This is a genomic window from Xanthobacter sp., assembly GCF_041911315.1.
Classification (GTDB): Bacteria; Pseudomonadota; Alphaproteobacteria; order Rhizobiales; family Xanthobacteraceae; genus Xanthobacter; species Xanthobacter aminoxidans.
Genome location: NZ_JAYRPE010000006.1, coordinates 1 through 55,946 on the forward strand (window position 1 = coordinate 1; position 55,946 = coordinate 55,946).

Below are 55,946 nucleotides of genomic sequence, written 5' to 3' on the forward strand. Positions count from 1 at the left end.
CGCCTCTTCGGCCGGATCGCCCACGGGCACCGGCAGGGCCGACAACCGGCGCTTGGCCACCGCCGGCGCGCGGGCGATGGCTGCGGCGAGGAGATCGCCCTCCACCACCGCATCGACGAGGCCCAGCGCCAGCGCCTCGCCGGCCTTCAGCACCCGCCCCTCGCAGACCAGACCGATGGCCTGCGCCACGCCCACCAGCCGCACCAGCCGCTGGGTTCCCCCCGCACCGGGGATGATGCCGAGCCGCGTCTCGGTGAGCCCCACCAGCGCCTTGGCCGACCCGAGCCTGAGATCGCAGGCCAGCGCGATCTCGCATCCGCCGCCCAGCGCCGCACCATCCAGCGCGGCGACCACCGGCTTGGTGCAGGCATCGATCGCGCCCACCACCTCGGGCAAAAACGGTTCATCCGGCGGCAGCGCCATCTCCCGCAGATCCGCCCCCGCGATGAACCGCCCCGGCCCGCCGCTCAGCACCAGCGCAGAGACCGCCGCATCCCCATCCAGCGACTGCACCGCATCGATCAGCCCCTGACGCACGCCACGAGACAGCGCGTTCACAGGCGCATGATCGATGTGGACAACCGCGACGGTGCCATGGCGGGTGATCGTGATGGGGGAAACCTGCGCGTCCACCGCTCAGACCCGCTCGATGAGGGCGGCGATGCCCTGGCCGACGCCGATGCACATGGTGGCGATTGCGCGCTTGCCGCCATGGACTTCCAGCGCGCTCACCGCCGTCATGGCGAGGCGTGCGCCGGACATGCCGAGGGGATGGCCCAAAGCGATGGCGCCGCCATGCGGGTTCACATGCGCCGCATCATCCGGCAGCCCAAGCTGGCGCAGCACCGCCAGCGCCTGCGAGGCGAAGGCCTCGTTCAGCTCGATCAGGTCAATGTCGGAGAGGGAGAGGCCGTTCTTCGCCAGCAGCTTCTGCGTGGCTGGGGCCGGCCCGATGCCCATGATGCGCGGCGGCACACCGGCCTGCACCACGCTGACCACGCGGGCGCGGGGCGTGAGGCCATATTTCTTCGCCGCCGCCTCCGAAGCGAGGATGAGGGCGCCAGCGCCGTCGTTGACGCCCGAGGCGTTGCCCGCCGTCACCGAGCCGCCCTCCTTGCGGAAGGGCGTCTTCAGCGCCGCCAGCTGCTCCAGCGTGGTGTCGCCGCGCGGGTGCTCGTCGCGCTCCACCAGCACCGAGGACCTCCTGCCCTTCACTTCGATGGGCGTGATCTCGCGGGCGAAAAAGCCCGCCTCCTGCGCCGCTTTCGCCCGCTGCTGGGAACGATATGCGAAGAGGTCCTGATCGGCGCGCGAGATGGCGAAATCGGCGGCGACGTTCTCGCCGGTTTCCGGCATGGAATCGACGCCGTACTGGGCCTTCATCAGCGGGTTGATGAAGCGCCAGCCGATGGTGGTGTCGTAAATCTCCGCCTGCCGCGAGAAGGCCTCCGTGGCCTTGCCCTGCACGAAGGGGGCGCGAGTCATGCTCTCCACGCCACCGGCGATGATGAGGTCCGCGTCGCCGGTCATGATGGCACGGGCGCCGATGCCCACCGCATCGAGGCCGGAGCCGCACAGCCGGTTGACGGTGGTGCCCGGCGCGCTCACCGGCAGGCCGGCGAGGAGGGCGGCCATGCGGGCCACGTCGCGATTGTCCTCGCCCGCCTGATTGGCGCAGCCGAGGATCACGTCGTCCACCGCCTCCCAGTCCACGCCGGGATTGCGGTCCTTGAGCACGCGGATGGGATGGGCGGCGAGGTCGTCCGCCCGCACGTCCTTGAGGGCGCCGGCATAGCGGCCGATGGGGGTGCGCGCGAAATCGCAGATGAAGGCGTCAGCCATGGTGATCTCCGGAGAATGGGCTCAGGCGGCGGCCGGGCGGCGCACGCACACGACGCGGAAGCGGCCCGCCACGAAGGCCGCATCGGTGAGACAGGCATTGCCGGCGGGGTTGACGCCGGAGACGTGGTAGTCGCTAAAGGCCGCGCTCTGGTTCACATAGATGCCGCCCGTGAGATTCACGGAGAGCGCCACGCCGGCGCGGGCATAGGCCGGCACGGCGCGGGCGATCTCGGCCTCGTCGGTGGAATAGAGGGCGGCGGTGATGGCGCCCTTCTCGCGCGCGGCACGGGCGGCGCGGGCCACCCCATCCGCCGCATCGGCCACCGCGACGACGAAGGCGATGGGGCCGAACCGCTCTTCGAGATAGGCCGCCTCATCGGTGGCATCGACCGCCAGTAGAAGCGGCGTCGCCGTCCGCGCGCCTTCCACCTGAAGGGCGGCGCTGTCGCGCACGATGCGGCCGAGGGTGCGGGCCTCCTCGATACGGGCGAGGGTCGCCGGATTCTGAATGGCGCCCAGTACTGCGGCCGCGCGGGCAGGCTCGGAGAGGAGCGCATCGATGGCCGAGGCGATGCCACCGGCCACCTCGTCGAAGCTCTTATGTCCCGCCTCGGTCTCGATGCCGCCCGCCGGCACGAAGATGACCTGCGGCGCCGTGCACATCTGGCCGCTATAGAGTGAGAGCGAGAAGGCGATGTTCTGGCACATGGGGCCGAACGCTGCGGTGGAGGCGATGACGATGGTGTTGACCCCCGCCTCCTCGGTGAACACCAGCTTGTCCTTCACGTTCTCCCGCAGCCAGCCGCCGAACTGGGAGGAGCCGGTAAAGTCCACGATGCCGACGGCCGGGTCGGTCGCCAGTTCCTTGGCGATGGGCGCCTCTGAAGTGTCGGGGGCGAGCTGGATCACATCCGGATCGAAACCCTCCTGTGCCAACACCTCGCGGGCGATGCGCACAGTGAGGGCCAGAGGCAGGATGGCGGCGGGATGCGGCTTCACGATCACCGCGTTGCCGGTGACGAGATCGGCGAACAGCGCGGGATAGCTGTTCCAGGTGGGGAAGGTGGCGCAGCCGATGACGAGGCCGATGCCGCGCGGCACCACGTGAAAATCCTTGTCGAGGCGGATGGCGGAGCGGCCCATGGGCTTCTCCCACACCACCGCGCCGGGCACGCGGGACATCTCCTCATAGGCATAGGCGACCGCCTCCAGCCCGCGATCCTGCGCGTGTGGGCCGCCGGCCTGGAAAGCCATGGGGCCGGCCTGCCCGGTGGTGTGCTCCACCGTTTCCGCGATGAGGAAGCTCGCCGTGTTGAGGCGCACGAGGATTTCCAGCGCGATGCCCGTGCGCCGGGCGACGGAGGCGGCGGCCCATGCGGCGCCGGCGCCCTCCGCGCGAGCGATCAGGTCGTCCACGGCACGGGCGCAATAGGTGATGCCGAGGGCGGGACCGAAGGGGGAGACCTCGGCGCCGATCAGGGGCGCGGCATCGTCCGCGGCAAGCTCGAACGGATGGTCCTTGAGGGCCGCGAACGCCGCCTTGGCCTCGGCGGCACCACCTTCGGGATAGGCCTTGGGATTTTCCGGGAAGGCCGCCCAGAAGCCTCGCCCGCGCGCCGCGGCAACGGCGGATTCGAGCAGCGCGGCGTGGGCCGCGAACAGGTCAGCCATGGTCCTCTCCCTATGCCGGGACGCTGTGCGATGATGTTGACAAGCCCATCCCTTGCGCTAATGATTAACCGATCGTCCGGTTAATTCAAGAGGCTCCGAAAGAGCCCTGAAGTGGGAGGACCAAGTGGAGGCGCATGTGAACGAAGCCGTGCTGACCGTCACGGACCATGGCGGCTGGACGGAGCTGACGCTCAATCGTCCCGACCGCCTCAATTCCTTCAACGAGGAGATGCACGGCGCGCTTGCGGCCGCACTGGACGACGCCGCCGATGAGAGCTGCCGCGCCGTGCTGCTGACCGGCGCCGGCCGGGGCTTCTGCGCCGGGCAGGATCTCTCCGCCCGCGCCAACGCGGAAGGTCCGCTGGACCTCGGCTCGACCATCGAGGCCTTCTACAACCCGCTCATCCGCCGCATCCGAGGGCTCAACAAGCCCGTCGTTTGCGCGGTGAATGGCGTGGCCGCCGGAGCCGGCGCCAACATCGCTTTGGCCTGCGACATCGTTCTGGCTGCGCGTTCCGCCAAGTTCATCCAGGCGTTCTCGAAGATCGGCCTCGTGCCCGATTCGGGCGGCACCTATTTCCTGCCGCGCCTCATCGGCGATGCGCGGGCGCGGGCGCTGATGCTGCTGGCCGAGCCGCTCGCCGCCGAGACCGCGGCCGAGTGGGGCCTCATCTGGAAGGTGATCGACGACGCCGCGCTCATGGACGAGGCCCGCGCGCTCACCGCCCGCCTCGCCACCCTGCCGACGCAGGGCCTCGCCCTCACCAAGGCGGCGCTCAACGCCTCCGGCGGCAACAGCCTCAACGACCAGCTCGATCTCGAGCGCGACCTGCAGCGCGAAGCCGGACGCACGCCGGATTATCGCGAGGGCGTGAAGGCCTTCATGGAGAAGCGCACCCCGAACTTCACGGGACGCAGCTCGTGACCGCCGCCGCAGAAACCGTGGCGTCGCTCTCTCCGGAGGAGATCGCCCGCCGCTCCGCCGACGCCATGTGGGCGACCGACCATGCGAGCCAGGGCCTCGGCATGGAGATCGTCAGCATCGGCCCCGGCACCGCCACCCTCGCCATGACGCTCACCGAGCGCATGTGCAACGGCTTCGGCATGGGCCATGGCGGCTTCATCTTCGCTTTGGCCGACAGCGCCTTCGCTTTCGCCTGCAATACCTATGACGAGCGCACCGTCGCCCAGCACTGCTCGGTGACGTATCTGCGCCCCGGCACCCGCGGCAAGCGCCTCGTGGCTCGGGCGCGCGAGGTGAACCGCAGCGGGCGCTCCGGCATTTACGATGTCGAGGTTTCGCAGGACGATGTGGTGATCGCCCAGTTCCGCGGCCATTCCCGCACCATCGGCGGGCGCATCACCCAAGCGGATGAGAGCGGGTCCGGAAAGCCCGCAGACAAGAAATCCTGATCTCGCAGAAGATCCATCTGGAGGAGACGATGAACATGGCTCTGCCGGCACTGTCCCCGGGCCGTTCCTTCGAGGGTGGCCTCGATCCCGCCGAGCGCGCCTCGCGCGACGAGATCATGTCCCTGCAGCGCGAGCGCCTCGCCTGGTCGCTGCGCCACGCCTACGAGAATGTGCCCTTCTACCGCCAGGCCTTCGACGCCGCCGGCGTGCACCCCTCCGACCTGCGCGACCTCTCGGACCTCGCCAAATTCCCCTTCACGGTGAAGACGGACCTGCGCGACAACTACCCCTTCGGCCTGTTTGCCGTGCCGAAGGAGAAGCTGATCCGCGTGCACGGTTCATCCGGCACCACGGGCAAGCCCATCGTGGTGGGCTACACCAAGGCCGACATCGACATGTGGGCCGACGTGATGGCCCGCTCCATTCGCGCCGCGGGCGTGCGGCCGGGCATGATGGTGCATGTGGCCTATGGCTACGGCCTGTTCACCGGCGGCCTCGGCGCCCATTACGGCGTCGAGCGTCTGGGCTGCACCGTGGTGCCCATGTCCGGCGGCATGACCGAGCGCCAGGTGCAGCTCATCCACGACTTCAAGCCTGACGCCATCATGGTGACGCCGAGCTACATGCTCGCCCTCATGGACGGCTTCGCCAAGGCCGGGCTCGACCCGCGCGAGACCTCGCTCAAGTACGGCATCTTCGGCGCCGAGCCGTGGACCAATGCCATGCGCCAGGAGATCGAGCGCGACTTCAACCTCGACGCCACCGACATCTACGGCCTCTCGGAAGTCATCGGCCCCGGCGTCGCGCAGGAATGCGTGGAGACCAAGGACGGGCTGCACATCTGGGAGGATCATTTCTACCCGGAGGTGATCGATCCCCTCACCGGCGAAGTGCTGCCCGATGGCTCGAAGGGCGAACTCGTTTTCACCTCGCTGACCAAGGAAGCCTTCCCCATCATCCGCTACCGCACCCGCGACCTCACCCGCCTGCTGCCCGGCACGGCGCGGCCGGGCATGCGGCGCATGGAGAAGGTGACGGGCCGCTCGGACGACATGATCATCCTGCGCGGCGTCAACGTCTTCCCGACCCAGATCGAGGAAATCCTGCTGGCGGTGGAAGCCTGCTCCGGCCACTACCAGATCGAGCTGACCCGCGACGGCCGCATGGACGAGATGACCGTGCACGCCGAGATCCGTGAGGAGGTCTATGGCGAGGTGGACGCGGACGCCACCGGCAGGCGCATCCTGAAGCGCATCAAGGACACCATCGGCATCACCACGCGCATCTCCCTGCACGAGCCAGGCGGCATCGAGCGCACCGCCACCGGCAAGGCCAAGCGCATCGTGGACCGCCGGCCCAAGGAGTGAGCGGGACGGCCACACGCCCTCCCCTGCCCCAACAAAAAAGGCCCGGCGCAATGCCGGGCCTTTTTCGTGTCTGTTGCCGATCTCAGTCGAGCCCGAGCGGCGCGAGGCGGTCGGTGACGAGGCGCTCCCACTCCGCCAACAACACCTCGTTGGGCATGTGGCGCAGGCCGAGGCGGCGCAGCGTATCGTAGCGGGCGGAACCGGCCACGCCGAACGTCGCTGCAACCCGCGGCCGCCAATAGGCAAGGCTCGCCCGCGCGCCGACCCGCCCGACCTCGGTGGCGGCGATGCGTTCCAGCCCTTCGAGCCCCAGCTCCGCATGGCTCGCCTCGCGCGGGGCGATCTCGCGGAAGACCTCGGCGAGCGGCGCGTAGGACACCCGCGACAGCTCGGCGAGCTGCACGCCGGTGGCAAGACCCATGAGCACGTTCATCGCCACCGCGTCGGTCCATCCCGTGATGGGATAGTGGAAGACCGAGAGACGCATGTCGTTGCCGTGCCGCACGGCGCCGAGGTCGGCATCGCGCGCCACCCGCGCCGCCCAGTCGTGCTGCGCCTCGTAGCGGTCGGTATCGGTGCCGAAGGCGCCCATCAGGCCGAGCACGCGCTCGGCATGGTCCGCCTTTTCAAGCGTGATGCGGCTCGCCGCGATCCGCGCCTTGATACCGGGCGCGAAATTGATGGAGGCGGCAAAGCCGGCCGAGCCGGCGAGCTGGCTGTCCACAAAGGAGGACATGAGCCGCAGAAGCTCGCCGCGATAGCGCGGCGGCACGTTGTCAGGCGAAGAGAGCACGCCGCCCTGGGCGAGATAGTCGTCGATGGCGATCACGTCGGACATGTGTCTTCCCCTTACTCGTCGTAGGTGACGACGAGTTTTTCGGTGAGCGGGAAGCACTGGCAGGTGAGCACGTAGCCGGCGCGCACCTCGTAATCCTCCAGCGCATGGTTGACCGCCATTTCCACCTCACCCTCCACCACCTTGGCGCGGCAGGTGGAGCACACGCCCGCCTTGCAGGCGTAGGGCGCATCGAGATTGGCGGCGAGCGCGGCGTCGAGCAGGCTCTGGCCCTCGCGCGGCATGTGGAAGGTGCGGGTGGCACCATCCAGCGTCACGGTCGCGGTGGTGCCGGCGCCGTTGGCAGCGACGTTCGCCGAAACCGCCTTGGCCTTCGCCCGGCCGGGCTGGCCCGAGGCGAACAATTCGAACTTGATCTGCGCGTCGCTGAGACCGTGTGCGCGCAATGCGGCGGCAATGGCCAGCATCATGGGCTCGGGGCCGCAGATGAATGCGGTGTCCACCGACGTCGCGTCGATCCAGTGCTTGAAGAGACCTTCCATCTTCTCCGCATCGACACGGCCGGTGAACAGGTCGATCTCCTGCGCCTCGCTCTCCAGCACATGCAGCACAGAGAGGCGGCCCAGATAGATGTTCTTCAGGTCCTCCAGCTCCTCGCGGAACATGATGGAGCTGATCTGCCGGTTGGCATAGACAAGGGTGAAGCGGGACCTGGGCTCGCGCGCCAGCACCGTCTTGATGATGGACAGGAGCGGCGTGATGCCCGAGCCGCCGGCAAAGCCGAGATAGTGGCGGTCCAGCTCCGGAGCGATCGGCACGAAGAACTTGCCCATGGGGGGCATGGCTTCAAGGACGTCGCCGGGGGACAGGTTTTCATTGGCCCAGGTGGAGAAGGCACCGCCCTCCACCTTCTTGATGCCCACCTTCAGGCAGCCCTCATCCTTGCCGGCGCAGATGGAATAGCTGCGGCGCAGTTCCTCGCCATCGAAATCGCGGCGGAAGGTGAGATATTGGCCCTGCGTGAAGTCGAACGCCGCGGCGTCCTCCGGGCGGGGTTTGAGGGTGACGACGACGGCATCGCGCGTCTCGCGCCGCACGTCGACCACCTCCAGGGAATGAAACCGTGCCATGCGGCGCTCCTCGGGATTTTTAGTATTCAGATGCACTTGAAGTAGTCGAACGGCTCCAGGCACGAGAGGCAGCGATAGCTGGCCTTGCAGGCGGTGGAGCCGAACTGGCTCACCTTCTCAGTCTGCGCCGAGCCGCAGCGCGGGCAGGCCACCGTGAGGTTGGAGCCGGAGGTGAGCCGGCGCGCGAGCGCCAGTGAGCGGCCGTCGGCGGCGGTGTCGTCCACCGGCGGTGCGATGCCGTAGGCCCGCAGCTTCTCGCGGCCCTCGGCGCTCATCCAGTCGGTGGTCCAGGGCGGCGAGAGCCGTCGTTCCAGCCGCACTTTGGCGACGCCGCGCGCGTTCAGTTCGCGCTCGATGTCGATATTGATGATGCCCGTCGCCGGACAGCCGGAATAGGTGGGCGTGACGGTGACGACGAGGGTGTCGTCGCTCCACGCCACCTCGCGGACGATGCCGAGATCGACCAGCGAAAGCACCGGGATTTCCGGGTCTGGCACCTGCGACAGCCAGTGCCAGACCTCGTCAAGGGACGGCAGGGTGGCGGTCGCCATGATCGCCTCCTACCAGGTCGCGCCGGGATAGGCGCGCTTCAGGAACTGCATGTCGGCGAGGATGTAGCCGAGATGCTCGGTATGCACGCCGCGCCGGCCGCCCTTGTGGACGTAAGCCGAGGTCGGCGCCTTCAGCGTCGCCTCGCGCAGGACCTCGGAGACGATGGCCTCCCACTCCGGCTTGAGGCTTGCGGGATCGGGCGCGATGCCGGCCGCCGCCACGGCGCGGTCCGCGTCGTCGGTGATGAATAGTTCGCCCACGTAGGACCACATGTCGTCGAGCGCGCGCTGCATCCGCGCGTGGCTCTCATCGGTGCCGTCGCCGAGGCGGATCACGAGGTCGCTGGAGCGCTCCAGGTGATAGGCCGCCTCCTTCACCGCCTTGGCGGCGATCTCGGCGACGCGCGGATCCTCAGACTTGGTCAGCGCCGTGAGCATCACGTGGTGCCACGCATCGAACAGGAACTGCCGCATCAGCGTCTGGCCGAAGTCGCCATTGGGGCGCTCCACCAGCAGGCAATTGCGGAAGGCCGCCGCGTCACGCAGGAAGGCGAGCGCGTCCGCATTGCGGCCCTTGCCCTCCACCTCGCCGGCGAGGCCGAGCCAGAGCTGGGTCTGGCCGATGAGGTCCAGCGCCGTGTTGGCGAGGGCGATGTCCTCTTCCAGCACCGGCGCGTGGCCGCACCATTCGGACACGCGATGGCCGAGGATGAGGGTGTTGTCCCCCATCCGGGTGAGGAATTCGAACAGAGCGGCGCGATCGACCGCGATCTCGGCGGTGGCCATCACATGTGCCCCACTTCTTCGGGAATCTGGAAGAAGGTGGGGTGGCGGTAGACCTTGGAGTTGGACGGCTCGAACAGCGGCCCCTTGTCCGAGGGGCTGGAGGCGGTGATATCCACCGACTTCACCACCCAGATGGAGACGCCCTCGTTGCGGCGGGTATAGACGTCGCGGGCGTTCTTGATGGCGAGTTCCGCGTCGGGCGCGTGCAGGCTGCCCACATGGCGGTGGTTGAGGCCGTGCTGGCCACGGATGAACACTTCCCACAAGGGCCATTCGCTGGACATGGTTGTTCCTCCCGTTCCGGGCCGGACGGCCAAGCCGTCCGGAAGATGCGCTGTTGTTATGGTACGCCCTGACCGGCGATGACTTTGGCGCGGCTATTCCGCGGCCACACGGGCTGCGGCGCGACGCGCCTCGGCCTTCTCGGCATGGGCGAGGAGGCCATCGCGGAACCAGGCTCCGTCTTCCCAGGCCTTCACGCGGGCGCCGAGGCGCTCCTTGTTGCAGGGGCCGTTACCGGCGATCACCTCGAAGAACTCGGACCAGTCCGGCTCGGAGAAGTCGTAACCCTTCTTCTCCTCGTTCCACGTCAGGTTCGGATCGGGGATCTTGAGGCCGAGATATTCCGCCTGCGGCACGGTCTGGTCGACGAACTTCTGGCGAAGCTCGTCATTGGTGTTGATCTTGATCTTCCACGCCATGGACTGGGCGGAATGCACCGAATCCTTGTCGGAGGGACCGAACATCATGAGCGCGGGATACCAGAAGCGGTCGAGGGCATCCTGCGCCATGGCCTTCTGCTCAGCCGTGCCCTGCGCCATCTTCATCATGATGTCGTAGCCCTGCCGCTGGTGGAAGCTCTCCTCCTTGCAGATGCGGATCATCGCGCGGCTGTAGGGGCCGTAGGAGGTCTTCTGCAGCTGAACCTGATTCATGATGGCCGCGCCATCCACCAGCCAGCCCACCGCGCCGATGTCGGCCCAGTTGAGGGTGGGATAGTTGAAGATGGACGAATACTTCATGCTGCCGTCGTGCAGCTTGGCGAGCAGCTGATCGCGGCTGACGCCCAGCGTCTCGGCGGCGCAATAGAGGTAGAGGCCGTGGCCGGCCTCGTCCTGCACCTTGGCGAGCAGGATGGCCTTGCGCTCCAGCGTGGGCGCGCGGGTGATCCAGTTGCCTTCGGGCAGCTGGCCGACAATCTCGGAATGGGCGTGCTGGCCGACCTGGCGGATCAGCGTCTTGCGGTAGCCCTCCGGCATCCACTCCTTCGGCTCGATCTTCTCGCCGCGGTCGATGCGCTCCTGGAAGGCGCGCTCCTCCGGCGAAAGCTCGGCGGCGGACTTCATGCCCTCGGACTTCACGAGCTGTGCGTACATGCTGTGTCCTCCCCGTAAGACCTGTTGGATCGGCCGTCTCATGCGCGGCTTCTGGCGGCGGGTGAAGTAGGCGCTCCGGCCGCTGCCGCCGGTCCTCGCAAGCAGCATGCTGCCCACTGTCCGGCACCTTGCGAACGTTTATATATTACAGAAAAACGAGTTTCAAGTTATTTTCGTAACATTTAAAAGCCAGAGGCTCCGGCCGGACCATCTCCAGATCCTCTAAGCCTTGAATCTGCTTGTGATTTTCGGATGCCCCGGCAGTGGCTCGCCGCCCTCGCCCACGGCATTTTCGTCCAGCCAACGCTCGGACGCTTCCACCAGGCGGCCATAGATGTCGGCGCACACGGCACGGGCGGCAAGGCCCGGCCAGTCCTCCGGCAGGATGGCGGAGGGCAGGATGGGATCGCGCAGCACGATACGGCGGTAGTCGTGGATGAGCAGCACGCGGGCCACCATCGCCTCGAGGTCGGTCAACGCGGCGCCGGCCTGAAGTTCCTCCGCCAGCGGCTCGAAGGTGGCGATGAAGCGCCGGTAGGCCTCCGCCGTCTGCTCCAGCGGCCACGCGCGGGCGGCGAGGGCACGCTGCTCCTCCGCGCTGCCGGAGACATCGAGCCGGAGCGCGGAGGCCGCCTCTTCCGGCACGCCCGTTCCGGCCGGGGCCACGAAGACGCCGGGCAGCGGCATGCCAAAACCCGCCGCCTCCAGGGCCGCCCGCGCCCCTTCGCGGGCGCCGGTCTCGATGAGCAGCATGTCGAAATGCCCATGCCAGTCCGGCGGACGGTGACGGTAAATATGTTCGGTGGCGCGGGCGAAGGTCTCGCGGCCCTTGTCGGCGAGGCGGTAGAAGCTGTTGCGACCTACCCGCGTCCGCGTCAGCCAGCCATCTGCCGCAAGACGCGACATGGCCGTGCGCACCACCCCATCCGCCACGTCCAGCCCGCGGAAGAAGGCGAGCAACGTGCCGAGCCACACCGAGCCGCCCCGTGGCACGATGGCGTCGCCATAGATGGTGACGATGATGGACCAGGTGCGCGAAGGCTCGGCGCGAACGTGGTCGAGGATGAGGTCGAGGGCGCGGCGCGACATGGCCGTTCCTTAAAGCGTTTTCGGCCGCGATCCTATTCCGCCGGTCGCCGCGCCTTCGCCGCGCGGGGCGCCTCGGCGGCGGGAGACGGAGCGCGGCGGCGCGGGGCGGAACGGGGCTGCGCGGGCTTGCCCTCCGGCGGCCGGGCATCGGCGGCTTTGGCCTCGGGCGCGAACATGCCCCGCACCGCCTCCTCCGCCCCCGCCTTGATGAGGCCGGTGACGAGGCGGGCATAGTCGGCGCGGGTCAGGCCCTTGCCATCGCGAAACCAGAGATACTGCCAGTTGAGCATGCCGAAGGCCGACATGGTGACGGGCTTCAGCATGGGCCCGCGCCCGACGGACGGCACCTCCTCGGCGATGGCGTCGGCGAGGAGGGTGACGAGCTTTCGCTCCAGCGCGCGCAGGGCCTCCTGCCGGTCGCTGTTCAGCAGCTTCAGATTGGCGATCTGCACCTGATGCTCGGCGTCGGCATCCTTGTAGGCATCGAGGAGCGAGGCCGACATGGCGTAGATGCGCCCGCCATCCGGCGCCTCGGCGATCGCCTTCTCCGCGCCGGCAATCAACTGCTCCAGATGCGAGGACAGGATGTCGAAGAGCACCGCCTCCTTGTCCGGATAGTAATGGTAGAGCAAGGCCTTGGAGGCGCCGCAGGCGTCCGCGATCATGGTGATCGAGGTGCCGGAATAGCCGTATTGCGCAAACAGCTCCGCCGATTTGTGGAGGATGGCCTCCCGTTTGGCCTCGTAATCCTGTGCACGCGTGCGAGCCATCTTGCCTGTCCATCTCGACCGCCGCCCGACACGGGCCTGCTGCGATCATCCGCCATCATCGGGAAGGAGGTTGGGATATCAAATATTGTCCGCCCGGTCGATCAATCATCCCGCGCAAGCGCGCCCTCGGCAAGCGTGCAACGAAGCCGCTCGCGATCAATTGACCATCCGGCCGGTTAATTATATGGTTCGGGTCTCGCCGGTCGAATGGCCAGCGAATGGAGGCGGGACAACCCGCTCCTCGGCCCGAAATGGACCTTTAGGAGGAACGCTTCATGGATACGCCCGCACGCCTGCGGCCGATGCTGCGCGCGGCTGCCATCATGCTCGCGACCGCGGTCGCCGGCCCGGCGCTCACCAGCCCCGCCTTTGCCGCCGACCCCATCAAGATCGGTTCGGTGGTCTCTGCCACCGGCCCCGCCGCCTTCCTCGGCGATCCCGAAGCCAAGACGCTCAAGCTCTATGTGGACGAGCTGAACAAGAAGGGCGGTCTGCTGGGCCGGCCCGTCGAGCTGGTGCTCTATGACGACGGCGGCGATGCCAACAAGGCGCGCACCTTCGCTACCCGCCTCGTGGAAGACGACAAGGTCGTCGCCATGGTCGGCGGCACCTCCACCGGCGCCACCATGGCCATGATCCCGGTGTTCGAGGAAGCCGGCATTCCCTTCGTCTCGCTGGCCGGCGGCATCGAGATCATCGAGCCGGTGCGCGCCTTCGTCTTCAAGACGCCGCATACCGACAAGACGGCCTGCCAGAAGATCTTCGAGGACATGAAGGCGCGGGGCATCACCAAGATCGGCATGATCTCGGGCACGGACGGCTTCGGCAAGTCCATGCGCAACCAGTGCCTGAAGGTGATCGGCCAGTACGGCATCACCGTCGTCGCCGACGAGAGCTACGGCGCCACCGATTCCGACATGACGCCCCAGCTCAACAAGATCAAGAACACCGCGGGCGTTGAGGCGGTGCTGAACCCCGGCTTCGGCCAGGGCCCGGCCATCGTGACGCGCAACTACGCGCAGCTCGGCATCAAGCTGCCACTTTACCAAAGCCACGGCGTCGCCTCGAAGAGCTTCATCGAGCTCGCCGGCCCGGCCGCCGAGGGCGTGCGCCTGCCCGCCCCGGCCATCCTGATCGGCGACAAGCTGGCGGACAACGATCCGCAGAAGCCGGTGGTGGCGCAGTACAAATCTTCCTACGAGAAGACCACCGGCCAGCCGGTCTCCACCTTCGGGGGCTACGGCTATGACGGCATCCAGCTCGTCGCCCGTGCCATCGAGAGCGCCAAGTCGGCGGATCCGAAGAAGATCCGCGACGCGCTGGAGGCCACCAAGGGCTATGTGGGCGTCACGGGCATCTACACCTTCGCCCCCGCCGACCATCTCGGCCTCGGCACGGACTCGTTCCGCATGCTGGTGATCCGCAACGGCGACTGGGCGATCGAAGCGTCCGCCCGCTGATCGTTTCGCACACCCGATCCCCACCGCGGCGGCGCCACACCGGCGCCGCCACACAGACGGCGTGAGGACATGTCCGAATTTCTCCAGCTCGCCTTTTCGGGGCTGACGGTGGGCGCCATCTACGCGCTCATCGCCCTCGGATTCACGCTGATCTACAACGCCTCCGACGTGATCAATTTCGCCCAGGGCGATTTCGTCATGATCGGCGGCATGGGCACCGTCTTCCTCATGGCAGCCGGCCTCGCGCTGCCGGTGGCGGCGCTGATCGCGGTGGTCGCCGCCGTGCTGGTGGGCCTGCTTCTGCATCGCCTCGCCATCGAGCCCGCGCGCGGCGCCTCGCCGGTGACGCTCATCATGATCACCATCGGCGCGTCCATCTTCATCAAGGGCGTGTCGCAGATCATCTTCGACAAGCAGTTCCATTCGCTGCCCGCCTTCTCCGGCGACACGCCTATCCCGGTGGGCGGCGCCACCATCCTGCCGCAGAGCCTGTGGGTGATGGGCACCGCCCTCGCCCTCGTGGTGGCGCTCTACCTGTTCCTGGAGCACACGCTGGTGGGCAAGGCGGTGCTGGCCACCGCCGCCAACCGGCTGGCGGCGAAGCTGGTGGGCATCAATGTCGCCCTCGTGCTCGCCCTCGCCTTCGGCCTCTCGGCCGCCATGGGCGCGCTGGCCGGCGTGGTGGCGACGCCCATCACGCTGACCCGCTACGACATCGGCACCCTCTTCACCCTGAAGGGCTTCGCCGCGGCGATGCTGGGCGGCATGGGCAATCCCTTGGGCGCGGTGGTGGGGGGGCTTCTCATCGGCCTCATCGAGACCTTCGCGGCGGGCTACCTCTCCTCCACCTACAAGGACGCGGTGGCGTTCCTGATGATCCTCGTCGTCCTGCTGTTCATGCCGCGCGGCCTGTTCGGCAGCCGCACCGTGGAGCGCGTGTGATGAAGGCCATCCTGCGCTCGCGCCTCACCCCGCTCATCGCCCTCGCGCTCATCATGGCGGTGGTGCCGATGATCGCCCCCACCTCCTTCCACCTGCGGGTGGCGGCGCTGGTGTGGATCTTCTCCCTCGCCGCCCTCGGCCTCACCATCCTCATGGGTTATGCGGGACAGGTGAGCCTCGGCCATGCCGGCTTCCTCGGCATCGGCGCCTATGTGGTGGCCATCGGGCCGGCGCGGCTCGGGCTCGATCCTCTGCTGTGCATCGTCCTCGGGGCGGCGCTCTCCGGCGTCATCGCGTGGCTGGTCGGCCGGCCCATCCTGAAGCTGAAGGGCTATTACCTCGCCATCGCGACGCTGGGCTTCGGCGTCATCGTCGCCCTGATCCTGCACAGCGAGACCGAGCTGACCGGCGGGCCGGACGGCATGTCCGTGTCGCGCATCACCCTCTTCGGCTGGCGGGTGACGGGGGCGCTGAACTGGTACTGGGTCTCGGCGGGCGCCCTTCTCATCGGCGCGCTCATCGCCCTCAACATCGCCGCGAGCCCCACCGGGCGGGCGCTGCGCGCGCTGCACGACAGCGAGGTGGCGGCGGCCGGCGCGGGCATCGACGTTTCCACCAAGAAGCTCGCCGCCTTCGTGGTGGCGGCAGTCTATGCGGCGGTGGCGGGCGGCCTGCTGGCGGCCATGAACGGCCTCATCACGCCGGAGGCGGCGAGCTTTTCGCATTCGGTGGAACTGGTGGCCATGGTCATCATCGGCGGGCTCGGCTCGGTGTTCGGCACCGTGCTCGGCGCCGCCTTCCTGGTGGTGCTGCCCCAGACGCTGACAGCCTTCCAGGAATACGAGCAGGCGGTGCTGGGCCTCCTCATCATGGTGTTCATGATCTTCCTGCCCCAGGGCATCGTGCCGTCGCTGCGCGCGCTGATCGAGGAGCGCCTGCCGTGACCAGCAAGACACCCCTTCTCGACGTGAGCGGCATCGGCATCTCCTTCGGCGGCCTTCGGGCCGTGGACGAGGTGAGCTTCAAGGTCGGCGCAGGCGAGGTCTTCTCCATCATCGGGCCGAACGGGGCGGGCAAGACCACACTGTTCAACCTCGTCACCGGCATCTACCGCCCCTCGCGCGGCAGCGTGCGGCTCGACGGCGCGGACATCACCGCCGTGCCGCCCCACCTGCGCGTCAGAAGCGGCATGGCGCGGACCTTCCAGAACCTGCAGATCTTCTTCCGCATGACCGCGGTGGAGAATGTGATGGTGGGGTGTGCCCTCTCCGAGCGCACCTCCTTCCTCGCCGACATGCTCGGGCTGCCGTCTGTCTTCCGGCAGAACCGCGTCACGCGGGAGAAGGCGCTGGCGCTGCTCGAGCGGGTGGGTCTCGCCGACATCGCCAACGCGCCCGCCGGCGCCCTGCCCTATGGCGCGCTGAAGCGCCTCGAAATCGCCCGCGCCCTCGCCGCCGACCCGAAGATCCTGCTGCTGGACGAGCCGGCGGCCGGCTGCAATGCGGTGGAGACCGAGGCCATCGACCACCTGATCGCCGCCGTCGCGAAGAGCGGCGTGGCGGTGGTGCTGATCGAGCACGACATGAAACTGGTGATGAAGATCTCCGACCGCGTGCTGGTGCTCGCCCAGGGCCGCCCGCTGGCGGAGGGGCCGCCGCGCGCGGTGCGGGAGAATCCGCAGGTCATCGCCGCCTATCTCGGGGACATCGGATCGCGGGAGGCGGATCGTGCTCACGGTTGAAGCCCTCTCCTCCTCCTACGGCCGCATCATGGCCCTGCGCGAGGTGTCGCTGGAGGTGAAGGCCGGCGAGATCGTCGCGCTGGTCGGCTCCAACGGCGCCGGCAAGACCACGCTCCTGCGCGCCATCTCCGGCGTGCAGCCGGTACGCGGCGGGCGCATCGTCTTCGAGGGCGAGGCCATCGAGCGGATGGAGCCGCATCTGCGGGTGGTCCGCGGCATCTCCCAATCGCCCGAGGGCCGGCAGGTGTTCGGCCCCCTGAGCATCGAGGACAATCTGAAGCTCGGTGCCTACCGGCGGCAGGATGCGCAGCGGCAGGCGCGGCTCGATCACGTCTACGGCCTCTTCCCCGTGCTCGCCGAGCGGCGCCGGACGCCGGCCATGAGCCTGTCCGGCGGGCAGCAGCAGATGCTCGCCATCGGCCGTGCGCTGATGGCGGGGCCGAAGCTGCTGTTGCTGGACGAGCCCTCCCTCGGCCTCGCGCCTTTGCTGGTGGACCAGATCCTCGCCGCGGTCACGTCATTGCGCGCCGAGGGCATCACCACCCTGCTGGTGGAGCAGAACGCCTCCGCGGCGCTGGCCATCGCCGACCGCGGCTACGTGCTGGAGACCGGCCATATCGCCATGGAAGGCACGGGCGCGGCCCTGCTCGACGATCCGAAGGTGCGCGCGGCCTATCTCGGCCTGTAGGGGTACTTCCGTAACGAAGCTGGATCGACAGAGCCAACACGAACTGGCTCTAGGTGGTTGTGCAACTCCAGATAATCATGGTGGGGCTTGCTCCAAGCCCTGACCGGAGCCGGCTGATCGGGCGGTGTCCTCCGGGACGCCGCCCGAAATCGTTCCGGGACTGATCGTTCCTGGACCGACGATGGCCAGCATGTCAGCCGGCGCCCCGCGCGCGACGATGCGGCCGCCATCCATCACGATGATCTCGTCCATCGCCTCAAGCCCGGCGCGGCGGTGGGTGATGAATAAAAGCGCCTGATCACGGGTGGCGCCCAGAAGGGTCTCCAGCACGCGGCGCTCGGTCTCGCCGTCGAGCCCTTCTGTGGGCTCGTCGAGGATCAGGATCGGCGCCTCCTTCAAAAGGGCGCGCGCCAGCCCGAGCCGCCGCGCCTCGCCGCCGGAGACTTTCGCCCCATTCGCGCCCAGGAAGGTATCCAGCCCGTCCGGCTGCGCCGCGACGAAGGCGAGGACGCCGGCCCGCGCCAGAGCCGCTTCCAGCTTTGCCGGCGGCGCCTCGGGATCGGCGACAAGCAGATTTTCGCGGATGGTCGCGGCGAAGAGATGATCGTGCTGCGCCAGCACCGCCATGCGCCGCCGCAGGTCATCGGAGCTGAAGTCAGCGATGCTCGAACCGGCGAACGCCACCTCCCCTGGGGCAGGGGCGCGAAACCGGAGCGCCAGGGCGACGAGGCTCGACTTGCCCGAGCCGCTCGACCCGACCACGCCGATGCGCCGGCCCGGGGCAAGCGCGAGATCGATGTCGGTGAGGGCCGCACTCGCTGCACCGGGATAGGTCAGCCCCGCATGGGCGAACGCCAGCGTGCCGGCCTCCGGCACCGGTCTCGGCGCGGCAGGCTCCTCCACCGGCGGCGGACGGTCGATGAGGTTGAAGATGCGGCGGGCCGAGGCGAGCGTCGCCGGCAGGGTCTGGAAGGCCAGCGGCAGCGGCGCCACCGCCTCGAACAAAGAGAGCGCGAGCAGCGCCAGCATGGGCAGGTCGGCGCCCGGCAGCGTGCCCGCCAGCACCCGTGGCGCGCCGATGAGCAGCACCAGCACGAGGGACGCTTGCGCGAACAGCCCGACGCCCGCGCCGGCAAAGCCGAGGATGCCGGCGAGCCGGTGTTCCCGGGCGATGAGCGTGTCGCTGGTCTCATCCAGCGCGGCGCGGTGGCGGCGGCCGGGATCGTAGATGTCGAGTTCCGCCCGCCCTTCCAAATGGTCCACCAGCAGAGCGTTGAGCTGCGCCGTGCCGGCCGTCACCTCCCGTGCGGCCCGTGCCCCGAGGCGATGGACGAGAAGCGGCAGGGCGAGCCCGGCAAGCAGCGCGGCGAGGCCGATGCCCACCGCCATTCCACCATCGTGGAGCGCGAGGACGGTGAGCCCGACCGCCAGCACCAGCACCGCGGCAAGACCGGGCGAGAGGATACGCAGGAAGGCGAATTCCAGCCGGTCGATGTCGCCCTTGAGCCGGGCGAGGAGGTCGCCGGAGCGCTGGTCCTCCAGCGCCGCCGGAGCGAGCGGGATCAGCCGCGCGAAGAACCAGGGGCGCAGGGCCGCCACGAACTTCAGCGTCGCCTCATGGCCGACGATCCGCTCGCCGTAGCGCCCGACGGTGCGGACGACGGCATAGGCGCGGATCGCCGCCGAGGGCGTGAAATAGTTCACGCTCGCCCCGGCCGCGCCGGCCAGCGCCATGGCCGCGATGAACCAACCGGAGGTGGCCATCAAGGCGATATGGGCGAGGGTCGCCAGCGCCGAGACGAGCACGGCCAGCGCCATCCAGCCGGCATGGGGCGCCATCAGGCGCAGGAGGCGCAGCGCATCCTTCATCGCACCGCCTCCGTGCTTCCGGGAGCCGGGGCCAGATCGGGCACCAGGTCGCCATCGAGCCCGCCATCCACCCCCCCGTGGCGCAGGAGGTCTGCGGGCGTGCCCTCGGCGACGATCCGCCCACGCGCGAGCACGATGATGCGGTCAGCACCGGCGACGCTCGCCATGCGGTGGGCGGCCACGAGGCCGGTGCGGCCGACGAGAAGACGGGAGAGGGCGGCCTGCACGTCGGCCTCGCTCTCCCGGTCGAGATGGGCGGTGGGCTCGTCGAGCACAACGAAGGGGGCGGCGCGGTAGAAGGCACGGGCCACCGCGAGGCGATGGGCCTGACCGCCGGAGAGGCCGGCGCCGCCTTCACCCACATCCGCCGCGACGCCGCCGGACAGGCCCGCCACCACGTCGGCGAGGCCGGCATCGGCCACCGCCCGGGCCAGCCGTACCGGGTCCGGTGCCGCTTCGCCGGGGGCGATGTTGGCGGCGAGGGTGCCGGCGAACAGGCGCGGGCGCTGGGGCACGTACGCGATGCGGCGCCGCACGTCGGCAAGGTCCAGCTCCGCCAGCGGCACCCCATTCACCAGCACCCGGCCGGAGGTGGGGCGCACGAAGCCGAGCGCGAGACTGAGGATGGAGGACTTGCCAGCGCCGGATGGCCCAACCAGCGCCACCGTCTCCCCCGCACCAATGGTGAAGCTCACGCCATCCAGCGCGACGCGCCCGTCCGGGAAGGCGAGGCGCACATCCTCGAAGCGGATGGAGATCGCGTCCGGGACGAGCAGCGGTGCCGTGCCACCACTCTCGGCGAGGGCTGGCATCTCCTCCAGCGCCACGAGGCGCTCGGCGGCACCGATGGCCTCCATGCGGGCGTGGTAGGCCGTGCCCATGGCGCGCAACGGCGCATAGAATTCCGGCGCCAGCAGCAGCACGAACAGGCCGGGGAAAAACGCCATCTCGCCCCACAGCAGCCGGAAGCCGATGAAGATGGCGATGAGGGCGATGGAGACAGTCGCGAAGAATTCCAGCACCGCCGAGGAGAGGAAGGCGACGCGCAGCACGCCCATGGTGTCGCGCCGGTAATCATCGGCGACGGCGGCGACCTCTGCGACCATGCGGCCGGCCGCATTGAACGCCTTCAGCGTCGCGAGCCCCTGCACCGCATCGAGCAGGTGACCGGACATGCGGGCGAGCCGGCGCCACTGCTTCTGGTTCAGCGCCTCCGTGCCCTTGCCGATGAGGATCATGAAGACCGGGATGAAGGGCGCGGTTGCCAAGAGGATGAGGCCGGACACCCAGTCGAACGGGAACACCGCCACCAGCACCGCGACAGGCAGCATCACCGCCAGCACGGAAGCCGGAATGTAGCGCGAATAATAAGGCTCGACCGCCCGCACGCCCTCTGCCAGCGCCGCCACCAGTTCGCCGGTGCGGGCCTCAGCGAGGCCCACGGGGCCGATGGCCTCCACCCGGTCGAGGAGCCGGGCGCGCAAGGCGCGCATCACCTTCGCGGCGGCGGCAAATCCGAAATGCTCGCTCGCCCATACCGCGCCGAAGCGCAGCAGGATGGCGCCGACAAGGGCGGCAAGCTCGAAAGCGTGCGCGGAAAGCGCCTCATGGCGGAACAGCACGGCATCGATGATGCGGGCGACGAGAAAGGCCTGCGCGATGACCAGGAGGCCAGTCGCCGCCGATGCCGCGAGGGATCGGCCGAGGTCCGCCCGCGCCGTGCCGCGAAAACCCGACAGGAAGGCGGAGAGGCGCTTGCGATCCGTGGCGATTGCGTCCCCTCCCCTCGTTCGTGGCCGGGCGGCAGCCCCGCCGAGGCAGAGGGAGATACCACACGCGCCCGCCGCCCACACTGCGATGAAGGCGCTCAGGCGGGGCGCCGGTTGGTGAAGAGCCTAGGCGGGGACGGACCTTCAGTCTTCCGCATTCGCCCGCGCGGCGAGGCCTTGATGGAGCAGGTCCACCACCTCTTGCGGCAGGTCCAGGGCGAGGGCGGCGGCGTGGCCCTCCTCGGACATCTTGCCCCAGGTCTTGGCGAGGATGCCGGCCACCTTCTCCGGCTCGGGGCGGTGCTTCACGAGGAAAGCGTCCAGCTCGTAGGTGAGGAAGACGAGCACCGCCACGTCCTCCAGCACCTGCATATCGGCATCCTGCTTCAGCCGGTCCTTGCGGACGATCTTGCCCACGCGCTCGGCGAAGTCCGGCGCGAAGCCGAGGCCGCGCAGGATCTCGGAGATGCGCCGCTCGTGGACGTTTTTCAGCTCCGTGCGCCAGCGGAAATAGCCGGCCTTGCCCGCCGGATAGGTCTCGCGCGGGATGGTGAAGCGCTCGATGTGCTGGCCGCGCGCGGCGATCTTGAGCGCGTCAGAGGCATCGGGCCTGAAGCGGGCGAGCACCTGCGTCATCCGTTGCCCGTAGAGCACCGCCGCCGGCACGCTCCGGCCGTCCACCTCCACCTGTGCGGGATCGGCGGCGTTGGCCGCGTCGATGGCGGCGTAAGCCGTCTCCAGCATGGCGGCGGGAATCGCGTCGCTCGTCATCGCGTCTCCTGTGAATACATCTGGCAGCCATCATGGCCGCGGATGCGCCCGTGTCTAGCGCAAGCGCAGCCGCGCCCAGCGCCACAGCGCCCGTACCCGCCGCTTCAGCTCGGCGAGCCTCAACCATTCCGACACCGAGCGATGCACGGAAGCCGCCGTCTCGATGACATAGGCCATCCACCGGACCGTCATCAGCTGGGCCTTGCCGGCGGTGAAGATGCGCTCGATGAGGACGAAACTCACCAGATGCGCCAGCAGGAACAGGAACGTGCCGGTGCGGACATGGCCGTTGGCGATGTGGATGAGCGCCAGGAACTTCACCGGCTCCACCACGCCGTAGGGCACGGCGATGAGCACCAGCACGGCATAGGCCGGCAGGCCGCCAACCCACGCCTCGAACCGCTGCACCAGCTTCAGCGCGGCGAGCCAGTCCAGCAGCGGTCGATAGAGCGGACGGACCAGCTCGTCGAGCAGGATGACGATCCCGACCACCACCCGGAAAGCAAAGCGCAGGGCCACCCGCAGCGGATTGCGCGGGCGGGACGGACGGGGTGGAACGGAGGAATCGGCCATGCCGTGATGATGCCGGGGAATTCGCGCCCGCGATATGTGCCGCAGCGGCAAGAGGTGTTGGCCGTCGCATCCCCTTGCTTCGCGGAGGCACAGCCCGGGGCCGCCCCGCATCAGGCCGGGATCGGCGCGCTACCGCGCCGATGGTCGGCTTTCCGGACCACGGCGACCGGAAGTGCCGGAGCGAGTCTGGGCCGGGGTGGCCGTCGACTGGCGGGGGATCAGGGTGGGGGCGGCGATGCGCAGGCGATCGGCGCGCGTCACGGGGCCTCGCATCAACAGGTCCAACGCATCGGCGGCGATCTGGTCGAACGGCACGCGCACGGAGGTGAGCGGCGTGGGCAGGCGGCTGACGATGGGAATATCGTTGTAGCCAACGACCGAGACGTCGCCGGGCACCGAGAGACCGAGCCGGGCGAGCGTCGAGAGGGCGCCGATGGCGGTGTTGTCGTTGACCGCGAAGAGCGCCGTGGGCGGCTCGGCCGCGCTCATCAGCCGCTCGGCCGCATCCGCCCCCGAATCGATGCCGAAGGTGGATTCGACCACGAGCGCCGGATCATCGGCGATGCGGGCCTCCGCGAGCGCCTGCCTGTATCCCTCCACGCGTCCCCGGCTGCTGGACGCATAGGCCGGGCCGGCGATGAGACCGATGCGGCGATGGCCGAGATCGATCAGGTGCCGCGTGGCGAGATATCCCCCCAGCCGGTCGTCGCCCACCGAGGCGAGGCTGCGCCCGTCGCTGCGCAGGGCGAGCACATAGGGCACGCCACGGTCGGCGAGTTCCTGGGCGAAATCGTCGCCTTCGCGGGCGGTGGACAGGACGAGGCCGTCGACGCCCCGCTGGAGCAGCGTCTGCGCCGCCTTGCGGTCAGCGCGCGGCTCGTCGTCGGTGGTGGCGACGATGGCGAACTGGCCGGTGCGGGTGCAGGCGCGAGCCAGCGCCTCGTAGAGCATGGCCATCACCGTGTCCGTCAGCCGGGGAACGATGACGCCGATGGTGTTGGTCTGGCCACGCCTGAGGCTCGCGGCGGAGACGTCGCGCACATAACCGAGGCTTTCCGCCACCTGCCGCACCCGCCGGGCGGTCGCATTCTCCGAGCGCGGCAGGCGCTCGTCGAGGATGCGCGAGACGGTCGACTTGGACACACCCGCTGCCGCCGCCACGTCAAGGATGGTGACGCGTCCCTGCCGCTCGTGCGGTTCGTCATCGTTCAACGGCTTGTGTCCTTCGATCCGGCATTAGGCGACAGGTTAGCGATTGACAGGAGACGGACACAAGGGCAATTATGGGAACGTTCCCGCTAACGATCCAACAAAAACTGCGGGTCGGAGGAAGCGGGACCGGATTTTCGGTCTGAACGATCCCAAGGAAGGAACTCGAACCATGGCTATCGACTGGAAGGGCCTGAACCCCGCCCCCGTCACCCTCTTCAAGGCCAACGGCGACGTCGACTTCGACGGCAACGCTCGCCTCGCCAAGTGGCTGGCCGCCATTCCCGGCGTGAAGAGCCTCGTCATCCTCGGCCATGCCGGCGAGGGCACCTTCCTGACCTTCGACGAGCAGATCGAGCTGATCCGCGTCTACAAGGACGCGACCCCCCTCCCCGTCATCGCCGGCATCACCGGTGAAGGAACCAAGGTCGCCGAGATCGAGGCGAAGAAGAAGTTCGACGCCGGCGCGAGCGGTGCGCTCGTGTATCCGAACCACGGCTGGCTGCGCTTCGGCTACCAGAAGGGCGCCCCGCAGGACCGCTACAAGGCCATTGCCCAGTCCGGCCTCGAGTGCATCCTGTTCCAGTATCCGGCCGTGACGAAGGCCAATTACGACCTCGACACCCAGCTCGAGATCGCCGCCATTCCGGGCGTGACCGCCACCAAGAACGGCGTGCGCGACATGAAGCGCTGGTACGATGAAATCCCCGCCCTCAAGAAGGCGTTCCCGAACCTCGCCGTCATGTCCTGCCACGACGAGTGGCTGCTGCCCACCATGTTCGACGTGGACGGCCTTCTGGTCGGCTACGGCAACATGGCGCCCGAGCTGCTCATCGAATACCTCAAGGCCGGCAAGGCGCAGGACTACACCCTCGCCCGCAAGTATCACGAGCAGCTCCTGCCCGTGACCCGCGCCGTCTATCATCGCGGCTCGCACATGGAGGGCACCGTCGCCCTCAAGCATGCGCTGCGCGCCCGCGGCCTCATCGACAACGTGAACATCCGCGAGCCCCTGAAGCCCCTCGGCGAGGCGGCCGACGCCGAGATCCGCGCCGCCGTGAAGGCCTCCGGCCTCACCGTGGTCGCCGACGCCCTCGCGGCCTGAGTCTCACGTCCCCGGAGGCGGCCCATGCCGCCTCCGCCCCTAGCGGGTGACAAGCGCGTCCCGGCTCCAGGCCGGGACGCGCCAAATCCGGGCGCCTCTGGCCACCGGCAAAAAGAAAAACCAAGATCATCCCTGGAGGAAACCCAATGCTCATGCAGACGCCGCGGCACCTCGGTGCTAGCGGGGCAACCGACTTGCGCAGAGATGCCGCGCGCCAAGCCGACATCAGCGCCCGCCTCGAACGGCTCCCGATCACCCGACGCGTGTTCTGGACCCGCAACATCATCGGCGCCGCCACCTTCTTCGATGGCTACACCGTCATCGCCATCGCCTATGCCATGCCGGTGCTGGTGCGCGAGTGGGGTCTCAAGCCCGAACAGACGGGCATGATCCTCTCCATGGGCTACCTCGGGCAGCTCATCGGCGCGGTCTTCTTCGGCTGGCTGGCCGAGCGCATCGGCCGCCTCTCCGTGCTGCTCTTCACCATCCTGCTGTTCGTCAGCATGGACATCGCCTGCCTGTTCGCCTGGGGCGCGGCCTCCATGATGGCCTTCCGCTTCATTCAGGGCATCGGCACCGGTGGCGAGGTGCCGGTGGCGAGCGCCTACATCAATGAATATATCGGCTCCAAGGGGCGCGGCCGCTTCTTCCTGCTCTATGAGGTGATGTTCCTGTTCGGCCTCGTCGGGGCCGGCCTCATCGCCCGCGCATTGGTGCCGGTCTATGGCTGGCAGGCCATGTTCCTCGTCGGGATCGTGCCCGCCGCCATCCTCATCCCGCTGCGCTTCTTCATGAAGGAATCGCCGCGCTGGCTCGCCGCCAAGGGCCGCTATGCGGAGGCCGACAGGATCGTGTCGGACCTGGAACACAGCGCCACCGCCCAAGGCCATGTCCTGGCCGAGCCGAAGCCGGTGGCCATGAAGCCGGTCGAGCGTTCGGGCATCCGGGAGCTGTTCTCCGGCATCTATCGCCGGCGCACGCTCACCATCTGGTCCATGTGGTTCTGCTCGTACCTCGTGGCCAACGGCATGATCGCCTGGCTGCCCACCCTCTACCGACAGACCTTCAACCTGCCGCTGGAAACGGCGCTGCTCTATGGCCTCCTGACCTCGGTGGCCGGCGTGGTGGCGTCCATCGCCTGCGCCCTGTTGATCGACAAGGTCGGCCGCAAGCGCTGGTATACCTTCGCCTTCCTCGCGGCGCCGATCCCGCTGCTGGCCCTGGCGTGGATGGGGGCGACCTCCCCGACCGAGGTTCTGGTCCTCGCTGGCCTCGCCTATGCGATCGTGCAGACCATCACCTTTTCACTCTACCTCTACTCGGCGGAACTCTACCCGACGCGCCTCAGGGCGATCGGCACCGGCCTCGGCAGCGCGTGGCTGCGGCTCGGCTCGTCGGCCGGCCCCATCGTGGTCGGCACCATCATGGGCGCGGCAGGCATCCAGTATGTGTTTGCCACCTTCGCCGGTGTCCTCGTGGTGGGCGCACTCGTCACCATGTTCTTCGCCATCGAGACGAAGGGCCGGGTTCTGGAGGAGCTCTCCCCGTAGGCTGCCCGCCGCATGGCATCACAGGAACAGGCCGCTGGCGGGCGAATAGGCCCGGCAGCGGCACTTGTGCGAGGTCGGTCCGGTCAGACGGCGTGACCCACCAGCGTGCCGATGGCCGCCGTCGCGGCCATGGCGATGGCGCCCCAGAAGGTCACGCGGATGGTCGGCTTCCAGATCTCCGCGCCACCCGCCCGCGCACCCAGCGCGCCGAGCACCGCGAGGCAGACCAGCGATCCGCCCGAGACGATCGGCGCGATCTGGGCGGTGGGCGCCACCAGCGAGATGACGAGCGGGATCGCCGCGCCCAGCGCGAAGGTCACCGCCGATGTCAGGGCCGCCTGGATGGGACGCGCGACCACATGCTCGGCCAACCCCAGTTCGTCACGGGCGTGGGCGGTGAAGGCATCCTTCGCCGTCATCTGCTCGGCCACCTGCCGCGCCAGCGCCGGCTCGACGCCGCGCCGCACATAGATCTGCGTCAGCTCGGCCAGCTCGCTTTCGGGATCCTCGGCGAGCTCGCGCCGCTCCTTCTGCAGATCGGCATTCTCGGTATCGGCCTGCGAGCTCACCGAGACGTATTCGCCCGCCGCCATGGACATGGCGCCGGCGACAAGGCTCGCCACGCCCGCGACGAGGATTTCCGACGAATTGGTCGAGGCCGCCGCGACGCCCACCATGAGACTGGCGGTCGAGATGATGCCGTCATTGGCACCGAGGACGGCGGCGCGCAGCCAGCCGATGCGTTCGATCAGGTGGTTTTCGCGGTGCAAAGGCTTCATGGCGATACCTTCTGGAAGGAACGGATCGGCGCGCGACAGGCTGCGACGCAGGGGCGTGGGCCACAGATTGGAGTTGATCTAATCTGTTGCGACGCGCAGGCCAAGCGGCGCTTGGTCGCGTCCCCTTCTGTGGGGGCGACAGGCGGAAAACGTTGCCGGCTCAATGCTTCGTGGCGCTCCCGGGGCCGGCTCGGCTCCCGGATCTGCCCTACCGCGCAGGCTCGTCGGGCGGCACGGGTGGTACCCAGGCGGCGATGCGGGCGCTGCCTTCGGGCGACATCTGCCCGGCCGCGTCGATGATGACGTCGTGAACGATGGACCAGACTTCCCTGCGGGCGTCGCGCAGGCCGGACAATGCGGCCCGCGCCGCCGCCGGATCGAAGGGCCTCGCAAGGAAAGTCTCGCGGGCGCGCTCCTGCGCCGCGCGGGAGGCCGCCTCGGCGTCCACCAGCCGTCCGTTGGCGGCGGCGAAGCGGGCCAGCAGAAGGCGGGCGTCGGCCATGGGGAGGGTCGCCGCCAGCCGGTCGATGCGCACCCGCGGACTGCGGTCCTCCACATTGGGGGCGGGCAGGAAGACGGGCTTGTGCGGCGCGCGCATCACCACAGCCAGCGCCACGCCCGCGAAGAACAGGTTGAGCGCGAGGGAGGCGATCAGCAGGCGCCGCGGCGCGGAGGCGAGGCCCGAAAAGCCGGATAGCGGGCGCGACAAGGGGCTCACAGCACGCCCTCACCGATGGGTCCCGGCTCGAACACCACCGCGCTGACATCGGTGGTCACGCCCGCCCGCGCGGCCGGGCCGATGCTGACGAGCGTGTCGCTCGACCCCACCATGAAACCGAGCAGCGCCATGCCGGCGAGCGCGGCGATGCTCGGCCAGGCCGGCCGCAGATCGAGTGCGATGAGCCAGTCCGGCAGCCAGAGCACCGGATGGCGGCGGGACTGGCGCGGCAGCGGCGCGTTGGCGAGCGCGAGCGTGACACGCCGCGCCGGCCGCATGTCCGCCTCGCTCGCAAGCCGCGCTGCGCCGGCGAGCCGCCGCTCCAGCGCGATCTCGTCGGCCAGCAGCGACCGTGCCGCCACGTCCGTCGCGAGCAGCGCCTCGGCCGCGATCCGGGACGCAGGCGGCCACAGCGCGACATCCGTGCCGTGGCGGATCAAGAGGTGCTCGAATTCCTCACGTGTCATGGCCCTGTCCTTCTTTTCGTGCGGCGCCGAGGCTCAGGCGCAGGCTGCGCCGGGCGCGGACGAGCAGCGTCTCCACGCCGGAAACCGAGGTGCCGAGAATCTCCGCAGCGTGGGCGTTGGAGAACCCCTCCCAGTAGGTAAGCAATATGGCCACCCGCTGCCGTTCGGGAAGCGCAGCGACCGCGGCGAGCAAGGCCCGGTCTTCCTCCTGCCGCTCCATGACGGCGAGCGCGTCGGGCGCCGGATCAGCCCGCTCGCCGGCCACGTCGAGGCCGAAGAACGGCAGGCGGCGGCGGACATTGAGGCACAGATTGATGACGATGCGGTAGAACCAGGTGCCGAAGGCCGCATCCGGCCGCCAGCGGGGCGCCGCCCGCCAGACCCGCAGCAGGGCCTCCTGGGCGATGTCTTCCGCGTCGCTGCCGTTGCCCACGAAGCGCCGGGCGAAGGCGACAGCCCGCACCGCATAGCGCTGGCAGAGCGCGCGGAACGCGGCTTCATCGCCGGCGGCGATGGCCGACATGAGTTCCTCGTCGCTCGGCTCGCGCATGCGCGTCCAACTGCCCGCCTGTGTCCCGGCCCGTTCCGCCCGCAACATGGCACCATGATGCGAACTCCCTTCAAGTCCATCGCCGCCGGATTGTCTGTCGCGGCAGCCTCGGCCGCCGTTCCTCGCTGCCCGGACGCTGGCATTTGAACACCCAAGGCCGGCAAACCCTGCGCTCTGACCGCCTCATCACAGAGACGTGAGCTTTGCTGCAATGCGCGCAGGGTTCCGGCCGTGGGGGTGTTGAAGGGGACATCGACCATTGCCGCAGGACGGCCTGATGCGTGTCTTCCCCTTCGTCATTTCATTGATCGTCGTCGCCGGCGTCGTCGCCTGGCAGCAGGGACTGATCGGAGCCGCCGCACAGGCCCCCAGGCCGAAGGCGCCGCCCCCGCCCATCCCGGTCATCGCCACCGCGGTGAAGACGCAGGACGTACCGGTCTATGGCGAGGGCATCGGCACGGTACAGGCCTCCAATACCATTACGGTGAAAGTCCGCGTGGACGGCGAACTGACCAAGGTGGTGTTCAAGGAGGGGCAGGAGGTGAAGGCGGGCGACATCCTCGCCCAGATCGACCAGCGCCCCTTCGCCGCCGCCCTCGCCCAGGCCAAGGCGGCGCGGGCCAAGGACGAGGCCCTCCTCGCCAACGCCAAGGCGGACTACGACCGCTACAAGGTTCTGGTGCCCAAGCAGGCGGCGTCCCAGCAGCAGCTCGATACCCAGAGCGCGCTGGTCGCCCAGTATCAGGCGCAGATCGCGGGCGACGAGGCCGCCATCGACAATGCCCAGATCCAGCTCGACTACACCACCATCCGCGCGCCCATCTCCGGCCGCACCGGCGTGCGGCTGGTGGACGAGGGCAACATCGTCCATGCCAACGACGAGGGCGGGCTGGTGGTCATCACCCAGCTGAAGCCGGTGGCGGTCGTCTTCACCCTGCCGCAGGACCGCTTCGACGACATGCAGGCGGCGCTGGCGCGCGGCCCGGTCTCGGCCCTCGCCTTCCGCCGCGACGGCGTGACGAAGGTGGGCGAAGGCACGGTGGCGCTGATCGACAACCAGATCAGCTCCGACACCGGCACGCTGCGCATCAAGGCCATGTTCCCGAACGACGACCTCAAGCTCTGGCCCGGCGCTTTCGTGAACGTGAAGGTGCTGCTCGACACCCACCACGACGTCGTCACCATCCCCGCGCAGGCGATCCAGCGCGGACCGGACGGCTTCTATGTCTATGTGGTGAAGCCGGACGACACGGTGGAGAAGCGTGCCGTCACCACGAGCGGGATCAGCGCCGGCACCGCCTCCATCGCCACGGGACTGGCGGTGGGCGATCAGGTGGTGATCGACGGCCAGTACAAGCTCACCCCCGGCGCCCGCATCACCGTGCGTCCGCCGCCGGCCGCGCCACCTGCGAAGAGCGTGTCGGTGGGAGCGCCGGCATGAACGTCTCCGCCCCCTTCATCCGGCGGCCCATCGCCACCACGCTGCTGATGGCGGCGCTGCTGCTGGTTGGCCTCGTGGCCTATCCGCTGCTGCCCGTGGCACCCCTGCCGCAGGTGGACTTCCCGACCATCCAGGTCTCCGCAAGCCTGCCGGGCGCGAGCCCGGAGACCATGGCATCCTCCGTCGCGACGCCTCTGGAACGTCAGTTCAGCCAGATCGCTGGCGTGACGCAGATGACCTCCACCAGCGCGCTGGGCGTCGCCTCCATCACCATCCAGTTCGATCTCGGCCGCAGCATCGATGCCGCCGCACAGGACGTGCAGTCCGCGATCAACGCGGCGTCCGGCCAGTTGCCCAAGAACCTGCCGAGCCCGCCCACCTTCCGAAAGGTCAATCCGGCGGACGCGCCCATCCTCATCCTGTCTGTTCAGTCGGACCTTCATCCCCTCACCAAGCTCGACGACGCGGCCGACACCATCCTCGCCCAGCAGATGAGCCAGATTCCCGGCATCGCGCAGGTGGCGATCACCGGCGAGCAGAAGCCGGCGGTGCGGGTGCAGGTGGACCCCGCCAAGATCGCGGCGCTCGGCATGAGCCTGGAAGACGTGCGCGCGGTGCTCGCCGCCGCGACCGTGGACCAGCCCAAGGGCAGCTTCGACGGGCCGACGCAGGGCTTCACCATCTATGCCGACGACCAACTGCTCACTGCCCTGCCCTGGAACGAGGTGGTGGTCGCCTACAAGAACGGCGCGCCGGTGCGCATCCGCGACATCGGCCGCGCGGTGGACGGGCCGGAGAATGCCCGCCTCGCCTCCTGGCAGAACGGCAAGCGCGGCATCCAGCTCATCGTCTTCAAGCAGCCCGGCGCCAACGTCATCGATGCGGTGGACCGGGTGAAGGCGGCCATCCCGCGGCTGGAGGCGTCGCTCCCCCCCGGCATCACGGTGAAGATCATCGGCGACCGCACAGAGACCATCCGCGCGTCGGTGGATGACGTGCAGCTCACCATGCTCATCACCATCGCGCTGGTGGTGGCGGTGATCTTCGCCTTCCTGCGCAGCCTCTGGGCCACCATCATTCCCAGCGTCACCGTGCCCATGGCGCTCATCGGCACCTTCGCGGTGATGTATGTGGTGGGCTACAGCCTCGACAACCTCTCCCTCATGGCCCTCACCATCGCGGTGGGCTTCGTCGTCGACGATGCCATCGTGATGCTGGAGAACATCTATCGCTACATCGAGGAGGGCATGCGCCCGTTCGATGCGGCGCTGAAGGGGGCGGGCGAGATCGGCTTCACCATCATCTCCATCAGCCTGTCGCTGGTGGCGGTGTTCATCCCCGTGCTGCTCATGGGCGGCATCGTCGGACGCCTTTTGCGCGAATTCGCCGTCACCGTCACCATCACCATCCTCGTCTCGGTGGTGGTGTCGCTGACGCTGACGCCCATGATGTGCTCCCTGTTCCTCAAGAACGAGCACGGCGTGAAGCACGGGCGTGCCTACATGGCGGCGGAAGCCTTCTTCGACGGGATGCTGAAGGTCTATGACACCGGCCTGAAGTGGGTGCTGAAGCACCAGTTCCTCACCCTGATGAGCCTCCTCGCCACCGTCGCCGCCACCGGCTGGCTCTATGTGGCCATTCCCAAAGGCTTCTTCCCGCAGCAAGACACCGGCTTCATCCAGGGCTTCTCCGAGGCGGCGCAGGACATCTCTTTCTCGGCGATGACGAGCAAGCAGATGGCGCTGCTCGACATCGTGGCGCGCGACCCCGCCATCGAGAACGTCTCCGGCTCGGTGGGCGCCACCGGCGGCTCACAGACCATCAACACCGGCCGCGTCTGGATCACCCTGAAGCCGAGGAGCGAGCGCGACGTGACCGCCGACGAGGTGATCCATCGCCTGAGGCCACAGCTCGCCAAGGTGGAGGGCATCGCCCTGTTCCTCCAGGCCTCGCAGGATATCAACGTAGGTGGGCGCGCCTCCCGCACCCAGTATCAATACACATTGCAGGACGCCAATCTCGACGAGCTGAACGCCTGGGGCCCGCGCATGCTGGCCAAGCTGAAATCGCTGCCGGAACTGACCGACGTCGCCACCGACCAGCAGACCAACGCGCCCACCGTCTCCCTCACCATCGACCGCGACACCGCCGCCCGCTTCGGCATCCTGCCGATGGTGATCGACGACACGCTCTATGACGCCTTCGGCCAGCGGCAGGTGGCGCAATACTTCACCCAGCTCTCGCAATACCATGTGATCCTGGAGGTCGATCCCAAGCTCCAGACAGACCCCGGCGCGCTGGACAAGGTCTATGTCCGCTCCCCGCGCACGGGCGAAGAGATCCCGCTCTCCGCCTTCGTGAAGGTGGACAATTCGAAGACCGCCTATCTCTCCATCTCCCACCAGGGCCAGTTCCCGGCGGTGACGCTCTCCTTCAACCTTGCGCCGGGCGTCGCGCTGGGGCAGGCGGTGGACGCAATCAAGCAGGCGGAGCAGGAAGCCGGCATGCCGCAGACGCTGATCGGCTCCTTCCAGGGCACGGCGCAGGCGTTCCAGAACTCGCTCCGCACCCAGCCCTACCTGATCCTCGCCGCCATCGTCGCCGTCTACATCATCCTCGGCGTGCTCTATGAGAGCTTCATCCACCCGTTGACCATTCTTTCCAGCCTGCCCTCGGCCGGCGTCGGGGCGCTGCTGGTGCTCTATGTGGCGGGCTATGACCTCTCGGTCATCGCCCTCATCGGCATCCTGCTGCTCATCGGCATCGTGAAGAAGAACGCGATCATGATGATCGACTTCGCCTTGGTGCGGGAGCGCGAGGGCAAGTCGCCGGAGGAGTCCATCTACGAAGCGTGCCTCATCCGCTTCCGGCCCATCATGATGACCACCATGGCGGCGCTGCTCGGCGCCCTGCCGCTGATGCTGGGGACGGGCACCGGATCGGAGCTGCGCCGTCCGCTCGGCTTCGCCATCGTGGGCGGCCTCATGGTGAGCCAGGTGCTCACGCTCTACACGACGCCGGTGGTCTATCTCTACATGGTCCGGCTCCAGCGCTGGCTCACCCGCAAGCGCGAGAAGCCCGCCGCCCCGGTGCGCCCCGCCCCGGTGCCGCATCTCGACGAGGCGACGGAGTAGCGGAGCCCCCTTGACGTTCAGGCCGGAAGGAGGCCCATTTCCGGCCTCTTCCCCCTGAAGGAACCTCCAAAGATGAGCGCGCCGGTCAAGATCGTGGTCCTTCTCTCCGCCCGCCCGGGCAAGGCGGAAGCGTTGCAGGCGCTGCTCACGGGCATGGCGCGCGCCACCCGAGCCGAGCCGGGCAACCTGCGCTGGGACTTCTGGCGCGATCAGGCCGAGCCCACGCGGTTCGTCATCGACGAGCTTTATGTGGACGCCGCGGCCGTCACCGCCCATCGCGAGACGCCGCACTTCGAGAATTACTTCGCGCACATCAACGACCTCGCCGAGCGCACTCCCTTCGTGCTCGATCCGGTCGACGTGGTGGCCTGATGGCATTGGCCTCGGCCTTGCCGAGGCCAAACGGGCCATGTTCGGGCGCTGCGCGGGCTCGACCAGCCTCAGAGCACCGCCGGCCGCTCCGGTCGCGGACGGCGCGGCGGCCGCGCGATTTCGGCGAGGGCCACGGCGACGAGACCGAACGCACCGCCGATGAGCACGTTCTCCACCCGCTCGGTGGCGATGCCGCTGCCCGTCCCTGCAAACGCAGCCGCGAGCGCGATGAAGAAGCAGCGCGCGCCGAAGCCGATCACGTAGCGCGAAAACGCGATCAGCGTGAGCATGGCTCCGAGCACGCAGAAGGAGTAGCCCACGTCGCTCACCGGCAGCACCAGCCCGATCAGCAGCCCGAGCGGCGCCCCCACCAGCGCGCCCATTGCCCGCAGCTTGAGCTTGCCGGTGGAGGCGGAAAGGTCGCCCACCACCACGCTCGCCGCCGACCAGATGAGCCACTGGCCCTCGCGGATGTCGAACATCTCCACCAGCAGCGCCGCCGCGAACACCGCGGCCGCCGTCGCCACTGCCGGCACCAGCCAGTCGCCGGAGGGTGGCCCGAAGATCTCGGATCGCTCCAGCGTCCGCCGCCGCCCGTCCAGCGCCTGTATGGCGCAGACGAGAGCTAGCCCCACCGGGGAAAGCCCGAGCAGCACGCCCGCCTGCCACAGCGCCGCCTCGCCCAGCGCGCCCTCGCGGATGTCCAGCGCCAGGTAGACGGCGGGAATGAACACCCAGTTGCCCAGCGTCCGCATCAGCGTGCCGAAGCGCGTCACGGCCGCGGCCATGAAGCCGGTGACGGCCACCAGCACCACGAACAAAGGTGGGATCGGGGCCGCCAGGAACAGCAGCGCGAAGGTGGTGACGATGACGAGATATTGCACGATCACCGCCGCCGGGCTGAGCCGCAGCTTCAGCGCCGGGATCAGCAGGGAGACGGTGAGCAGGCAGAGATTGACCAGCGCGGGTTCGCCGGAGAGGAGATAGGCGATCACCAGCGGACCGATCACCGCCAGCGCCCGCACGATGGCGCCGAGATGAAGTTCCTGCGCCAGCCACAGGCGCAGCCTCTCGCCGGGGCCACTCACCGGCGCCCCCATGCTTCGCCGCGCGGCTCCCGCAGACGGCCCGCACCCGCGCGCGCTGTGACGATCCCGCCCATTCCTGTGCCCTTCCCGCCCCCATCCTACAACGGTCGCGAGAGGTGCGGGAGTATCACGCAGGACGGATCGAGAGGCGCGTCGCCGACAGGGCCCGATAGGCCGAGGCCCGGCAGCTCAGCACCAGCACCTGCATGCGGCCGGAGGCTTCGGAGAGGATCTCCATCATGGTGTCGAAGCGGTCGTCGTCGGCGAAGACGAGGGCATCGTCCAGCACCAGCGAGGCGGGCTGGCCCTTGTCGATGAGGAGGTCGGCGAAGGCGAGGCGGGTGAGGATGGCGATCTGCTCCTGCGTGCCCTTGCTCAGCATCTCCGCCGCCTCCTCGCGGCCGGCGCGGGTGAGGAGCTGGGGCTTGAGATCCTCGCCGAAAGAGAGGCTGGCGGAGGGCAGGAGGCGCCGCACATAGGGCTCGATGCGCCGGGTGACGGGGGCAAGATAGCGCCGCGCCGCGTCCTGCTGCGCCTCCTTCAGCACCTTGAGCAGGAGCGCCAGCGTGTCCGCCTCGCCTTTCAGCCGGGCGTGGGCGGCGGCGGCGGCCTCGGCCTCCTCGTCGGCGGCGGCCTTGCGACTGGCGGGACCTTCCCCTCCCAGCGTGCGCGCCTGCTCCTCCAGCCGCGCCACCGCGCCGGCCAGCTCCGGCAGCTGGGATTGCAGCGTGTCGCGCTTCTTGCGCAGCGTGTCGCGGCGGCGGATGAAGCCGTCCGCGTCCAGCCCTTCGGCGGCGCGGCGGGCGGTGTCGCAATCCACCAGCGCGCGGGCCTCGGCGGCACGCGCGTTCTCCAGGGTGGCGGCGAGATCTTCGTCCGCGAGCGCGGCGCGATCGGCTGCAAGATCGGCGGCGAGCCGCGCCCGCTCGGCCTCGGCCCGCTCCAGCGCGGCGGCGAGGGCGACCTCCTTGAGTTCGCCCGCCTTCAGGCTGTCCAGCGCCGCTTCCCGGCGCGCGGCGGCCTCCGTCTCGGCGGCACGGGCGGCGCGATAGGGGGTCTCCACGTCGGCAGCGGGGAATGCGGAATCCTTGGTCTCCGGCGCCGGCCGCTCCACGCCGGCGAGCGCGCCGCGCAGGGGATCGAGACCGGCGGGAATGCCGAGGGCGGCATCCGCCGGGCATTCGGCCTTGAGCCGTGTGCGAAGCCCCAGAAGCTCGGCCTCGTCGATAGCCCGCGCCCGGCCTGCGGTGCGGGCGGCCTGCGGCGTGTCGTGGCCCACGCTTGCGAGGAAATCGGCGAGATCGCGTCGCGCCGCCCGCAGCCGCGCCAGCGCCGGCTCGCCCGAGGGTGGCGGGGCGAAGGCGATGGTGCCGACGCCGGGAATAGAGAGGCTGCGCGGACGGCTCAGGCGGATGGCGCCCTCGGTCAGCGGCGTGCCATCAAGGAGGATCTGCGGCGCGCCCGGCTCGAGGGTCACGGTCAGCGTGGCGGCGCCGGCTTCCGCCTGGGCGCGCGCGGCGCTCTCCGCATCTTCCAATTGGCGCAGGCGATCCACGGCAGTGGCATCCATGCGCGAGGCCGCGATGCGCGTTTCCCGCTCGCGAATGTTCGCGGCATGGGCCTCGGCACGGTCAAGGCGTGCGAAGGCGGAGGCGAGAGCCAGCCGGCGCTCGGCGGCGGCGCGCTCGGCGACGGACTGGTCTCGCCGGGTCTCCGCCTCGCGCAGGGCCGAGCGGGCGGATTCCAGCGCAACCGCCGCTGCTTTTTCGGCAGATCGGGCGCGGCCGATCACCTCGGCATGGGTGCTCACGGCCTCCGTGGCACCCGCCACCTTTGCCTCAGCGGCCTGAAGCTGGCCCGCGAGCTTCTCGCGCCCGGCGCGGCGCTCCTCCAGCGTGCTGCGGCGGGCGGACTGCTCGCGCACGGCGAGGGTGGCGATCTCCAGCGCCTGCCCGGCGGCGCGGGCGCGGGCGATGTCCTCGTCCAGCTTCTTCAGATCGGCGTCGGTCTGGGGGTCCTCGATGTCGCGCACGAGCCGGCGGCGCTCGTTGCGCTTGTATTCCAGCTGCTCCAGCACGCCCTCGAACTGCTCCAGCTCCCGCGCCCGCTCGGTGGCGGCGGCGCGGGCGGCCGCCTCGGCGGCCTCGGCCAGCTTGAGCTTGCCGGTCGAGCGGCCGGTGGCTGTGTAGAAATCGGCCAGCGCCTTCTCCACCTGCGCCACCACCACCTTCGCGCGACGGCCGCCGGTGACGGCGCCGATCTCGCCGGCCAGAGCCTCCTCCAGCGTGCGGCGGGCGGTCTCGCCCGGGCTGCCAAGGAGGAAGGACTGGCCCTGCTCCACCCAGAGCAGACCAAGCGCGCCGCGGCTGTCGTCATCTGCGCCGCGGTTTCCGGCGCGGGCGAAGCCGAGGAGGCCCTGCAGCTTCTCCTCCGCCGCATCGGAGGCAAACCGCCCCTCCGGCCCCTCCAGCGTCACGGAGGGCGAGAGCAGGAAGCGCTTCGTGAGCCGCCACGCCTCTCCGTTCACGTCGAAGGCGAGTTCCACGCTCGGCGCCACCTCGTCGCCCTGCGGGCGGAAGGAGCGGATGCGGTCGCTCTTGGCGCTGTGGCGCTCGAACAGGGCCGCGCGCAGGGCATCCAGCACAGTGGACTTGCCGGTCTCGTTGGGCTCGCAGACGAGGTTCAGCCCGTCGGTGAAGCCGTCCACCACCACGGGGGCGCGGAACTTGCGGAAATTCTCGATCCTGAGACGACGAACCCGCATCACGCTTCCCCCGCCCTTTGGGCGCGCATCTGCTCCACATAGAGGCGTTCCAGCGCCTGGGCGGCGAGCCGCCCCTCGGCCCCGCCCTCGCCCATCATCGCCCGCAGGCCCACGGCGGCTGTATGCAGCTCGCCCTGGGCGTCGATCTCGGAGAGGTCGGTGTCGGTGGGCCGGGTCACGAGATCGTCGGCGATGAGGTCCAGCCAGCGCACCTCGTGGGCCAGCTCGTCCTCCAGACGGCGGCGTACCGCCACCCGCTCAGCCAGTGTGACGAGGCCGGAGAGCCGGAGCCGGCAGACGAGATCCTGCCGCGCCACGCCTGGCGCGAGGCCGGCGATGCGCGCGTCGAGATCGTCCGCGCCGGAGAGAGACCAGCCCTCCTCCAGCCAGTGGTGGCGTCCGATGGGCAGCTCCGTCACCTCAGGCGTGGCATTGCCGGAGACGTCCACCAGCAGCGCGACGCCCGTCACCTCGCGGCCGAAATCGTCCGGCTCGGGCGTGCCGCTGTAATAGGTGCGCTCGTCGATCCTGATGCGGCCGTGCCAGTCGCCCAGCGCGAGATAGGCAAGGCCGGCGCGGCGGGCGCGGTCGACGGCGACGAGGTTGGGGTCGGCATCGCCGCCAAAGGTCTGCACCGAGCCGTGGGCGAGGCCGATGCGCAGGGCGCCCGGAGGCGTCTCCGCCCCATCGAACCACTGGGTGGGGTCAGCCACGCTGCGCTTGTGGGAAAGCGGGGCCGGCAGCAGCACGGCCTGTTCGCCATCTCCGGTGCCGAGGTCCACGGGCAGCGCCTCGGTGAGGGCGGAAACATTGGCCGGCGTGTCGGCGGCAAGCCGGCTCCACAGGCCGTCGGCGCGCAGAGGATCGTGGTTGCCGGGCAGCAGCAGGAAGCGCACGTCGGCCTGCGCCTTCATGCGGTTGAGCGCCTGCCGGTAGACCCGATCCCCCGGCTCCGGGCTGTCGAACACGTCGCCGGCCACCAGCACCAGCGGCGCACCGTTCGCACGGGCCGCGGCGGCGAGGCGATCGATGGCGTCGAGCCGCGCCTCCCTCAGAACGGTGCGCGCCTCCTCCGGCACGCGGCCGAACGGCTTGCCCAATTGCCAGTCAGACGTGTGAATGAAACGCATGCCCGCCTCCGCGCGCTGGTTTGGCGCAGGCGCGGCGGCGGCGCAAGGTCCGGCATGAGCGGAAGCCTCAGGCGGCTTCCGCGTAGCGGGCGACGGAGAGGTCCGACGTGTCGATCTCCGGCGCGCGGCCGCCGATGATGTCGGCGAGCACGCGGCCCGAGCCGCAAGCCATGGTCCAGCCCAAAGTCCCGTGGCCGGTGTTGGTGTAGAGATTGGCGAAGCGCGTGGCGCCGACGATGGGCGTGCCGTCCGGCGTCATGGGGCGCAGGCCGGTCCAGAAGGTCGCCTTCTCGATGTCGCCCCCCGCCGGGAAGAGATCCCCCACCGAATAGGCCAGCGTCGCCCGGCGCGGCGCGCGAAGCGAGAGGTTGAAGCCGGCGAGTTCCGCCGTACCGCCCACGCGGATGCGGTCGCCGAGGCGGGTGATGGCCACCTTGTAGGTCTCGTCCATCACGGTCGAGCGCGGCGCCGCGTCCGGATCGACGATGGGCAGGGTCAGGGAATAGCCCTTCACTGGATAGACCGGCAGGCGGATGCCCAGCGGCGCGAGCAGGGCCGGCGTGAAGCTGCCCATGGCCGCAACATAGGCATCGGCCGTGAGCACCTCGCCGCCCGACAGGGCGACGCCGGTGATGCGCCCGCCGTCCTCCCGCAGCGCATCGACGGTGACGTCATAGCGGAAGGTGACGCCCTGGCGCGCGCAGATCTCGGCGAGGCGCTGGGTGAAGAGGTGCGCGTCGCCCGTCTCGTCCCCCGGCAGCCTCAGGCCGCCCACGAACTTGCCGCGGACGCGCGCCAGCGCCGGCTCGGCACGGATGCAGCCTGCGGGATCAAGCAAATCGTAGGGGACGCCGTGGACATCCAGCACCTCGGTGTCGGTGTGCACGTGGTCGAGCTGCTTCTGGGTGCGGAACAGCTGGAGCGTGCCGAGCGTGCGTTCGTCATAGGTGATGCCGGTGTCCTTGCGCAGCTCGTCCAGCGCGTCCCGGCTGAATTCGGCGAGGCGCACCATGCGCGCCTTGTTGCGGCGATAGGCGGCCTCGGTGCAGTTGGCGAGCATCCGCGCCAGCCAGAAATAGAGCTTGGGGTCGAGGCCGGGCCACACCACCAGCGGGCGATGGTGCATGAGCAGCCACTTGACGGCCTTCACCGGAATGCCCGGCCCGGCCCAGGGCGAGGAATAGCCCGGCGAGACCTGCCCAGCATTGGCGAAGGAGGTCTCCATGCCGGCCGCCGGCTGGCGGTCGAGCACCGTCACCTCGTGTCCGGCCCTGGAGAGATAATAGGCGGATGTCGTGCCGACGACGCCGCTGCCGAGAATCAGAATGCGCATGGCCTTGCACCCCACGCCGCCGGCCGAGGGGGTCACTGGCCCGGCCGGATGGTTAGCGACAATTCTACGCCGGAAGACGGCGCATTTGCCCTCAGGCTGGCAAGATCCGTGCCCTCGAACAGCGACGAATGCGGGCGCATCCGAGCCCCTTCACAACAACGTGCTGTGTCGCCCGCCCGCGACGGCGCGCGCCGTTCCGCCGGCCGGACCACCTCGTGGAATCGGCTGCGGCATTCGGTCTTTCGATACCGACGCACAAAATTTGATCGCGATCAAGGAATGGGCGCCGCCCCCTGCTTAGCGTTTCGGGATTGCGGGGGCTTTCCGGGGCCAGCCGGGTTGCGAGAGACAATCCGGCGGTTCCTCCGGCAGCGGCATCGGGGCGTGTCCGGCGTTTCAGGGCAGGCCTTCGGGAAGGTGCCTGCAGCGCTTTTCTTGATCCCTTCCAGAGGAGACCTTGTGATGAATGCCCTTGCCCAGCCCATCGCGGCGGCCGTCGAAGCTTCCGCCACCGATGACGTGCTGATCCACGTCCGCTTCGCGCCCAACGCCGATATCTTCACCATTGACCGCCTGCCCGTGGGCCAGAGCGGCAAGGCGTGGTTCGATCACCTCTATGCCAACGCCTCGTCCTACTACCGGACCTTTGCCAACGGCCGCGGCTTCTTCCGCATTCCGGCTTCCGTCTTCGCGACGCTCTGAGCGCGCCCCTCAAGACCAGAATCCTCCGGGTTCGACCTTCGGGTCGAAACGAGAGGCCGGCGCCAGCTCTCCGGCGCCGGCCTTTTTGTTTGCCTTGTGCGCCGTTCTGCGCGTCTCGTGGGGGTGTGAACGCGAGCGGGGCCGGAAAGAGTTGATATCGGACAACGACGCCGCTTAGCTCATGGAGAAACTGCGGCCGGACCGCATTTCCAAACGGAGAGACCCATGCCCCAGGCAGCGCAGCAGAATACCACGCTGGGCGACGAGAGCTTCATGAGCGCGGACGACCTGCGCGCGTACATGCAAGAGATCGAAAAGGCCAAGCTGTCCAAGGAATTCTCCGCCATGGACCGGGCCGACAAGGCCCGCGAGGAGCTCATCAAGACGCTGTCCCAGCCGCTCGATCTCACGCCCGAGACGCTGCACGAGATCTCCCAGAATCTCCTCACGAAGATCCGCCTTGCCGCCCAGCGCGGCGAGACCGAGATCATGGTGATGCGCTTTCCCAACGTGCTGTGCAGCGACAAGGGCCGCGCCATCAACAATGCGGAGGAGGGCTGGCCCGACACCCTCACCGGCCGCCCGCGCCAGGCCTACGAGCTGTGGCGCGATTACCTCCGGCAGGGCCACTACAAGCTCAAGGCCATGATCGTGGACTGGCCGAACGGCATGCCCGGCGACGTGGGCTTCTTCCTCAGCTGGGCCTGACCCGCCCCGTCTCAACGGAGCGGTTTCAAGGGAGGACGCCGCCATGGCGCACAAGCACAAGAAGAAGCACAAAGCCCAGACGATCCTGCCCCCGTCCGGCACGGACGGCGGCAGCCCTGCGGCCCCGCTCTCGCGCAAGGAATATGAGGCGGAGCTGAAGCACCTGCATGCCGAGCTGGTGAAGCTTCAGCTCTGGGTGAAGCACACGGGCGCGAAGATCTGCATCGTCTTCGAGGGCCGCGACGGGGCCGGCAAGGGCGGCGTCATCAAGGCCATCATGGAGCGGGTGAGCCCGCGCATCTTCCGCGTGGTGGCGCTGCCGCCGCCCACGGAGCGCGAGAAATCGCAGATGTTCATCCAACGCTACGTGACGCACCTGCCGGCTGGCGGCGAAATCATCATCTTCGACCGTTCCTGGTACAATCGCGCAGGCGTCGACCGCGTGATGGGCTTCTGCACGGAGGAGCAGTCGAAGAAGTTCCTGGAAAGCGTGCCCTACGTGGAGCAGTCCATCGTCGAATCGGGCGTGATCCTGCTCAAATACTGGCTTGAAGTATCAGAGGAAGAGCAGACCCGGCGGATGGAAAGCCGCATCGACGACCCGCGCAAGATCTGGAAGCTCTCGCCGATGGATCTGGAATCCTACGCGCGCTGGTTCGATTATTCCCGCGCCCGGGATGCCATGTTCGAGGCGTCAGACACCATGTGGGCGCCATGGTTCGTGGCCTTCTCCGACGACAAGAAGCGCGCGCGCCTCAACATCATCTCCCATCTCCTGTCCCGCATCCCCTACGAGGATGTGCCGCGGGAGAAGATCAAGCTGCCCAAGCGCCAGAAGGACCCCGATTACGTGGAGGCGGACTATGCCCGCCATCGCGTGCCGGAAAGGTTCTGAGGGGGCAGCCGCTCAATCGGGAGGACAATCAGGGCGGCGCTTTTCGCGACCGCCCTGCCGTCCGTGTCACATCATCCGGCGCTGGGCATCGGGAGACAGGCGCATGGCATCGGCAAAAGTCTCGAACGCCACCCAGGCCCGGCGCTGAAGCTCGGGCAGGCGGGCGGCCTCCATCTGGTCCACCAGCATCTCGGCGTGCTCCCCCACGGGATGGGAGCGCATCAAACCGATGGCGTCGTCCAGCGAGCGCAGGACGATGCAGGAGCCATCGATGCAGATCTTCAGCGGGTGGCGGGCGGCATCGAACATGGGCGGTCCTCCGTATCGGCTGTGGGGCAGCTGGGGCTTCGCGTCAGGTTCTGCCGGCCAACGGCGCTTGGCGCCTCCCGCATATTGGGGAGAGCGGCAAACGCGCGACGCATGACCGGAACGGGGGCGGACTCGTATGAGCCCACCACGACCGTCGAAACGCGGTTCGGGCCCAAAGGTTCCATCCCTCGCGAGAAAAAAATTCTCTGTCGGCATCCTTCATTTTCGGGATGCCGGCAGCGCCCCTTCGCGCGAAACAGGACGGGCGCCGATATTGCCACGGCAAACTGACGCGCCAGCCGGACGGCATTCCCCCGCATGCCGTCCGGCTGCCCCAATTCTCCCCTGAACTCTCCCTGACAGACCGGAACCGCCACGCTCCAGCCGCGTTAGGCAAGCGTGGCCACTCACCCGGCGCGTCCGCTGCAAATGCGATGCGCCGGCCGGGTCGCCTGTCCCTCCACGACGGTTCAAGGGAGCACCGTGCCTTTCTGCCCCGCCCCGATCTCGTCCGCCCCGGCCGCCCTGCGTGGCCCAAAGCCCTCCGGAACCGGGAGCCTCGGCCATGTCTGAGCCCGTCACCGCCGGCGACAACCCTCTGTGGTACAAGGACGCCATCGTCTACCAGCTGCATGTGAAGTCGTTCTTCGACGCCAATGGCGACGGCATCGGCGACTTCCGCGGGCTGATCTCCAAGCTCGACTACATCGCCGACCTCGGCGCCACCGCCGTCTGGCTCCTGCCCTTCTATCCCTCGCCCCGGCGCGACGACGGCTACGACATTGCGCTCTATGAGGGCGTGTCGCCGGATTACGGCACCATGGACGAAGCGCGGCGCTTCATTGCCGAGGCGCATGCGCGCGGGCTGCGCGTCATCACCGAGCTGGTCATCAATCACACAAGCGACCAGCACCCCTGGTTCCAGGCCGCGCGGCGCGCGCCCAAGGGCAGCCCGGAGCGCAACCTCTATGTCTGGGCGGACGACGACAAGGGCTATCCCGGCGTGCCCATCGTGTTCTGCGACGTGGAGAAATCCAACTGGAGCTGGGACGAGGTGGCCGGCCAGTTCTACTGGCACCGCTTCTATGCCCACCAGCCGGACCTCAACTTCGACAATCCCGAGGTGCTGGAACGCGTCCTCTCCGTCATGAGCTTCTGGCTGGACATGGGGGTGGACGGCCTGCGGCTCGACGCCGTGCCCTATCTCGTGGAGCGCGAGGGCACCGACTGCGCCAACCTGCCCGAGACCCACGCCATCCTGAAGAAGATCCGCGCCCATCTCGATGCCCACTACAAGGGCCGGATGCTGCTCGCCGAGGCCAATCTCTGGCCGGAGGACACCCAGCAATATTTCGGCCCGAACGCGGACGAATGCCACATGGCATTCCACTTCCCGCTGATGCCGCGCATGTACATGGCCATCGCCAAGGAAGACCGCTTCCCGGTCACCGACATCCTGCGCCAGACGCCGGCCATCCCGGCGACCTGCCAGTGGGCCATCTTCCTGCGCAACCACGACGAGCTGACGCTGGAGACCGTCACCGACGCGGAACGGGACTATCTCTGGAGCATCTACGCCTCGGACCGGCGTGCCCGCATCAACCTCGGCATCCGCCGCCGCCTCGCGCCTTTGCTGGAGCGGGACCGGCGGCGCATCGAGCTGATGAATTCCCTGCTGCTCACTCTGCCCGGAACGCCCGTCATCTATTATGGCGACGAGATCGGCATGGGCGACAACATCCATCTCGGCGACCGCGACGGCGTACGCACGCCCATGCAGTGGTCGCCGGACCGCAACGGCGGCTTCTCCAGGGCCGATCCTGAGAAACTGGTGCTGCCGGTGATCCAGGATCCGCTCTACGGCTTCCCGGCGGTGAATGTGGAAGCGCAGTCGCGCGATGCCCATTCCATGCTGAACTGGACACGGCGCTTCCTCGCCGTGCGCAAGGAGCAGCCGGCATTCGGGCGCGGCACCTTCCGCCTCGTGTTCCCGCGCAACCGGCGCATCCTTGCCTATCTGCGCGAATTTGAGGGCGAGGCGGTGCTGTGCGTCGCCAACCTCGCCCACACCTTGCAGGGGGTGGAGCTGGACCTCGCCGAGTTCGAGCGGCGCGTGCCGGTGGATCTCGTGAGCGGCACCAGCCTGCCGGCGCTGGACCGTGCCCCCCTCGTGCTCACCCTGCCGCCCTACGGCTTCTACGCCTTCCGCCTCTCCACCACGGCGGCGGAACCCGCCTGGCGCGATCCGGCACCGGAGATGCTGCCGGAATTTGCCACCCTCGTGGTCCGCGACGGGCTGATGGGTGCCCTCTCCGACGCCCATCGCGCGGTCATCGAGACCGAGGCGCTGCCGCAATATCTGGCGCGGCGGCGCTGGTTTCCCGGCACGGCCAAGGACATCGGCGCGGTGCGCATCGGCTGGGTCATGCGCCTGCCGGGCACCGAGCGGGACGTGGCCATGGCGGAGATCGAGGCCGATCTGGCCGGGCGCACCGAGCGCTTCCTCATGTCCTTCTGCGTGGCGTGGGAGGACCAGCATCCCCCCGCCATCGCCGAGCAACTGGCCCTGACCCGCGTGCGGCAGGGCCGGCGCGTGGGCTTCCTCACCGACGCCATGGTGCTGGACGGGCTGCCCGCCGGCGTGCTGCGCGCGCTGCGGCAGGCTCAGCCGGTGCCCCTGCCCGATGGCGGCGCGCTGGTGTTCTCGCCCACCGACCGGCTCGACGGCCTCGACGTGGAGCGGGGGGCGCTGTGCGAGCTCGCCGATGCCGACGAACCGGCAGCGAGCCTCGTCGTCACCGACAAGGTGGCGGTGAAGCTGTTCCGCCACATGGAGTTCGGCCGCACCGGCGAGATGGAGATGGCGCGCCACCTCACCGCCCTAGACTTCCCCCACGTGCCACCGCTGATCGGCGCCATCACCCGCACCCGGCCGGAAGGCGGATCGGCCCAGGTGGCGCTCGCTTACGGCTTCGTGCGCAACCAGGGCAATGCCGCCGGCTGGACCCTGGCGCAGGTGCAGCGTGCGCTCGATGCCGCAGCCCTGCCCGATGGCGGTCACCAGCATTTCGAGGAGGAGGTGGCGGGCGTGCTCCGGCTGCTGCGCGCTAGCGCCCGGCGGCTGGCCGAGCTGCATGCCGTCCTTTCGGCCCCCGCCGCCGATCCGGCCTTCGCGCCGGGCGTCGCCTCTGCCGATGAGATCGACGGCTGGCTTCGCCAGACCATGGACGCCGTGCGTGCCGCGCCGGACGCCCTTTTCGGTGTCGATCGGGATTGGCTCGGGGCACAAATGCGGGAGCGCATCGCCGGCCCGCTCGCAGGCACGGACGTGCCGGTGATCCGCACCCACGGACGCTTCGACCTCGACCATCTGCTGGTGTCCGGGAGCGATGCGGTCATCACCGGCGCTCAGGGCGAGCGGGCGAACGGCTGGCGCGATGTCGCCGAACTGCTCGCCTCCCTTGTGTACACCCTGGCGCGCGTCACCGCCGGCGAGGCTGGCGTCGCCCGCGACGCGTCGGAACTGCGCGCGGAGCTGCTCTCCGCCTTCCGCTCCCGCGCCGAGCGCGCGGTGCTCGCCGCCTATGCGGAGGGGGCGCCGGACGGTGGCCGTGGCCGGCCCCTGCTCGATCTCTTCCTCATGGAAGCGCTCGCGCGCCGCCTGCGGACAGGATCGGACCTGCGTCCGGGCGAGCGCCGGGAGATCGCCGCCGGCCTCGAGCGTGTCGCCGCCCGTCTCGCACGGCAGGAGGCTGCACTCGATGCGTGAGGCGGCATGCCTGCGGGGAACGGGCGGCTCTGCCGTTCGTTGATGGTGCAGAGGAGATTGATGCCATGACCCCCGCTGCCTCCACCGCATCCCCCCGCACCGCCACGCTCGACCAGCGACTGGACGAGGCGCTGGAAGAGTCCTTCCCGGCCAGCGATCCCCCGTCCGTCACCCGCGCACCAAAAGCGGACGGCGAGCCGCGGGACGCCGCCGCGCGCGAAAAGGAGCGTGTCTCCAACGAACTGGACGAGGCGCTGGAGGATTCCTTCCCCGCCAGCGACCCGCCCTCCCTCACCCGCGCGTCGAAGCCCGAAGGTGACCCGGCGGCGGATACGGAAGACGGTGCGCACGAGAAAAGGAAGGCCTCCGACCGCCTGGACGAAGCGTTGAAGGAGAGCTTTCCCGCCAGCGACACCCCGGCGCAGCTCCAGCCTGGCAAGGCTTGAGCACGCGCGCAAGGGCGCGCCGTCCCCGGCCCCTCAGCCCCGCGGGCTCTGAGGGCGGGGGCGGCCGGCACCATCGTCCGGCGCGGGGATGAATTCGTCGTGGTCCATGGGGATGAGGTCGAACCGCCCCTCCCGCCATGCGGCCTTGGCCGCGTCCAGCCGGTCGAGGCTCGACGACACGAAATTCCACCAGATGTAGCGCGGCCCCTCCAGCGGCTCACCGCCCACCAGCATCAGCCGCGCCGGGGTCCGTGCCCGGACGGAGGTGGCAACGCCGCGCCGGATCACCAGCATCTGGCCGGCGGGAAAGGCAGTGCCGTCTACCTCCACCTCACCCTCCAGCGTGAACAGCGCGCGGTCCTCGTGGGTGGGATCGACGGGCACATGGGCGCCCGCAGCCAACTGGATTTCCACATAGGTCGCCGGCGAGGCGAGCGCGACGGGCGACGTCGCCCCGAAGGCGCTGCCGAGAATCACCCGCGCCTTGATCCCGCCGTCCGCCACCACCGGCAGCGCCTCGCTGTCCGCATGGAGAAAGTCCGGGCTGGTCTCTTCCAGCGCCTTGGGCAGCGCGATCCAGCTCTGGATGCCGAACAGCGGCCCCCCGCGCGCCTTCACGGAGGCATCGTGCCGCTCGGAATGGACGATGCCCCGCCCGGCGGTCATGAGGTTCACGGCGCCCGGCTCGATCACCCGCTCGGAGCCGAGGCTGTCGCGGTGGATCATGCTGCCTTCGAACAGGTAGGTCACGGTGGCGAGGCCGATGTGCGGGTGCGGGCGCACATCCTGCGCCTGCGCCGCAGAGAATCGCACCGGCCCCATCCGGTCGAAGAAGATGAAGGGGCCGATCATCTGGCCCTGCACGGAGGGCAACACGCGGGCCACCTCCATGCCGCCGATGTCGTGGGCGCGGGGGACAATCACGGTCTCGACGGCCGCGCAACTCGTGGCATCACCGGGGACGGGATCGGGGGTCGGGGAGAAGCTCATGGCGGGAGCTTGCCGGCCTCCGGCGCCGCCGTCAAAGGGCGATCCGCGCCCCCGGCGTCAAAGACGCGCGAGCGGAACCGTTAACCTTTCAAACAACCGGCACGCGCAGTGGACGTTCCCGGCCGCGGTTTTTTACTTCCCCGCAAGGGGGCCGCCCTAGCGTCGGCTCTGCCACGGCAACCCCGTCGCGGCATCCAAGTTGCGGCCCGCCGTTGCGGCGGTCACGCGCCGCCATTGACCGGATTTGAGCCATGAAGCTTCTTTTCTCGCGCTTCATCAAGGAAGAGGACGGCTCCACCGCCCTCGAATACGGCCTCATCGCCGCCGGCCTCTCCATCGCCATCGTCACGGTGCTGGTGCAGATCGCCTCCACCTTCGCCCGGCTTCAGGCCTCCTCGGCCGCCGCCGGGAACTGACCGCACGATGGGGATGGGCCACATCAGGATCGCCGAGCTTCTGCTGCTCGGCCTCTATCCGGCATTGCTGTGCGCGTCGATCGGCGCGGACCTCGCCCGCCGGATCATCCCCAATGCCGTGGTCGTGTGCCTGATCGCCGCCTTCGCCGCCGTCACCCAGTTCACGCCCGTGCCGGACCTCATCTTCCGCCTCGCCGCCGCCGGCGCGGTCACGGCGCTGGGCTTCTCCCTGTTTGCGGAGGACATCATCGGCGCGGGCGATGCCAAACTGGCCGGCGCCATCGTGCTGTGGGTGGACCCGCTGCACCTGCCCCTGTTCGTGCTCGCCACCGGAACCATCGGCGCCCTGCTGGGCATCGCCGCCGCCGCGCGCCATCGCCTCGCGGGCCCGGCCGGCGCCGAACTTCCCGACCGGCACCGCACCAGCCTGCCCTATGGCGTGGCGCTGGCGGGCGCCGGCCTCCTCATCCATCCCCTGTCGAGCCTGCTCCATCCCTGACCGGCTCCGCCTTGGGCGGCGGCATTGCGGGGCATCTTGCAGGCGATCGCGGCGCGGACCACCATGCGCCGTCTGCGCGGTGCCGGATGGCGGAACCATTGCCTGTCCCCCCGGCGCGGCGCGAGGAGTTCCGTTGATGATCGATTGCTTTGCCCCGTCGTCCGCCGTCAGCCTGCCCGTCTGGTGCGTCACCAAGGACACCTTCGCCTCCGCTCCCATTCCCGAGGCCGCGCGCCGCTTTGCCGAGGCGGCCGGCTTCTCCGGCGCCGCCGGCAAGCTGCTGCTGCTCCCGAACGCCGACGGCGGGCTGGCCGGTGCCCTGTTCGGCATCGCCCCCGCGCCCAAGGCCGACGCCTTCGCCACCGGCGCCCTGCCCGGCCTGCTGCCCGAGGGCACCTGGCGGCTGGAAGGCGAGGTGCCAAGCCCCCGCCTCGCCGCCCTCGCCTTCGCGCTGGGCTGCTACCGCTTCTCCACCTACCGCTCTGCCAAGGCCCACAAGGTGCAGCTGGTGGTGCCGGAGGGTGTGGACGCCGCCCAGCTCCGCCGCACGGTGGAGGCGGTGACGCTCACCCGCGATCTCGTCAACACCCCGGCCAATGACCTCGGCCCGGCCGAGCTGGAGGATGCGGCCCGCACCCTTGCCGCCCGCCATGGCGCGCGCTTCCGCTCCATCGTCGGCGACGCGCTGCTGGCGCAGAACTTCCCCCTGATCCATGCAGTAGGCCTTGCCGCCGCCCGCGCCCCGCGCCTGATCGAGATCCGCGCCGGCGACCCGACCCATCCCAAGGTGACGCTGGTGGGCAAGGGCGTGTGCTTCGACACCGGCGGCCTGGATCTCAAGCCCTCCTCGGCCATGCTGCTGATGAAGAAGGATATGGGCGGCGCCGCCAATGCGCTGGGCCTCACCCACATGCTGCTGTCGCGCGGCGCGAAGGTGAATTTGCGCGTGCTGATCCCGGCGGTGGAGAATTCCGTCTCCGGCGCCGCCTTCCGTCCCGGCGATGTGTTGCGCAGCCGCAAGGGCATTTCGGTGGAGATCGGCAACACCGACGCCGAGGGACGTCTGGTGCTGGCCGATGCCCTCGCCCTCGCGGACGAGGAGGCGCCCGACCTCGTGATCGACTTCGCCACCCTCACCGGCGCCGCCCGCGTCGCTCTCGGTCCGCAGCTTCCGGCCGCCTTCACCGACGACGAGGACTTCGCCGCCGACCTCTCCCGCCACGCCATGGTGGAGGCCGACCCGCTGTGGCGCCTGCCCCTGTGGGCGCCCTACGCGGGCATGCTCGATTCGAAGGTGGCCGACATCAACAACGTCTCCTCCGGCGGCTTTGCCGGCGCCATCACCGCAGCCCTGTTCCTCGCCAAATTTGTGGAGAAGGCGCGCTCCCATCTCCACCTCGACCTGTTCGCCTGGAACCCCAGCAGCCGGCCGGGCCGGCCCGAGGGCGGCGAGGCCCAGACCATCCGGGCGCTGGACGCCCTCATCGCCGAGCGGTTCGGCTGAGGAGTAGGGCTGAGCCATGGCCTTCTCACTCCCGCCGGGCCTCGACGCCCGGCTGACCCCTGCCCGCGCCGACCTCGCTGCTTTGAGCCTCAAGGGGCTGGTGGAGGTGCCACGCTTCGTGGAAGGCGAGATGCGGCGCGTGGCCGTGCCCGTCGCACCCCTGCGCCGCCGCCCCGCCAGCGACGCCCCGCTCGAGACCGAAGCGCTGTTCGGCGAGCGGGTGCGCCTGTTCGAGGAGGATGCGGAAGGCTGGGCCTGGGTGCAGCTGGAGGCGGACAACTACGTGGGCTACATGCCCGCCGAAGCCCTCGCCCCGGAGGGTCCCGCGCCCGCGCACAAGGTATCGGCTCAGCGGACCTTCCTGTTTCCGGGCCCCGACATCAAGCTGCCGCCCCGGGATGCGCTGGTGTTCGGCAGCCGCGTGGTGGTGCGCTCCATCTCGGGCGGCTTCGCCCTGACGACGGACGGCTGCCTGCCGGCCGTCCATGTGGTGCCTGCGGACGAGCGCGAGGGTGATTTCGTCGCCGTCGCCGCCCGCTTCCTCGGCGTGCCCTATCTGTGGGGCGGGCGCTCCAGCCTCGGCATCGACTGCTCGGGACTGGTGCAGACCGCGCTTGCCGCCACCGGCGTCCGCGCGCCGCGCGACAGCGACATGCAGGAGAAGGCCATCGGCACGGCGATCCCGCTCGATGCCCCCATCAAGCGGGGCGATCTGCTGTTCTGGCCGGGGCATGTGGGCATCGCCGAGGACGCGGAGACGCTCCTCCATGCCAACGCCTTCCACATGGCCGTGGCGCGCGAGCCGCTCGCCGGCGCGCTGGAGCGCATCAAGGCCGCGGGGCTCGACCTCAGGACCATCCGCCGGCCGGGCTGAGGGCTTCCCGCATCAGCCATCCACGCATCAGCTATGCGCGATCACCCGGTCACGGCCGGCGCGCTTGGCTTCGTAGAGCGCGGCATCGGCGGCGGCGATGAGGGCGTCCGGGCTGCCCTCCGCCGTCGGCACAACGGACGCGACGCCGAAGCTCGCCGTCACCCGACGGCGCGGCGCGGCGGGATGCTCGATGGCGATTTCGGTGAGGAGGCGCCGCACGTCCTCCGCGAAGGCGACGCCGGCGTCGACGTCGGCGCCCGACATGAGTACCACGAATTCTTCGCCGCCGTAGCGTGCCACAAGGTGCGACGTGCCGGCCGCCGCTGCCGACAGCATCCGCGACACCGCCCTCAGGGCTTCGTCACCCTGGAGGTGGCCGCGCGTGTCGTTGAAGGCCTTGAAGTGGTCCACATCCAGCATCACCAGCGTGAGCGGCATGCCCTCGCCGCGCGCCCGCACCCAATCCTGCGAGAATTGCACGTCGAACGTGCGGCGGTTGGCGAGGCCGGTGAGCCCATCGGTCCGCGCCAGTGAGGCGAGGCGGCCGTTCATGGTCCTCAGTTCGTTGTTGCGCTGGGAGAGGCGCCGCGCCATCTCGTTGAAGGCGTTGACCAAGGGAGAGAATTCCGCGACGCCCATGTCGTTCACGTGGTCCGCCTCGCCGCGCCCCACCGCCGCCACGGCCCGTGTGAGGCGGGCGATGGGCGCGATCACGATCCGCTCCTCGGCAATCCAGGCGAGCAGCAGGAAGCAGGCGAGCGCGATGAAATAGGCCAGCGCCGTCGAGCGCACCTTGCTGTCGATGGGCCCCACCGCTTTGGACGTCTCGATGCCCACGGCGATGCTAATGGGCAGGTGGCCGAAGCCCTCGAACGCGAAGATGCGCTCCGTACCGTCGAAACCCGGAACCCTGACGATGCCGGACTCCTTCGCCCGCACGGCACGCGTGAGGGGATGATCGGGGAAGTTGTGTTCCACAATGTCCGGCATCGTGGGGTAGCGCACCAGCACGGTACCGTTCCGCCCGATGAGATCCACCACCACGCCCAGTTCCACCGCGCTGCCGGCCGCGATCCGCGACAGCCATTGCAGGTCGAGCACGACGCCGGTCACGGCCCGCACCGCGTTGCCCGGGCCACGCTCCGCCCGCATCAGGAACACCGAATTTCGCCCGCTGACCCGCGAGACGAACATCTCGGTCATCACAACCCCGTCGGCGGCGAGGGCATCGCGGAAGTAGTCCCGCTCGGAGATGTTCACGCCAAGAGCGAGGGGCGCATGAGCGCAGCGGACGAGGCCCGCCGCATCCGCGACGAACGCGCCCTGGATGCCGGCCACCTCGTCGGCGAGGCGGGACAATTGCCGGCTGCAGGCGACGGGGTCCGCCAGCATGCGGTCGGCCATGCGGGACAGCACGTCGAGCACCGTCAACGCCCGAGACATGCCTTCCATCTGGGCGAGCTTGGCGCTGCGGGCGAAATTCCGCACATCCTCCTCGAGCGCGGAGACCTGCTCCTGCCGCTCGGCCACGAGCGCAAGCATCCGCTCCACCGACAGGGGCACGGCCACCAGGCAGACCAGGAACAGGACGCGCAGGCGCAAGCTCGAGCGCCGCCCGGGAGCTGCCGCCCCGCCTCCCCCGTTACGCTCGACCATACCGGCCAGCCCCCCTGCCGCTCGGTAGCTTCACCCGAGCCGCTCGCTTCTTCTACCTGCTTCTTGATTGGAAAGGGAGATCGGTTCATGTCCTCGGCGCGGGCAAGGACCCGGAGCAACGGCGGGAGCAGGATCATGAACGACGGCGGAACGGCGCCCGAAAGCACGGCACGGCTCGCGGCGGTACGCCGCGACATCGCCGAGAGCTGTGCGGAATGCGGCCGTTCGGCCGATCAGGTGACGCTGATTGCAGTTTCCAAGACCTTCCCGGCCGAGGACATCCTGCCCGTGCTTGAAGCCGGCCAGCGCGTGTTCGGCGAGAACCGGGTGCAGGAGGCGCGCGACAAATGGCCCGGCCTCAGGGAGCGCTACGGCGATGTGGAGCTCCACCTCATCGGCCCGCTCCAGTCCAACAAGGCGCGGGAGGCCGTGGCCCTGTTCGACGTGATCCACACCGTCGACCGGCCGAAGATCGCCGCCGCCCTCGCCGAAGAGATGGCCCGGCAGGAGCGCCGGCCGCGGTTGTTCGTGCAGATCAACACCGGCGCCGAACCGCAGAAGGCGGGCGTGCTGCCCGAGGACGCCGACGCTTTCATTGCCCAATGCCGCGATATCCACAGGCTGGAGATCGCCGGCCTCATGTGCATTCCACCGGCCGAGGACGTGCCGGATCCGCACTTCGCCCTGCTCGCTGAAATCGCCGCCCGCAATGGCCTTTCGGGCCTTTCCATGGGCATGAGCGCCGACTTTTCCGCCGCCATCCGCCAGGGCGCCACCCACGTCCGGATCGGCAGCGCCATCTTCGGCCATCGCCCGAGCCCGAAGGAGGCTTGAAGTCCCCCGCATTCGCCGCTATAGAGCCCTCCTCCTCGCGAGATGCTCCCATCGTCTAGCGGTCTAGGACGTCGCCCTCTCACGGCGAAAACAGGGGTTCGAGTCCCCTTGGGAGCGCCATTCTTTTCAATGGCTTAGCGCGAAATTTCCTCTTGATAGTCGTTCCGTACGGAAAAAATACGGAAAAGCCGTCACCGTCCCGGTGCGTCCGCAGGCGTTTGCGAGATGGCGGACGCTACCGAACCGAAGCCGGTCTCTTCCCGCGCCGCGCCCTGATCGTGGCTTCAGTTCACCGGTGGTGGATTGACCTTGGCCCTTGTGTCGGTGCTCGGCCGTGCTTTCCGGGAGATTCCCGGCCGCTGGCCGCAGAGATGCTGCTGCGCCGCCAGAAGCTCGAGATCACCGTCCATGTCTTCCGATCTTCATTCCGCGACTGGGCTGCCGAGGAGACGGACTTTCCACGGGAGATCGCCGAGGCGGCCCTCACCCACGTGGTAGGCGACACGACGGAGCGCGCCTACCGGCGAGGGGATGCGTTGGAGAAGCGCCGGGAGATGATGGCCGCCTGGGCGTCCCACTGCACCCACCCGGTGGGGGAGAAAGATGGATAATAGCTACTATAATACTACTACTCATAAAACAGTGTGTCTCTATGCCAAAAATGCCAAAATCGACGAATTAAAAATCAGTGTGATTTCAGCGGCTTGATAGGGGCTATTTCGGCATGGGCAAAATGCCAGAAATGCCAAAATTGATCGAGCTGGTGAGATGGGGCGCCAGAGGTTGGGTGCTCCCGCCACACGCAAAGCTGTTTCTTTCCGGAACCCATCGCCATGACCAGTTCGCAATCCTATCCGCCCCTTGAACCCTATGTGGTTGTCGCGCTCCGCAATGAGGACGGAGTGGGCTGGCGGCTGCTTTCGCTCGATTGCGCTCCAGAAGGCGTTGACGGTGCGCTGCTTGGCCTGGGCCTGGAAGGCGCGGAGTATCGCCAGATCGGTTCAGGCGATTGCATGCGAGTGGTCAAGGATGCGGTTGCTGAGGAGGCCGCACTGCATCGCGGCTGGAACCGGAGCCGAGTTCTCAAAGGTTGGGTGCCGATCGATGAGCGGTTGCCGTTGCTCGCCGCAGAACCCCAACTCGGCCGTCTCTCCCTGCGCCTCGTATCGATCACCAACGGGTGGATACATGTCGCGGTCGATGCCGGCGAGGCGGCGTTCGATCTTTCCTTCGACGACGTGGGCGACTCCATGGTCCTACTTGCTCGTTTCGTGCAGATCATGGTGGCTGGCGGAGAGCCGCATGCGCCGTTGGCCGAGAACGGACGTGCCACCTTCGTCGTCAATCATCACGGCACGGGTGTATGCCGTTTCCACCTCATCAGTCGGCCCCATGCCTTCATGCCAGAGGGCCACGGGGGCATGATCGATATGCTGGTCGATCGGGACGAACTTACCGAGCAGTTCCGCGCCCTTACGAACGCGATCGCCGACCATCCAAATTTCGCGCATCACTATGTCTGCCACGGAGAGTTGCCCGAAGAGGAATACAACCGGGTCGACCTGCTGGCGGAGACAGAATGGAAAGCCGGGCAGGCGGAGGGGCGGTTTCCGGATGATTGGTGGATGGAAAACGAGTTCGTAGCCGCCGCGATCAGCGCCGCCGTTCCGCTGCCTGCGGCCTGCGCGGAGGCCGCCGAGAAGGAGCGAAGCATGTTGCGCTCCCTCGAAATTCCGGAGGAGTGGATGCTGGGCGATGGAATGGCGAGCCAGTGGGTCGGCCGACGGAAAAGACAGCCACAATTACGAGTAGTAGGATAGGTCGCCACCAAATGATCGGTGGACGGAGCCGAATAGCTCGACATCCAGCAAATGGCCTCAGACTTGGCGTGACCGTTTGCTCTCTTGTTCCTACGCCCAACTCGCTGAGAGGGCCTCGGCTTGTCGCAGAACCGTCTGGACCGCCGCATCCTGAAGATCGGGCGGATATCCGTGCTTCCGCAATACCCGCTTCACCAGCACCCGCATCTTGGCTCGCGCGCTCTCCCGGTGCGACCAATCCACCGAGGCGCTACCCTTGAGGCCCACGAGCAGTTCATGG

52 protein-coding genes, 1 tRNA gene and 1 pseudogene (1 of these 54 running past the window's edge) are annotated in these 55,946 nt (G+C 68.8%); 26 read left to right on the forward strand and 28 right to left on the reverse strand.

Translation table 11 applies throughout. The features are described from left to right. The 3 genes from ACE3QW_RS02390 to paaN form a co-directional block, all read right to left on the reverse strand. Positions 1-633, reverse strand: a 633-nt coding sequence (locus ACE3QW_RS02390) for an enoyl-CoA hydratase/isomerase family protein (protein WP_374250278.1), incomplete at its 3' end; no start/stop codon positions are given. 3 nt (positions 634-636) lie between these two features. Continuing rightward, positions 637-1,842: a 3-oxoadipyl-CoA thiolase gene (gene pcaF, locus ACE3QW_RS02395; RefSeq protein ID WP_374250279.1), complete on the reverse strand. Its 1,206-nt coding sequence runs from the start codon at positions 1,840-1,842 to the stop codon at positions 637-639. Positions 1,843-1,863: 21 nt separating this feature from the next. Then, positions 1,864-3,513 carry a phenylacetic acid degradation protein PaaN gene (gene paaN / locus ACE3QW_RS02400; protein ID WP_374250280.1) on the reverse strand — a complete coding sequence of 550 codons (1,650 nt, stop codon included), beginning with the start codon at positions 3,511-3,513 and terminating at the stop codon, positions 1,864-1,866. A 136-nt stretch (positions 3,514-3,649) separates the two neighbouring features. On the opposite strand from paaN, the gene paaG reads away from it, so the two are divergent. From paaG to paaK, 3 genes are all read left to right on the forward strand, one after another. Continuing rightward, positions 3,650-4,438, forward strand: a complete 789-nt coding sequence (gene paaG / locus ACE3QW_RS02405; protein ID WP_374250281.1) for a 2-(1,2-epoxy-1,2-dihydrophenyl)acetyl-CoA isomerase PaaG — start codon at positions 3,650-3,652, stop codon at positions 4,436-4,438. A 65-nt stretch (positions 4,439-4,503) separates the two neighbouring features. Next, a complete protein-coding gene (paaI, locus tag ACE3QW_RS02410) occupies positions 4,504-4,926 on the forward strand; it encodes a hydroxyphenylacetyl-CoA thioesterase PaaI (protein ID WP_374250395.1) in 423 nt (140 codons plus the stop codon). 35 nt (positions 4,927-4,961) lie between these two features. Beyond that, complete coding sequence (gene paaK / locus ACE3QW_RS02415; protein ID WP_374250396.1) at positions 4,962-6,293, forward strand: phenylacetate--CoA ligase PaaK; 1,332 nt, start codon at positions 4,962-4,964, stop codon at positions 6,291-6,293. A gap of 82 nt (positions 6,294-6,375) precedes the next feature. On the opposite strand, the gene ACE3QW_RS02420 is transcribed toward paaK, so the two are convergent. From ACE3QW_RS02420 to ACE3QW_RS02455, 8 genes are all read right to left on the reverse strand, one after another. After that, positions 6,376-7,131 carry a Phenylacetic acid catabolic protein gene (locus tag ACE3QW_RS02420; RefSeq protein ID WP_374250282.1) on the reverse strand — a complete coding sequence of 252 codons (756 nt, stop codon included), beginning with the start codon at positions 7,129-7,131 and terminating at the stop codon, positions 6,376-6,378. Positions 7,132-7,142: 11 nt separating this feature from the next. After that, positions 7,143-8,219 (reverse strand): 1,2-phenylacetyl-CoA epoxidase subunit PaaE, encoded by a 1,077-nt coding sequence (paaE, locus tag ACE3QW_RS02425; protein WP_374250283.1) that lies wholly within the window; start codon positions 8,217-8,219, stop codon positions 7,143-7,145. A gap of 26 nt (positions 8,220-8,245) precedes the next feature. Beyond that, on the reverse strand, positions 8,246-8,770 hold the full coding sequence (paaD, locus tag ACE3QW_RS02430; RefSeq protein ID WP_374250284.1) for a 1,2-phenylacetyl-CoA epoxidase subunit PaaD: 525 nt from the start codon (positions 8,768-8,770) through the stop codon (positions 8,246-8,248). A gap of 9 nt (positions 8,771-8,779) precedes the next feature. Then, positions 8,780-9,556: a 1,2-phenylacetyl-CoA epoxidase subunit PaaC gene (gene paaC / locus ACE3QW_RS02435; protein WP_374250285.1), complete on the reverse strand. Its 777-nt coding sequence runs from the start codon at positions 9,554-9,556 to the stop codon at positions 8,780-8,782. After that, positions 9,556-9,840 (reverse strand): 1,2-phenylacetyl-CoA epoxidase subunit PaaB, encoded by a 285-nt coding sequence (gene paaB / locus ACE3QW_RS02440; RefSeq protein ID WP_024280576.1) that lies wholly within the window; start codon positions 9,838-9,840, stop codon positions 9,556-9,558. Before paaB ends, paaC begins: the two co-directional genes overlap by 1 nt. 93 nt (positions 9,841-9,933) lie before the next feature. After that, a complete protein-coding gene (paaA, locus tag ACE3QW_RS02445) occupies positions 9,934-10,932 on the reverse strand; it encodes a 1,2-phenylacetyl-CoA epoxidase subunit PaaA (RefSeq protein WP_374250286.1) in 999 nt (332 codons plus the stop codon). 222 nt (positions 10,933-11,154) lie between these two features. Further along, positions 11,155-12,021, reverse strand: coding sequence for a phenylacetic acid degradation operon negative regulatory protein PaaX (gene paaX, locus ACE3QW_RS02450; protein ID WP_374250288.1), 867 nt, complete (start codon positions 12,019-12,021; stop codon positions 11,155-11,157). A 32-nt stretch (positions 12,022-12,053) separates the two neighbouring features. Further along, positions 12,054-12,791 (reverse strand): TetR/AcrR family transcriptional regulator, encoded by a 738-nt coding sequence (locus ACE3QW_RS02455; RefSeq protein ID WP_374250289.1) that lies wholly within the window; start codon positions 12,789-12,791, stop codon positions 12,054-12,056. Between the two features lie 275 nt (positions 12,792-13,066). On the opposite strand from ACE3QW_RS02455, the gene ACE3QW_RS02460 reads away from it, so the two are divergent. The 5 genes from ACE3QW_RS02460 (at position 13,067) to ACE3QW_RS02480 (ending at position 17,622) form a co-directional block, all read left to right on the forward strand. Then, a complete protein-coding gene (locus ACE3QW_RS02460) occupies positions 13,067-14,251 on the forward strand; it encodes an ABC transporter substrate-binding protein (protein WP_374250290.1) in 1,185 nt (394 codons plus the stop codon). Between the two features lie 69 nt (positions 14,252-14,320). After that, on the forward strand, positions 14,321-15,193 hold the full coding sequence (locus tag ACE3QW_RS02465; protein WP_029555483.1) for a branched-chain amino acid ABC transporter permease: 873 nt from the start codon (positions 14,321-14,323) through the stop codon (positions 15,191-15,193). Next, positions 15,193-16,137 carry a branched-chain amino acid ABC transporter permease gene (locus ACE3QW_RS02470; protein ID WP_374250291.1) on the forward strand — a complete coding sequence of 315 codons (945 nt, stop codon included), beginning with the start codon at positions 15,193-15,195 and terminating at the stop codon, positions 16,135-16,137. Before ACE3QW_RS02465 ends, ACE3QW_RS02470 begins: the two co-directional genes overlap by 1 nt. Further along, positions 16,134-16,934, forward strand: a complete 801-nt coding sequence (locus tag ACE3QW_RS02475) for an ABC transporter ATP-binding protein (protein WP_374250292.1) — start codon at positions 16,134-16,136, stop codon at positions 16,932-16,934. Before ACE3QW_RS02470 ends, ACE3QW_RS02475 begins: the two co-directional genes overlap by 4 nt. Beyond that, entirely contained in the window at positions 16,921-17,622 is a 702-nt protein-coding gene (locus ACE3QW_RS02480; protein ID WP_374250293.1) for an ABC transporter ATP-binding protein, read from the forward strand. Before ACE3QW_RS02475 ends, ACE3QW_RS02480 begins: the two co-directional genes overlap by 14 nt. Before the next feature lie 75 nt (positions 17,623-17,697). Here ACE3QW_RS02480 and cydC read toward each other — a convergent pair whose 3' ends face one another. The 5 genes from cydC to ACE3QW_RS02505 all read right to left on the reverse strand — a co-directional run bounded on the left by cydC (position 17,698) and on the right by ACE3QW_RS02505 (position 23,816). Beyond that, positions 17,698-19,491, reverse strand: a complete 1,794-nt coding sequence (cydC, locus tag ACE3QW_RS02485; protein WP_374250294.1) for a thiol reductant ABC exporter subunit CydC — start codon at positions 19,489-19,491, stop codon at positions 17,698-17,700. Continuing rightward, positions 19,488-21,344, reverse strand: a complete 1,857-nt coding sequence (gene cydD / locus ACE3QW_RS02490) for a thiol reductant ABC exporter subunit CydD (protein WP_374250295.1) — start codon at positions 21,342-21,344, stop codon at positions 19,488-19,490. The genes cydC and cydD overlap by 4 nt, the downstream gene beginning before the upstream one ends. 60 nt (positions 21,345-21,404) lie before the next feature. Then, entirely contained in the window at positions 21,405-22,031 is a 627-nt protein-coding gene (locus ACE3QW_RS02495) for a DUF4202 domain-containing protein (RefSeq protein ID WP_374250296.1), read from the reverse strand. A 54-nt stretch (positions 22,032-22,085) separates the two neighbouring features. Continuing rightward, complete coding sequence (locus ACE3QW_RS02500; protein ID WP_374250297.1) at positions 22,086-22,604, reverse strand: hypothetical protein; 519 nt, start codon at positions 22,602-22,604, stop codon at positions 22,086-22,088. 129 nt (positions 22,605-22,733) lie between these two features. Next, positions 22,734-23,816, reverse strand: coding sequence for a LacI family DNA-binding transcriptional regulator (locus ACE3QW_RS02505; protein ID WP_051678778.1), 1,083 nt, complete (start codon positions 23,814-23,816; stop codon positions 22,734-22,736). A gap of 169 nt (positions 23,817-23,985) precedes the next feature. On the opposite strand from ACE3QW_RS02505, the gene ACE3QW_RS02510 reads away from it, so the two are divergent. Next, a complete protein-coding gene (locus ACE3QW_RS02510; protein WP_024280590.1) occupies positions 23,986-24,918 on the forward strand; it encodes a dihydrodipicolinate synthase family protein in 933 nt (310 codons plus the stop codon). Positions 24,919-25,112: 194 nt separating this feature from the next. Further along, positions 25,113-26,468: an MFS transporter gene (locus ACE3QW_RS02515; RefSeq protein WP_374250298.1), complete on the forward strand. Its 1,356-nt coding sequence runs from the start codon at positions 25,113-25,115 to the stop codon at positions 26,466-26,468. Positions 26,469-26,551: 83 nt separating this feature from the next. On the opposite strand, the gene ACE3QW_RS02520 is transcribed toward ACE3QW_RS02515, so the two are convergent. The 4 genes from ACE3QW_RS02520 to ACE3QW_RS02535 all read right to left on the reverse strand — a co-directional run bounded on the left by ACE3QW_RS02520 (position 26,552) and on the right by ACE3QW_RS02535 (position 28,982). Beyond that, positions 26,552-27,247: a VIT family protein gene (locus tag ACE3QW_RS02520; protein ID WP_374250299.1), complete on the reverse strand. Its 696-nt coding sequence runs from the start codon at positions 27,245-27,247 to the stop codon at positions 26,552-26,554. A gap of 208 nt (positions 27,248-27,455) precedes the next feature. Beyond that, a complete protein-coding gene (locus ACE3QW_RS02525; protein ID WP_197024078.1) occupies positions 27,456-27,956 on the reverse strand; it encodes a periplasmic heavy metal sensor in 501 nt (166 codons plus the stop codon). Positions 27,957-27,961: 5 nt separating this feature from the next. Further along, positions 27,962-28,432 carry a hypothetical protein gene (locus tag ACE3QW_RS02530; RefSeq protein WP_374250300.1) on the reverse strand — a complete coding sequence of 157 codons (471 nt, stop codon included), beginning with the start codon at positions 28,430-28,432 and terminating at the stop codon, positions 27,962-27,964. Beyond that, positions 28,422-28,982, reverse strand: coding sequence for a sigma-70 family RNA polymerase sigma factor (locus tag ACE3QW_RS02535; protein WP_374250301.1), 561 nt, complete (start codon positions 28,980-28,982; stop codon positions 28,422-28,424). The genes ACE3QW_RS02530 and ACE3QW_RS02535 overlap by 11 nt, the downstream gene beginning before the upstream one ends. Before the next feature lie 277 nt (positions 28,983-29,259). Between ACE3QW_RS02535 and ACE3QW_RS02540 the strand changes: the two genes are divergently transcribed. The 3 genes from ACE3QW_RS02540 to ACE3QW_RS02550 all read left to right on the forward strand — a co-directional run bounded on the left by ACE3QW_RS02540 (position 29,260) and on the right by ACE3QW_RS02550 (position 33,929). Beyond that, positions 29,260-30,423 (forward strand): efflux RND transporter periplasmic adaptor subunit, encoded by a 1,164-nt coding sequence (locus ACE3QW_RS02540; RefSeq protein WP_374250302.1) that lies wholly within the window; start codon positions 29,260-29,262, stop codon positions 30,421-30,423. Further along, complete coding sequence (locus ACE3QW_RS02545; protein WP_374250303.1) at positions 30,420-33,557, forward strand: multidrug efflux RND transporter permease subunit; 3,138 nt, start codon at positions 30,420-30,422, stop codon at positions 33,555-33,557. The genes ACE3QW_RS02540 and ACE3QW_RS02545 overlap by 4 nt, the downstream gene beginning before the upstream one ends. Before the next feature lie 72 nt (positions 33,558-33,629). After that, the gene (locus tag ACE3QW_RS02550; protein WP_374250304.1) at positions 33,630-33,929 is read left to right on the forward strand and encodes a putative quinol monooxygenase; all 300 of its coding nucleotides are present in this window, start codon (positions 33,630-33,632) and stop codon (positions 33,927-33,929) included. Between the two features lie 68 nt (positions 33,930-33,997). Here the strand turns inward: ACE3QW_RS02550 and ACE3QW_RS02555 are convergent, their stop codons facing one another. The 4 genes from ACE3QW_RS02555 to ACE3QW_RS02570 all read right to left on the reverse strand — a co-directional run bounded on the left by ACE3QW_RS02555 (position 33,998) and on the right by ACE3QW_RS02570 (position 40,259). Further along, positions 33,998-35,029 (reverse strand): FUSC family protein, encoded by a 1,032-nt coding sequence (locus ACE3QW_RS02555; RefSeq protein WP_374250305.1) that lies wholly within the window; start codon positions 35,027-35,029, stop codon positions 33,998-34,000. Positions 35,030-35,144: 115 nt separating this feature from the next. After that, positions 35,145-37,781: an AAA family ATPase gene (locus ACE3QW_RS02560; protein ID WP_374250306.1), complete on the reverse strand. Its 2,637-nt coding sequence runs from the start codon at positions 37,779-37,781 to the stop codon at positions 35,145-35,147. Continuing rightward, positions 37,781-38,911 carry an exonuclease SbcCD subunit D gene (locus ACE3QW_RS02565; protein WP_374250307.1) on the reverse strand — a complete coding sequence of 377 codons (1,131 nt, stop codon included), beginning with the start codon at positions 38,909-38,911 and terminating at the stop codon, positions 37,781-37,783. Before ACE3QW_RS02565 ends, ACE3QW_RS02560 begins: the two co-directional genes overlap by 1 nt. 67 nt (positions 38,912-38,978) lie before the next feature. Further along, the gene (locus ACE3QW_RS02570; protein ID WP_374250397.1) at positions 38,979-40,259 is read right to left on the reverse strand and encodes a D-amino acid dehydrogenase; all 1,281 of its coding nucleotides are present in this window, start codon (positions 40,257-40,259) and stop codon (positions 38,979-38,981) included. Between the two features lie 447 nt (positions 40,260-40,706). On the opposite strand from ACE3QW_RS02570, the gene ACE3QW_RS02575 reads away from it, so the two are divergent. The 3 genes from ACE3QW_RS02575 to ppk2 all read left to right on the forward strand — a co-directional run bounded on the left by ACE3QW_RS02575 (position 40,707) and on the right by ppk2 (position 42,549). Continuing rightward, the gene (locus ACE3QW_RS02575) at positions 40,707-40,946 is read left to right on the forward strand and encodes a hypothetical protein (protein WP_250167897.1); all 240 of its coding nucleotides are present in this window, start codon (positions 40,707-40,709) and stop codon (positions 40,944-40,946) included. Positions 40,947-41,171: 225 nt separating this feature from the next. Beyond that, positions 41,172-41,654 carry a hypothetical protein gene (locus ACE3QW_RS02580; protein ID WP_029555503.1) on the forward strand — a complete coding sequence of 161 codons (483 nt, stop codon included), beginning with the start codon at positions 41,172-41,174 and terminating at the stop codon, positions 41,652-41,654. 43 nt (positions 41,655-41,697) lie between these two features. Beyond that, positions 41,698-42,549 (forward strand): polyphosphate kinase 2, encoded by an 852-nt coding sequence (gene ppk2, locus ACE3QW_RS02585; RefSeq protein ID WP_374250309.1) that lies wholly within the window; start codon positions 41,698-41,700, stop codon positions 42,547-42,549. 66 nt (positions 42,550-42,615) lie between these two features. Here the strand turns inward: ppk2 and ACE3QW_RS02590 are convergent, their stop codons facing one another. Continuing rightward, entirely contained in the window at positions 42,616-42,858 is a 243-nt protein-coding gene (locus ACE3QW_RS02590) for a hypothetical protein (RefSeq protein WP_024280606.1), read from the reverse strand. Positions 42,859-43,423: 565 nt separating this feature from the next. Between ACE3QW_RS02590 and treS the strand changes: the two genes are divergently transcribed. Both treS and ACE3QW_RS02600 read left to right on the forward strand, forming a co-directional pair. Beyond that, positions 43,424-46,627, forward strand: a complete 3,204-nt coding sequence (gene treS / locus ACE3QW_RS02595) for a maltose alpha-D-glucosyltransferase (RefSeq protein WP_374250311.1) — start codon at positions 43,424-43,426, stop codon at positions 46,625-46,627. A 65-nt stretch (positions 46,628-46,692) separates the two neighbouring features. After that, entirely contained in the window at positions 46,693-47,073 is a 381-nt protein-coding gene (locus ACE3QW_RS02600; protein ID WP_374250312.1) for a hypothetical protein, read from the forward strand. Positions 47,074-47,106: 33 nt separating this feature from the next. Here the strand turns inward: ACE3QW_RS02600 and ACE3QW_RS02605 are convergent, their stop codons facing one another. Further along, a complete protein-coding gene (locus tag ACE3QW_RS02605; RefSeq protein ID WP_374250313.1) occupies positions 47,107-48,063 on the reverse strand; it encodes a pirin family protein in 957 nt (318 codons plus the stop codon). 251 nt (positions 48,064-48,314) lie between these two features. On the opposite strand from ACE3QW_RS02605, the gene ACE3QW_RS02610 reads away from it, so the two are divergent. The 4 genes from ACE3QW_RS02610 (at position 48,315) to ACE3QW_RS02625 (ending at position 51,356) form a co-directional block, all read left to right on the forward strand. After that, on the forward strand, positions 48,315-48,479 hold the full coding sequence (locus ACE3QW_RS02610; RefSeq protein WP_081762738.1) for a Flp family type IVb pilin: 165 nt from the start codon (positions 48,315-48,317) through the stop codon (positions 48,477-48,479). A gap of 13 nt (positions 48,480-48,492) precedes the next feature. Further along, positions 48,493-48,978 carry a prepilin peptidase gene (locus ACE3QW_RS02615; RefSeq protein ID WP_029555508.1) on the forward strand — a complete coding sequence of 162 codons (486 nt, stop codon included), beginning with the start codon at positions 48,493-48,495 and terminating at the stop codon, positions 48,976-48,978. A gap of 136 nt (positions 48,979-49,114) precedes the next feature. Next, a complete protein-coding gene (locus tag ACE3QW_RS02620) occupies positions 49,115-50,482 on the forward strand; it encodes a M17 family metallopeptidase (RefSeq protein WP_374250314.1) in 1,368 nt (455 codons plus the stop codon). A 16-nt stretch (positions 50,483-50,498) separates the two neighbouring features. Next, entirely contained in the window at positions 50,499-51,356 is an 858-nt protein-coding gene (locus ACE3QW_RS02625) for an NlpC/P60 family protein (RefSeq protein ID WP_374250315.1), read from the forward strand. A gap of 27 nt (positions 51,357-51,383) precedes the next feature. Here the strand turns inward: ACE3QW_RS02625 and ACE3QW_RS02630 are convergent, their stop codons facing one another. Further along, positions 51,384-52,958 carry a diguanylate cyclase gene (locus ACE3QW_RS02630; protein ID WP_374250316.1) on the reverse strand — a complete coding sequence of 525 codons (1,575 nt, stop codon included), beginning with the start codon at positions 52,956-52,958 and terminating at the stop codon, positions 51,384-51,386. A gap of 189 nt (positions 52,959-53,147) precedes the next feature. On the opposite strand from ACE3QW_RS02630, the gene ACE3QW_RS02635 reads away from it, so the two are divergent. The 4 genes and pseudogenes from ACE3QW_RS02635 to ACE3QW_RS02650 all read left to right on the forward strand — a co-directional run bounded on the left by ACE3QW_RS02635 (position 53,148) and on the right by ACE3QW_RS02650 (position 55,666). Beyond that, entirely contained in the window at positions 53,148-53,846 is a 699-nt protein-coding gene (locus ACE3QW_RS02635) for a YggS family pyridoxal phosphate-dependent enzyme (RefSeq protein WP_029555512.1), read from the forward strand. A 44-nt stretch (positions 53,847-53,890) separates the two neighbouring features. After that, a tRNA-Glu gene (locus ACE3QW_RS02640) sits at positions 53,891-53,966 on the forward strand. A 218-nt stretch (positions 53,967-54,184) separates the two neighbouring features. Beyond that, a pseudogene (locus ACE3QW_RS02645) lies at positions 54,185-54,457 on the forward strand (integrase); the annotation flags it as partial. Between the two features lie 222 nt (positions 54,458-54,679). Continuing rightward, positions 54,680-55,666, forward strand: coding sequence for a hypothetical protein (locus tag ACE3QW_RS02650; RefSeq protein WP_374250317.1), 987 nt, complete (start codon positions 54,680-54,682; stop codon positions 55,664-55,666). 90 nt (positions 55,667-55,756) lie between these two features. Here ACE3QW_RS02650 and ACE3QW_RS02655 read toward each other — a convergent pair whose 3' ends face one another. Continuing rightward, a protein-coding gene (locus ACE3QW_RS02655) for a type I restriction enzyme endonuclease domain-containing protein (RefSeq protein WP_374250318.1) crosses the window boundary here: on the reverse strand, positions 55,757-55,946 show its final stretch. It continues 248 nt past the right edge of the window; the window shows 190 of its 438 coding nt (coding positions 249-438); its start codon lies off the right edge, out of view — the gene reads right to left on this strand; its stop codon occupies positions 55,757-55,759.

Coding starts and splice junctions, on each gene's coding strand:
- treS (WP_374250311.1), top strand. CDS start 43,424: ATGTCTGAGCCCGTCACCGCCGGCGACAACCCTCTGTGGTACAAGGAC.
- paaK (WP_374250396.1), top strand. CDS start 4,962: ATGGCTCTGCCGGCACTGTCCCCGGGCCGTTCCTTCGAGGGTGGCCTC.
- ACE3QW_RS02465 (WP_029555483.1), top strand. CDS start 14,321: ATGTCCGAATTTCTCCAGCTCGCCTTTTCGGGGCTGACGGTGGGCGCC.
- ACE3QW_RS02545 (WP_374250303.1), top strand. CDS start 30,420: ATGAACGTCTCCGCCCCCTTCATCCGGCGGCCCATCGCCACCACGCTG.
- ACE3QW_RS02600 (WP_374250312.1), top strand. CDS start 46,693: ATGACCCCCGCTGCCTCCACCGCATCCCCCCGCACCGCCACGCTCGAC.
- ACE3QW_RS02510 (WP_024280590.1), top strand. CDS start 23,986: ATGGCTATCGACTGGAAGGGCCTGAACCCCGCCCCCGTCACCCTCTTC.
- ACE3QW_RS02625 (WP_374250315.1), top strand. CDS start 50,499: ATGGCCTTCTCACTCCCGCCGGGCCTCGACGCCCGGCTGACCCCTGCC.
- paaD (WP_374250284.1), bottom strand. CDS start 8,770: ATGGCGACCGCCACCCTGCCGTCCCTTGACGAGGTCTGGCACTGGCTG.
- paaN (WP_374250280.1), bottom strand. CDS start 3,513: ATGGCTGACCTGTTCGCGGCCCACGCCGCGCTGCTCGAATCCGCCGTT.
- ACE3QW_RS02520 (WP_374250299.1), bottom strand. CDS start 27,247: ATGAAGCCTTTGCACCGCGAAAACCACCTGATCGAACGCATCGGCTGG.
- ACE3QW_RS02470 (WP_374250291.1), top strand. CDS start 15,193: ATGAAGGCCATCCTGCGCTCGCGCCTCACCCCGCTCATCGCCCTCGCG.
- paaB (WP_024280576.1), bottom strand. CDS start 9,840: ATGTCCAGCGAATGGCCCTTGTGGGAAGTGTTCATCCGTGGCCAGCAC.
- ppk2 (WP_374250309.1), top strand. CDS start 41,698: ATGGCGCACAAGCACAAGAAGAAGCACAAAGCCCAGACGATCCTGCCC.
- ACE3QW_RS02460 (WP_374250290.1), top strand. CDS start 13,067: ATGGATACGCCCGCACGCCTGCGGCCGATGCTGCGCGCGGCTGCCATC.
- paaX (WP_374250288.1), bottom strand. CDS start 12,021: ATGTCGCGCCGCGCCCTCGACCTCATCCTCGACCACGTTCGCGCCGAG.
- ACE3QW_RS02650 (WP_374250317.1), top strand. CDS start 54,680: ATGACCAGTTCGCAATCCTATCCGCCCCTTGAACCCTATGTGGTTGTC.
- paaI (WP_374250395.1), top strand. CDS start 4,504: ATGTGGGCGACCGACCATGCGAGCCAGGGCCTCGGCATGGAGATCGTC.
- ACE3QW_RS02605 (WP_374250313.1), bottom strand. CDS start 48,063: ATGAGCTTCTCCCCGACCCCCGATCCCGTCCCCGGTGATGCCACGAGT.
- ACE3QW_RS02590 (WP_024280606.1), bottom strand. CDS start 42,858: ATGTTCGATGCCGCCCGCCACCCGCTGAAGATCTGCATCGATGGCTCC.
- ACE3QW_RS02455 (WP_374250289.1), bottom strand. CDS start 12,791: ATGGCTCGCACGCGTGCACAGGATTACGAGGCCAAACGGGAGGCCATC.
- ACE3QW_RS02575 (WP_250167897.1), top strand. CDS start 40,707: ATGAATGCCCTTGCCCAGCCCATCGCGGCGGCCGTCGAAGCTTCCGCC.
- pcaF (WP_374250279.1), bottom strand. CDS start 1,842: ATGGCTGACGCCTTCATCTGCGATTTCGCGCGCACCCCCATCGGCCGC.
- ACE3QW_RS02530 (WP_374250300.1), bottom strand. CDS start 28,432: ATGACACGTGAGGAATTCGAGCACCTCTTGATCCGCCACGGCACGGAT.
- paaC (WP_374250285.1), bottom strand. CDS start 9,556: ATGGCCACCGCCGAGATCGCGGTCGATCGCGCCGCTCTGTTCGAATTC.
- paaA (WP_374250286.1), bottom strand. CDS start 10,932: ATGTACGCACAGCTCGTGAAGTCCGAGGGCATGAAGTCCGCCGCCGAG.
- ACE3QW_RS02560 (WP_374250306.1), bottom strand. CDS start 37,781: ATGCGGGTTCGTCGTCTCAGGATCGAGAATTTCCGCAAGTTCCGCGCC.
- ACE3QW_RS02540 (WP_374250302.1), top strand. CDS start 29,260: ATGCGTGTCTTCCCCTTCGTCATTTCATTGATCGTCGTCGCCGGCGTC.
- ACE3QW_RS02615 (WP_029555508.1), top strand. CDS start 48,493: ATGGGCCACATCAGGATCGCCGAGCTTCTGCTGCTCGGCCTCTATCCG.
- cydC (WP_374250294.1), bottom strand. CDS start 19,491: ATGAAGGATGCGCTGCGCCTCCTGCGCCTGATGGCGCCCCATGCCGGC.
- ACE3QW_RS02620 (WP_374250314.1), top strand. CDS start 49,115: ATGATCGATTGCTTTGCCCCGTCGTCCGCCGTCAGCCTGCCCGTCTGG.
- ACE3QW_RS02500 (WP_374250297.1), bottom strand. CDS start 22,604: ATGGCCGATTCCTCCGTTCCACCCCGTCCGTCCCGCCCGCGCAATCCG.
- ACE3QW_RS02420 (WP_374250282.1), bottom strand. CDS start 7,131: ATGTCCGACGTGATCGCCATCGACGACTATCTCGCCCAGGGCGGCGTG.
- ACE3QW_RS02635 (WP_029555512.1), top strand. CDS start 53,148: ATGAACGACGGCGGAACGGCGCCCGAAAGCACGGCACGGCTCGCGGCG.
- ACE3QW_RS02565 (WP_374250307.1), bottom strand. CDS start 38,911: ATGCGTTTCATTCACACGTCTGACTGGCAATTGGGCAAGCCGTTCGGC.
- ACE3QW_RS02495 (WP_374250296.1), bottom strand. CDS start 22,031: ATGACGAGCGACGCGATTCCCGCCGCCATGCTGGAGACGGCTTACGCC.
- ACE3QW_RS02610 (WP_081762738.1), top strand. CDS start 48,315: ATGAAGCTTCTTTTCTCGCGCTTCATCAAGGAAGAGGACGGCTCCACC.
- ACE3QW_RS02550 (WP_374250304.1), top strand. CDS start 33,630: ATGAGCGCGCCGGTCAAGATCGTGGTCCTTCTCTCCGCCCGCCCGGGC.
- paaE (WP_374250283.1), bottom strand. CDS start 8,219: ATGGCACGGTTTCATTCCCTGGAGGTGGTCGACGTGCGGCGCGAGACG.
- ACE3QW_RS02535 (WP_374250301.1), bottom strand. CDS start 28,982: ATGCGCGAGCCGAGCGACGAGGAACTCATGTCGGCCATCGCCGCCGGC.
- ACE3QW_RS02555 (WP_374250305.1), bottom strand. CDS start 35,029: ATGGGGGCGCCGGTGAGTGGCCCCGGCGAGAGGCTGCGCCTGTGGCTG.
- ACE3QW_RS02580 (WP_029555503.1), top strand. CDS start 41,172: ATGCCCCAGGCAGCGCAGCAGAATACCACGCTGGGCGACGAGAGCTTC.